The organism is uncultured Sulfitobacter sp., assembly GCF_947500075.1.
Taxonomy (GTDB): Bacteria; Pseudomonadota; Alphaproteobacteria; order Rhodobacterales; family Rhodobacteraceae; genus Sulfitobacter.
The window spans coordinates 561,106-616,437 of the sequence record NZ_CANMQS010000002.1 but is presented as its reverse complement, the minus strand read 5'-3'; the positions used below and the strand labels follow the sequence as shown (position 1 = coordinate 616,437).

Annotated in this window: 56 protein-coding genes, 2 tRNA genes and 1 other RNA gene (2 of these 59 cut by a window edge); 27 read left to right on the top strand and 32 right to left on the bottom strand. The window is 62.0% G+C overall.

Annotation, left to right across the window (positions count from 1 at the left end; all coding sequences use genetic code 11):
* The 15 genes from Q1A91_RS07985 to Q1A91_RS07915 all read right to left on the bottom strand — a co-directional run.
* On the bottom strand, positions 1–974 hold the start of the coding sequence (locus Q1A91_RS07985) for a DUF3772 domain-containing protein (RefSeq protein ID WP_299875395.1). It extends 1,399 nt beyond the left edge of the window; only the first 974 of its 2,373 coding nucleotides appear in the window; the start codon lies at positions 972–974; the stop codon falls past the left edge of the window.
* Positions 974–2,002, bottom strand: coding sequence for a cysteine synthase A (locus Q1A91_RS07980; protein WP_299875393.1), 1,029 nt, complete (start codon positions 2,000–2,002; stop codon positions 974–976). The genes Q1A91_RS07985 and Q1A91_RS07980 overlap by 1 nt, the downstream gene beginning before the upstream one ends.
* Before the next feature lie 53 nt (positions 2,003–2,055).
* Entirely contained in the window at positions 2,056–3,165 is a 1,110-nt protein-coding gene (locus Q1A91_RS07975; RefSeq protein WP_299875391.1) for an NUDIX domain-containing protein, read from the bottom strand.
* Between the two features lie 4 nt (positions 3,166–3,169).
* Positions 3,170–3,610 (bottom strand): TrgA family protein, encoded by a 441-nt coding sequence (locus Q1A91_RS07970; RefSeq protein WP_299875388.1) that lies wholly within the window; start codon positions 3,608–3,610, stop codon positions 3,170–3,172.
* A gap of 24 nt (positions 3,611–3,634) precedes the next feature.
* Positions 3,635–4,846 carry a cyclopropane-fatty-acyl-phospholipid synthase family protein gene (locus Q1A91_RS07965; protein ID WP_299875385.1) on the bottom strand — a complete coding sequence of 404 codons (1,212 nt, stop codon included), beginning with the start codon at positions 4,844–4,846 and terminating at the stop codon, positions 3,635–3,637.
* Between the two features lie 62 nt (positions 4,847–4,908).
* Positions 4,909–6,333, bottom strand: a complete 1,425-nt coding sequence (locus Q1A91_RS07960) for a deoxyribodipyrimidine photo-lyase (RefSeq protein ID WP_299875382.1) — start codon at positions 6,331–6,333, stop codon at positions 4,909–4,911.
* Positions 6,334–6,411: 78 nt separating this feature from the next.
* Complete coding sequence (locus Q1A91_RS07955; RefSeq protein WP_299876161.1) at positions 6,412–7,638, bottom strand: aminotransferase class V-fold PLP-dependent enzyme; 1,227 nt, start codon at positions 7,636–7,638, stop codon at positions 6,412–6,414.
* 103 nt (positions 7,639–7,741) lie between these two features.
* On the bottom strand, positions 7,742–9,418 hold the full coding sequence (locus Q1A91_RS07950) for a BCCT family transporter (RefSeq protein WP_299875379.1): 1,677 nt from the start codon (positions 9,416–9,418) through the stop codon (positions 7,742–7,744).
* A 301-nt stretch (positions 9,419–9,719) separates the two neighbouring features.
* Positions 9,720–10,139, bottom strand: coding sequence for an HIT family protein (locus tag Q1A91_RS07945; RefSeq protein WP_299875376.1), 420 nt, complete (start codon positions 10,137–10,139; stop codon positions 9,720–9,722).
* Between the two features lie 49 nt (positions 10,140–10,188).
* Positions 10,189–10,677 (bottom strand): hypothetical protein, encoded by a 489-nt coding sequence (locus tag Q1A91_RS07940; RefSeq protein WP_299875373.1) that lies wholly within the window; start codon positions 10,675–10,677, stop codon positions 10,189–10,191.
* Entirely contained in the window at positions 10,674–11,657 is a 984-nt protein-coding gene (gene acuI, locus Q1A91_RS07935; RefSeq protein WP_299875370.1) for an acryloyl-CoA reductase, read from the bottom strand. The genes Q1A91_RS07940 and acuI overlap by 4 nt, the downstream gene beginning before the upstream one ends.
* A gap of 147 nt (positions 11,658–11,804) precedes the next feature.
* Entirely contained in the window at positions 11,805–12,908 is a 1,104-nt protein-coding gene (locus Q1A91_RS07930) for a dimethylsulfoniopropionate demethylase (RefSeq protein ID WP_299875367.1), read from the bottom strand.
* Positions 12,908–13,411: a DinB family protein gene (locus Q1A91_RS07925; protein WP_299875364.1), complete on the bottom strand. Its 504-nt coding sequence runs from the start codon at positions 13,409–13,411 to the stop codon at positions 12,908–12,910. Before Q1A91_RS07925 ends, Q1A91_RS07930 begins: the two co-directional genes overlap by 1 nt.
* Entirely contained in the window at positions 13,408–14,115 is a 708-nt protein-coding gene (locus tag Q1A91_RS07920; RefSeq protein ID WP_299875361.1) for a DUF1326 domain-containing protein, read from the bottom strand. The genes Q1A91_RS07925 and Q1A91_RS07920 overlap by 4 nt, the downstream gene beginning before the upstream one ends.
* Positions 14,116–14,118: 3 nt before the next feature.
* The gene (locus Q1A91_RS07915; protein WP_299875358.1) at positions 14,119–14,916 is read right to left on the bottom strand and encodes a DUF2182 domain-containing protein; all 798 of its coding nucleotides are present in this window, start codon (positions 14,914–14,916) and stop codon (positions 14,119–14,121) included.
* A gap of 76 nt (positions 14,917–14,992) precedes the next feature.
* Here Q1A91_RS07915 and Q1A91_RS07910 point away from each other — a divergent pair, with 76 nt between their 5' ends.
* From Q1A91_RS07910 to Q1A91_RS07865, 10 genes are all read left to right on the top strand, one after another.
* Positions 14,993–15,739 carry a FadR/GntR family transcriptional regulator gene (locus Q1A91_RS07910; RefSeq protein WP_299875355.1) on the top strand — a complete coding sequence of 249 codons (747 nt, stop codon included), beginning with the start codon at positions 14,993–14,995 and terminating at the stop codon, positions 15,737–15,739.
* A 341-nt stretch (positions 15,740–16,080) separates the two neighbouring features.
* Positions 16,081–16,812, top strand: coding sequence for a VPLPA-CTERM sorting domain-containing protein (locus Q1A91_RS07905; RefSeq protein ID WP_299875352.1), 732 nt, complete (start codon positions 16,081–16,083; stop codon positions 16,810–16,812).
* A 107-nt stretch (positions 16,813–16,919) separates the two neighbouring features.
* Positions 16,920–17,268: a transfer-messenger RNA gene (gene ssrA, locus Q1A91_RS07900) on the top strand.
* A gap of 29 nt (positions 17,269–17,297) precedes the next feature.
* Entirely contained in the window at positions 17,298–17,834 is a 537-nt protein-coding gene (locus tag Q1A91_RS07895) for a CIA30 family protein (RefSeq protein ID WP_367278657.1), read from the top strand.
* Between the two features lie 111 nt (positions 17,835–17,945).
* Positions 17,946–18,758 carry a chromate resistance protein ChrB domain-containing protein gene (locus Q1A91_RS07890; RefSeq protein WP_299875350.1) on the top strand — a complete coding sequence of 271 codons (813 nt, stop codon included), beginning with the start codon at positions 17,946–17,948 and terminating at the stop codon, positions 18,756–18,758.
* On the top strand, positions 18,755–20,002 hold the full coding sequence (gene chrA / locus Q1A91_RS07885) for a chromate efflux transporter (RefSeq protein WP_299875348.1): 1,248 nt from the start codon (positions 18,755–18,757) through the stop codon (positions 20,000–20,002). The genes Q1A91_RS07890 and chrA overlap by 4 nt, the downstream gene beginning before the upstream one ends.
* A gap of 66 nt (positions 20,003–20,068) precedes the next feature.
* Complete coding sequence (locus Q1A91_RS07880; RefSeq protein ID WP_299875345.1) at positions 20,069–20,557, top strand: SspB family protein; 489 nt, start codon at positions 20,069–20,071, stop codon at positions 20,555–20,557.
* A 100-nt stretch (positions 20,558–20,657) separates the two neighbouring features.
* Positions 20,658–22,049, top strand: a complete 1,392-nt coding sequence (gene fumC / locus Q1A91_RS07875) for a class II fumarate hydratase (protein ID WP_299875342.1) — start codon at positions 20,658–20,660, stop codon at positions 22,047–22,049.
* Positions 22,046–22,222, top strand: a complete 177-nt coding sequence (locus Q1A91_RS07870; RefSeq protein ID WP_299875339.1) for a DUF4169 family protein — start codon at positions 22,046–22,048, stop codon at positions 22,220–22,222. Before fumC ends, Q1A91_RS07870 begins: the two co-directional genes overlap by 4 nt.
* Positions 22,219–22,443: a ribbon-helix-helix domain-containing protein gene (locus Q1A91_RS07865; protein WP_299875337.1), complete on the top strand. Its 225-nt coding sequence runs from the start codon at positions 22,219–22,221 to the stop codon at positions 22,441–22,443. The genes Q1A91_RS07870 and Q1A91_RS07865 overlap by 4 nt, the downstream gene beginning before the upstream one ends.
* Before the next feature lie 299 nt (positions 22,444–22,742).
* Here the strand turns inward: Q1A91_RS07865 and Q1A91_RS07855 are convergent, their stop codons facing one another.
* From Q1A91_RS07855 to Q1A91_RS07840, 4 genes are all read right to left on the bottom strand, one after another.
* A complete protein-coding gene (locus Q1A91_RS07855) occupies positions 22,743–23,636 on the bottom strand; it encodes a fructose bisphosphate aldolase (protein WP_299875334.1) in 894 nt (297 codons plus the stop codon).
* Between the two features lie 73 nt (positions 23,637–23,709).
* On the bottom strand, positions 23,710–25,062 hold the full coding sequence (locus tag Q1A91_RS07850; RefSeq protein ID WP_299875331.1) for a cytochrome P450: 1,353 nt from the start codon (positions 25,060–25,062) through the stop codon (positions 23,710–23,712).
* Positions 25,059–26,321: a hypothetical protein gene (locus Q1A91_RS07845; RefSeq protein WP_299875328.1), complete on the bottom strand. Its 1,263-nt coding sequence runs from the start codon at positions 26,319–26,321 to the stop codon at positions 25,059–25,061. The genes Q1A91_RS07850 and Q1A91_RS07845 overlap by 4 nt, the downstream gene beginning before the upstream one ends.
* Positions 26,322–26,399: 78 nt before the next feature.
* Entirely contained in the window at positions 26,400–27,152 is a 753-nt protein-coding gene (locus Q1A91_RS07840) for a cytochrome c biogenesis CcdA family protein (RefSeq protein WP_299875326.1), read from the bottom strand.
* Between the two features lie 93 nt (positions 27,153–27,245).
* On the opposite strand from Q1A91_RS07840, the gene Q1A91_RS07835 reads away from it, so the two are divergent.
* Positions 27,246–27,479 (top strand): sulfurtransferase TusA family protein, encoded by a 234-nt coding sequence (locus tag Q1A91_RS07835; protein ID WP_299875323.1) that lies wholly within the window; start codon positions 27,246–27,248, stop codon positions 27,477–27,479.
* 77 nt (positions 27,480–27,556) lie between these two features.
* Here Q1A91_RS07835 and Q1A91_RS07830 read toward each other — a convergent pair whose 3' ends face one another.
* A complete protein-coding gene (locus tag Q1A91_RS07830) occupies positions 27,557–30,268 on the bottom strand; it encodes a ribonuclease E/G (protein ID WP_299875320.1) in 2,712 nt (903 codons plus the stop codon).
* 558 nt (positions 30,269–30,826) lie between these two features.
* On the opposite strand from Q1A91_RS07830, the gene Q1A91_RS07825 reads away from it, so the two are divergent.
* Positions 30,827–31,120, top strand: coding sequence for a hypothetical protein (locus tag Q1A91_RS07825; protein ID WP_299875317.1), 294 nt, complete (start codon positions 30,827–30,829; stop codon positions 31,118–31,120).
* A gap of 132 nt (positions 31,121–31,252) precedes the next feature.
* On the opposite strand, the gene Q1A91_RS07820 is transcribed toward Q1A91_RS07825, so the two are convergent.
* From Q1A91_RS07820 to purC, 5 genes are read right to left on the bottom strand one after another with little or no spacing between them, the layout of a single operon-like run.
* Positions 31,253–32,587: a sigma-54 dependent transcriptional regulator gene (locus Q1A91_RS07820; protein ID WP_299875314.1), complete on the bottom strand. Its 1,335-nt coding sequence runs from the start codon at positions 32,585–32,587 to the stop codon at positions 31,253–31,255.
* Positions 32,588–32,593: 6 nt separating this feature from the next.
* Entirely contained in the window at positions 32,594–34,354 is a 1,761-nt protein-coding gene (locus Q1A91_RS07815) for an ATP-binding protein (protein ID WP_299875311.1), read from the bottom strand.
* Positions 34,355–34,390: 36 nt separating this feature from the next.
* A complete protein-coding gene (gene purQ / locus Q1A91_RS07810) occupies positions 34,391–35,059 on the bottom strand; it encodes a phosphoribosylformylglycinamidine synthase subunit PurQ (protein WP_299875308.1) in 669 nt (222 codons plus the stop codon).
* Positions 35,059–35,289, bottom strand: a complete 231-nt coding sequence (gene purS, locus Q1A91_RS07805) for a phosphoribosylformylglycinamidine synthase subunit PurS (RefSeq protein WP_299875305.1) — start codon at positions 35,287–35,289, stop codon at positions 35,059–35,061. The genes purQ and purS overlap by 1 nt, the downstream gene beginning before the upstream one ends.
* A gap of 21 nt (positions 35,290–35,310) precedes the next feature.
* Positions 35,311–36,072 (bottom strand): phosphoribosylaminoimidazolesuccinocarboxamide synthase, encoded by a 762-nt coding sequence (gene purC, locus Q1A91_RS07800; RefSeq protein WP_299875302.1) that lies wholly within the window; start codon positions 36,070–36,072, stop codon positions 35,311–35,313.
* Positions 36,073–36,244: 172 nt separating this feature from the next.
* On the opposite strand from purC, the gene Q1A91_RS07795 reads away from it, so the two are divergent.
* From Q1A91_RS07795 to Q1A91_RS07760, 8 genes are all read left to right on the top strand, one after another.
* Complete coding sequence (locus tag Q1A91_RS07795; RefSeq protein WP_299875299.1) at positions 36,245–36,562, top strand: DUF1476 domain-containing protein; 318 nt, start codon at positions 36,245–36,247, stop codon at positions 36,560–36,562.
* Positions 36,563–36,679: 117 nt separating this feature from the next.
* Entirely contained in the window at positions 36,680–37,702 is a 1,023-nt protein-coding gene (gene bmt / locus Q1A91_RS07790) for a betaine--homocysteine S-methyltransferase (RefSeq protein WP_299875297.1), read from the top strand.
* A gap of 108 nt (positions 37,703–37,810) precedes the next feature.
* Complete coding sequence (locus Q1A91_RS07785) at positions 37,811–39,898, top strand: hydantoinase/oxoprolinase family protein (RefSeq protein ID WP_299875294.1); 2,088 nt, start codon at positions 37,811–37,813, stop codon at positions 39,896–39,898.
* On the top strand, positions 39,895–41,610 hold the full coding sequence (locus Q1A91_RS07780; RefSeq protein WP_299875291.1) for a hydantoinase B/oxoprolinase family protein: 1,716 nt from the start codon (positions 39,895–39,897) through the stop codon (positions 41,608–41,610). Before Q1A91_RS07785 ends, Q1A91_RS07780 begins: the two co-directional genes overlap by 4 nt.
* The gene (locus Q1A91_RS07775) at positions 41,607–42,380 is read left to right on the top strand and encodes an aldolase/citrate lyase family protein (RefSeq protein ID WP_299875288.1); all 774 of its coding nucleotides are present in this window, start codon (positions 41,607–41,609) and stop codon (positions 42,378–42,380) included. Before Q1A91_RS07780 ends, Q1A91_RS07775 begins: the two co-directional genes overlap by 4 nt.
* A 227-nt stretch (positions 42,381–42,607) precedes the next feature.
* The gene (locus Q1A91_RS07770) at positions 42,608–43,309 is read left to right on the top strand and encodes a B12-binding domain-containing protein (protein ID WP_299875283.1); all 702 of its coding nucleotides are present in this window, start codon (positions 42,608–42,610) and stop codon (positions 43,307–43,309) included.
* 95 nt (positions 43,310–43,404) lie between these two features.
* Positions 43,405–43,560 (top strand): hypothetical protein, encoded by a 156-nt coding sequence (locus Q1A91_RS07765; protein WP_299875280.1) that lies wholly within the window; start codon positions 43,405–43,407, stop codon positions 43,558–43,560.
* Complete coding sequence (locus tag Q1A91_RS07760) at positions 43,557–44,192, top strand: DUF1638 domain-containing protein (RefSeq protein ID WP_299875277.1); 636 nt, start codon at positions 43,557–43,559, stop codon at positions 44,190–44,192. Before Q1A91_RS07765 ends, Q1A91_RS07760 begins: the two co-directional genes overlap by 4 nt.
* A 106-nt stretch (positions 44,193–44,298) precedes the next feature.
* Here Q1A91_RS07760 and Q1A91_RS07755 read toward each other — a convergent pair whose 3' ends face one another.
* A complete protein-coding gene (locus Q1A91_RS07755) occupies positions 44,299–44,709 on the bottom strand; it encodes a SufE family protein (RefSeq protein WP_299875274.1) in 411 nt (136 codons plus the stop codon).
* A gap of 127 nt (positions 44,710–44,836) precedes the next feature.
* On the opposite strand from Q1A91_RS07755, the gene Q1A91_RS07750 reads away from it, so the two are divergent.
* Positions 44,837–45,355, top strand: coding sequence for a hypothetical protein (locus tag Q1A91_RS07750; RefSeq protein WP_299875272.1), 519 nt, complete (start codon positions 44,837–44,839; stop codon positions 45,353–45,355).
* Positions 45,356–45,513: 158 nt separating this feature from the next.
* On the opposite strand, the gene rnd is transcribed toward Q1A91_RS07750, so the two are convergent.
* The 3 genes from rnd to purM form a co-directional block, all read right to left on the bottom strand.
* Positions 45,514–46,671: a ribonuclease D gene (gene rnd / locus Q1A91_RS07745; RefSeq protein ID WP_299875270.1), complete on the bottom strand. Its 1,158-nt coding sequence runs from the start codon at positions 46,669–46,671 to the stop codon at positions 45,514–45,516.
* A 79-nt stretch (positions 46,672–46,750) separates the two neighbouring features.
* Positions 46,751–47,350, bottom strand: a complete 600-nt coding sequence (gene purN / locus Q1A91_RS07740) for a phosphoribosylglycinamide formyltransferase (RefSeq protein WP_299875267.1) — start codon at positions 47,348–47,350, stop codon at positions 46,751–46,753.
* Positions 47,347–48,393: a phosphoribosylformylglycinamidine cyclo-ligase gene (gene purM / locus Q1A91_RS07735; protein WP_299875264.1), complete on the bottom strand. Its 1,047-nt coding sequence runs from the start codon at positions 48,391–48,393 to the stop codon at positions 47,347–47,349. Before purM ends, purN begins: the two co-directional genes overlap by 4 nt.
* Before the next feature lie 139 nt (positions 48,394–48,532).
* Here purM and Q1A91_RS07730 point away from each other — a divergent pair.
* Both Q1A91_RS07730 and Q1A91_RS07725 read left to right on the top strand, forming a co-directional pair.
* Positions 48,533–48,609: transfer RNA gene (locus tag Q1A91_RS07730), tRNA-Ile, on the top strand.
* A gap of 330 nt (positions 48,610–48,939) precedes the next feature.
* On the top strand, positions 48,940–49,647 hold the full coding sequence (locus Q1A91_RS07725; RefSeq protein ID WP_299875261.1) for a hypothetical protein: 708 nt from the start codon (positions 48,940–48,942) through the stop codon (positions 49,645–49,647).
* 14 nt (positions 49,648–49,661) lie between these two features.
* Here the strand turns inward: Q1A91_RS07725 and Q1A91_RS07720 are convergent, their stop codons facing one another.
* Positions 49,662–50,957, bottom strand: coding sequence for an ATP-binding protein (locus Q1A91_RS07720; protein ID WP_299875257.1), 1,296 nt, complete (start codon positions 50,955–50,957; stop codon positions 49,662–49,664).
* Between the two features lie 45 nt (positions 50,958–51,002).
* Between Q1A91_RS07720 and Q1A91_RS07715 the strand changes: the two genes are divergently transcribed.
* The 4 genes from Q1A91_RS07715 to Q1A91_RS07700 all read left to right on the top strand — a co-directional run bounded on the left by Q1A91_RS07715 (position 51,003) and on the right by Q1A91_RS07700 (position 54,291).
* Positions 51,003–51,914: an MBL fold metallo-hydrolase gene (locus Q1A91_RS07715; protein ID WP_299876155.1), complete on the top strand. Its 912-nt coding sequence runs from the start codon at positions 51,003–51,005 to the stop codon at positions 51,912–51,914.
* 83 nt (positions 51,915–51,997) lie between these two features.
* Positions 51,998–52,072, top strand: a tRNA-Asn gene (locus tag Q1A91_RS07710).
* 117 nt (positions 52,073–52,189) lie between these two features.
* The gene (gene hydA / locus Q1A91_RS07705) at positions 52,190–53,638 is read left to right on the top strand and encodes a dihydropyrimidinase (RefSeq protein WP_299875254.1); all 1,449 of its coding nucleotides are present in this window, start codon (positions 52,190–52,192) and stop codon (positions 53,636–53,638) included.
* Entirely contained in the window at positions 53,635–54,291 is a 657-nt protein-coding gene (locus Q1A91_RS07700) for an aspartate/glutamate racemase family protein (RefSeq protein WP_299875252.1), read from the top strand. The genes hydA and Q1A91_RS07700 overlap by 4 nt, the downstream gene beginning before the upstream one ends.
* 24 nt (positions 54,292–54,315) lie before the next feature.
* On the opposite strand, the gene ureG is transcribed toward Q1A91_RS07700, so the two are convergent.
* Complete coding sequence (gene ureG, locus Q1A91_RS07695) at positions 54,316–54,957, bottom strand: urease accessory protein UreG (RefSeq protein WP_299875249.1); 642 nt, start codon at positions 54,955–54,957, stop codon at positions 54,316–54,318.
* Positions 54,954–55,332, bottom strand: partial view of an urease accessory protein UreF gene (locus Q1A91_RS07690; RefSeq protein WP_299875247.1) — the 3' portion only. It continues 296 nt past the right edge of the window; 379 of the gene's 675 nt are visible here — the last part of the coding sequence; the start codon falls outside the window, past its right edge — the gene reads right to left on this strand; the stop codon is at positions 54,954–54,956. Before Q1A91_RS07690 ends, ureG begins: the two co-directional genes overlap by 4 nt.

Genomic DNA, 55,332 nt, shown 5'->3' with positions numbered 1-55,332 from the left:
AACAGGGTGATCGCGGCCACATAGAACCGCAGCCGCGCGCGCGCAGGCGCAGGCAGCATCACCAGCGCTTCGTCTTCATCGCGGGAGAACACCCGCTCCGACACCCAGCGCACGCCCAGCATGATGCCCCCCAGAATCGCGATGGAGAGCAGGATCTCATTGCCTTTCTGGCCAAACATCTGCGTCGACACCGCCGCCAGCGCGATCAGCAGCAGGCCGCCGAAAGGCAGGATGATCCGCAAAAGCGACACCACAAACCGCCAGATGCCAAAGCCGCGCGCGCCGAAGCGTTGCAGGCGTTCCACGATCCGGCGGGACCACCGCCTGCCCCGGAAGATCAGCACCAGCCCCAGCAACGTCAGCACCAGCGCAACCGCCAGCGACTGATGCGGCAGCGTGCCGTCCCCGCCGCCGCGCCTGCCCGCATTCTCCGCCCACAGCTCTTGTACAGAGGTGGTCAGATCGGTCACCGCAGGCTGCCAATAGAGCGGGTTCAGCGGTGTGGGCACCACTGTCAGCAAGGCTTCGGTCTGCCGGTCGCGCAGTTGCCGGTCAATCGCTTCGACCAGTGCTTCGGCACGCACGAATTCCGCCTCGGCCCGCTGTACCGGCGCCAGAGCCTGGCTCAACTGATCGTTCAACGCCTGCCGCTGCGCGATGAAGTCCGGGGATTCCTCAACCCCCTCTCCGGGGGCGGTGGCGTTCAACGCTGCCAGTTGCTCGCGCAGCGTGGCGATGCGCGCGCTGTTGGTGGTGCGCGCGGCTTCGAATTCGGATCGGAATGCGGTGATCTGAATACGCAGGGTATTCAACATCTCTTCGGACGCATCGGGGTTTTCGATGGCCGCATCCGCGCGGGCCGCAACCCCGTCCCAACGGGTCAGGTCAGCGTCCGACAGCGCCTGAGCGGAAGCCCCCACTGACAGCCACACAACGGCGATCAGCGTGGCACATATGCGAAGCAATACCGCCATCAGATGTCTTCAAACACTCCGGGGATCGACGCAGGCGCGCGGTCCAGCCACGGCGGCACCGGCAGGTCCTTTGCGCGCAGGAAGTCCGGGTTGAACAGCTTGGACTGATAGCGCGTGCCAAAATCGCACAGGATGGTCACAATCGTATGCCCCGGCCCCAGATCGCGCGCCATCCGGATCGCGCCGGCCACGTTGATCCCGGATGATCCCCCCAGACACAGCCCTTCGTCGGCCAGAAGGTCGAAGACAATCGGCAGCGCTTCGCTGTCAGGGATCTTGTAGCAGACGTCAGGCGTGAACCCTTCCAGATTGGCGGTAACGCGGCCCTGACCGATCCCTTCGGTGATGCTGTCGCCCCCCGCCTCCTTGCCCGTATAGATCTTGTACATGCCCGACCCTTCGGGATCGGCCAATCCGATGCGCACGCCCTTGGGCTGCAAGCCCATACCGACGCCCGCAAGCGTGCCGCCGGTGCCGATGGCACAGACAAAGGCATCGACCTTGCCCTCCGTCTGCTCCCAGATTTCGGGCGCTGTCCCTTCGATATGCGCCTGGCGATTGGCGACATTGTCGAACTGGTTGGCCCAGATCACGCCACGGTTGCTTCCCCGGGCAAGTTCCTTGGCCAGCCGTTCCGAATAACGGATGTAGTTGTTGCTGTTGCTGTAGGGGGCTGCTGGCACCTGCACCAGTTCAGCACCGGCCAGCCGCAACATGTCCTTCTTTTCCTGAGACTGCGTCTCCGGAATGACAATCACCGTCTTGAACCCCATCGACGCGCCCACCAGCGCCAGACCGATACCGGTATTGCCGGCCGTGCCTTCCACGATGGTGCCGCCGGGTTTCAGCAGGCCCTTTTCCACCGCATCACGGATGATGAACAGCGCCGCACGGTCCTTGACGGACTGGCCGGGGTTCATGAATTCGGCCTTGCCCAGAATGGTGCACCCGGTCTCTTCGCTGGCTTTGCGCAGCTTGATCAGTGGTGTGTTTCCAACGGCCTGTGCCAGATCGGTTGCAACGTGCATAAAAGCCCCCAGAGGTTATGTTTCCTCCGGTGTAGCCGCGCCCTCAGGCAACCTCAAGCGGTCGCGCGCAGTCTGTCGCGATGACGGGCCAGCAAGAAGGCGGCCAGAACCAGCGGTGCATTCGCCGCCCCCTGCCCTTCGACCAGCGCCATCAGCGCGTCAAAGCTCAAGGTATGAGAGCGAATGTCCTCGTCCTCCGTCTCCAGCCCGCCCACACCGGTGATGCTGTCGGGAAGATCCGCAAGCCCGCAAAAGATGTAGTAAAATTCTGTTGAATTGCCGGGAGAAGCGTAAACTTCGGCCACGGTCTCTATTTCACCGAGCGTGAGTCCGGCTTCTTCGCGTGCCTCACGCCGGGCCGCCTGCAACGGCGTCTCTCCCGCATCGACGCGCCCGGCGATGGGTTCAAGCTGCCAACACGCGCGGTCGCCGCGTGCAAAGGGGCCCATGCGCATCTGCTCCACCAGCAACACGCGGTCGCGGACCGGATCATAGGGCAACAGGATCGCCGCATCGGCGGCAATGAACACCGCCCGGTCCAGCACGCCGGACATGGCACCATCAAACCGTTCATGGCGCAGGCGGATGTCATCCAATGCAAAGAAGCGGGAATAGGCACGCTCCTGCGCCGCAACCTCAATCCGCCCCTGCATCGTGCCTGCGCCATGCCGGGACGCCGCGGCATTCACCCTTGAGGCCGCCCGCGCCCGGATCATCGGAAACATGCGCGCAACCGCATCGCGGTCCCTTACACCCAGGTACCCCATGACCTCGCGCGCAGCGTGGCAAGAGATCGCGGCCCAATCCGCTTCCCAGTCTGCAAGCGACCACGGGTCTTGCGCCGTCCATTGGCCGGGTTGGGGAAAATACACTTCGGCCTGCTCGCCATCCTCAAGGGTCACCGCGCGCAAATCATAGGCAAAGCTGCCTTCGTAGAAATCCAGCCGGGTGATCTGCTCGTCCGTCAGGCCGCGCAGCAACAGACCTTTGGCGTTTGCGCCCTGTTGCGCGCGGATCATCGGGAACGGGCCTTCCTGCACCGCCAGAACCGCATGGTCGGGCAGCACCGCCTGCCGCAGATCAAGGGCAGAGGCCGCTGCGCCCATCACAATCTCAAGCAGCGGCAGATGCCGCAACGTGCCGTAGAAGAACAAATCGCGCAAAACGCTATTTCCAGTTGTTGTCAGCGAATTCCGTCGCCAGACCGGCAATCACCGCGCCCACAACGGCGGCGATGCCCATGGGCACAACGGCGATCATATAGGCGTATTCCGCACCAAGCTGAAAGATCGCCACCATCGCCTCAAACGCATTGTCATAGCGGTTGATCATCGCGCGGCGGACCATCTCATTGGTGGCCTGCACCATCACGCCCCACAAGAGCAGCACAAAAACCCCCGTGAGGCCATTGTTGATCGCCGCCGTGGTGCCCCGCCCGGCGCGGCGGCCCATCACGAACCAGCCCACGCCAAATCCCAACACCGAATTGAGCGGAAAGAAAATGCCGAAATCCGTGCTTTCGGGCATCAAAGGCACAACAATGGAGGACAGAACATAAGCCAGGGCCGCAAGGCAGACCCCGGCCATCAAGCGTGCTGCGGTGGGCATGTGACGTTCCTTTGGCGACGCGGGTTACGCAGGTCGCTTAATGGTAATCTGCGTTACGTCGCAATTTCCACTGTCAAATGTCGCCGCGCAGGAAGTGAGGTAAAAATTCCACATCCGGCGAAAGCGGTCATCAAAGCCCAGGGCCCGCACCTGATCCCAGCGTTCGTTGAAGGTTTCATGCCAGCGCCGCAGGGTGATGTCATAGCTTTTGCCAAACTCGATGGAGCGTTCGACCTCAAGCCCGGCGCTGTAGACCTGATCGCGCAGTGCCTTGGGGCTGGGCAGCATGCCACCGGGAAAGATGTATTTCTGAATGAAATCCACCCCGCGTTTATAGACGTCCCAGCGGCGGTCCGCGACAGTGATGATCTGCAAGGTGGCCGATTTTCCGGGCTTCAGGCGGTCGCGTACGGTCTGGAAATAGACCGGCCAGTATTTCTCGCCCACGGCTTCGAACATCTCGATGCTGGCAATACCGTCATATTCACCCAGCTCATCGCGGTAGTCCTGCAACTTGAAATCAACCTGATCTGAAAGCCCAGCCTTTTCAATGCGTTCCTTGGCGTATTTAAACTGCTCTTCGCTGATGGTCAGCCCGGTCACCTTCAGCCCCCGCTCCTTGGCTGCATATTCCGCGAAACCGCCCCAGCCGCAGCCGATCTCAAGCACATGATCACCGGGCTGCACGCCCATCTGGTCCACCATGGATTTGTATTTCGCCGTCTGTGCCGCCTCCAGCGATTGCTGCGCGCCTTCCTCGAACAGAGCCGAGGAATAGGTCATCGTGTCATCCAGCCACAGCCCGTAGAAATCATTGCCCAGATCATAATGGTACGAGATGTTCTTGCGCGCCTGCGCCTTGGAATTGCGTTGCAGCCAGAACCGCAGTTTCTCAAAACTGCGCACCAGCGACATGCCGGGGAAGCCGTCATAGATGTCTTCGTTGTCTGCATGCACCAGATCCATGAAGGCCTGCAAATCCGGCGTCGACCACCAGTCATCCAGATAGGCGTCGCAGAACCCCAGATCACCTTCGCGGATCAGCCGCGCAAACAGATCGTTGTTGTGAATGCGCAGTTCCGCCACGGGGCCGGGTTTCTTGCCCTCCGCCCGGAAGATGCGGCCATCGGGCAAGACGAAATCCACCCGCCCGTGCTGCATTTCCAGCGCCACGCCAAAGACGCGCGTGAAGTAACGCGGCAGGTCAGTTTGCCCGTCGGTGCTGGTCAAGATCATGGCGCGCCCTCGCAGTGTTGAAGCGGACCAGAGTGTAGCCCGTTGTTCAGAATTAACAATTCTTAAAATCCACGATTTGAATAGGCGTCAAGCGCGCGCTGGCGTCCTTCCGCAGGGGAAACGATCGGCTGCGGGTACGGATCTGTGGGGGAAAGGCCCCAGTGACGCGGGATTGCCTCAAAGAAGGCGAGCGCATCCTTGTGGGGGTTGGCTTTGCGTTCGGCAATCCAGCGGCTGGTGTAGGCGCGCTCTTTGTCGAACTTGTCCAACTGGGTTTCGGGGTTGAACACCCGGAAGTACGGCGTGGCATCCGGGCCGGAGCCTGCGGACCACTGCCACCCCATCGCATTGCTGGCCGGATCCCAGTCGATCAGGCAGTCCTCAAACCAATCGCGGCCAATGCGCCAATGGGTCATCAGATGTTTGGTCAGATAGCTGGCCACGATCATCCGGCCCCGGTTGTGCATCCGCCCGGTGACATAAAGCTCGCGCATGGCCGCGTCGATGAAGGGCAGCCCGGTGCGGCCTTGTTTCCAGGCGACAACCTCCGGCGCGTCAGGATCCTCCTGCCAGGGGAAGGCATCCCAATCCTCGCGCCAGTTCCCCGTCAGAATGCGTGGCGTGTGGTGCATCAGGTGATAGGCAAATTCGCGCCAGACCAGCTCTTTGAGGAAGGTCTCCGCCCCGGCCTTGCCTTCGTGCAACGCCCGCTGGCCTGCGTGCCAGCACTGATGCGGGCTGATCTCTCCCAATGCGAGGTTTTCGCTGAGATTTGAAGTGCCGTCCTCGGCCACCATGTCCCGGCTGGTGTCATAGCCCTGGATGATATGATCGGTGAATTCTGCCAGCCGCGCCTGTGCTGCGGCCTCTCCCAGCCGGACAAAGGGACGGACCACATCCGCGCCGCGCACCATGGCGTTGCCCATGTCCCATCCGTCCAACGCATCGCTGGCAGGCCATGTATCCGGCGCCGGTATCCGGCCCGGCGTCGGCAGCGGTTCAGCCACATCGACATTTTTGACCATCTTCCAGAACGGCGTGTAGACCCTGTAGAACCCGCCGGTCTTCGTCTCCACCGTCCAGGGCTCGAACATCAGATGCCCCTTGAACGACTGCGCGTCGATCCCGGCGTCCTTCAACGCGGCCTTCACGCGGGTGTTGCGGGCGATGGTGTCAGGATCGTAAGGGCGGCTCCAATAAACCGCCCCTGCCCCGGTCTCATTGATCAGCGCCTGCAACACCTCCAACGCGTCCTCACCCCGGCGCAGGATCAGACGGCTGCTCTTGGCGGCAAGACTGTCCGCCAAGGCGCCAATCCCAAGACCCAAGCGCCACTTTGGCGCGGCTTTCAGATCAGCGACCAAGCGGTCGTGGATGAACACCGGGATCACCGGGCGGCCCGTGGCACAGGCGGCTGTCAAAGCCGCGTGATCGCTCAACCGCAGATCGCGGTGAAACCACATCAGTATCGGGGAAGTGTCGCTCATGTCGGGGCCTGCCTGCTTGGTCTGCTAAGGGAGCTAGGACAGACCAGCGGCAATCAAGGTGAGACGTTCACGAATTCTTCACAAAACCGCATCCAGCGCCGTGATCAGCTGATCAATCTCGGCCTGCGTGGTGTAATGGGTGAAGCTCAGCCGCAGAACGCCCCTGTCCATCTCCACCCCCATCGCCGACAACACGCGCCCGGCGTAGAAATCGCCGCCTCCGGCCATCACACCATGCGGTGCAAGGGTGGCGGCCACGTCCTCTCCGGGTCGGTTCAACGCCAGGGCCACGGTCGGAGCGCGCCCCTGCGCCTCTGCCGGGCCAATGAGGCGCACGGAATTGCGGTTGCGCAGCGCTTCCAGCAGCGGGGTCAGCAATGCCGTCTCATGGGCCCGCATGATGTCATGCACGACCCCCGCCCGGCCTGCGGCATCTGCCGTGCCATCTGGCACATGATGGGCATAAAAACTGTCCACGTAATCCGCCATGCCTGCACAGGCCGCGACCTGTGCATGGTCCGGCCCCGCCGGGGTGAACCGCTTGTAGAGGCTGTCGCCGTTGAAATCATGCCCCTGATTGGGCAGCAGCATCCCCAACGCGCGCCGGATCACCATGATCCCCTGATGCGGCCCATAGGTCTTGTAAGCAGAGAACAGATAGATGTCCGGCCCCAGCGCGCCCACGTCCGTAAAGCCATGCGGCGCGTAAGATACGCCATCCACACAGACAAACGCCCCCGCCGCATGGGCGAGCGCGGTGATCTCGGTCACGCAATTCACCTCTCCGACAACGTTGGAGCAATGGGGAAAGCAAACCAGCCGCACTGTGTCGTCCAACAGCGCCTCCAGATCATGCGGGTCCAGATGACCGGTCTGGGGGTTCACCTTCCACTCGCGCACCTCGATCCCGCGGTCTGCCAACCTGCGCCAGGGGCCGGAGTTGGCTTCATGGTCCTGATTGGTGACGATGATCGCCTCTCCCGGCTGCATCATCTGGCCGAAAGCCTGCGCCAGCACATAAGTGTTCTGCGTGGTGGAGGGGCCAAAGCTCACCTCATCCGTGTCGACGCCCAGCATGGCGGACAGCCTTGTGCGCGCCTCGTCCATCTCCTCCCCGCCCAGCGTGCTGGCGGCATAGGGCGCATAGGGCTGCACCTTGCGCTGGGTGTAGAACCGGAACAACCGGTCGATGACCGGCTTGCAGGTGTAGGACCCCCCTGCGTTCTCAAAGAAGGCCTGCCCTTGCAGGGTCGGCTCAGCGAAGGCGGGGAATTGGGCGCGGACCCAGTCGGGATCAAGTGTGATATCTGTCATGCTGCGAAATTGAGGTGAAACGCAGCCAGCGTCAAACGCAAAAGCCCCGGTGCAGTGTGCACCGGGGCTTTGCTGTCACGTCGCGTTGGCTACGTCACTCAGCCGGTGTGGCCGAGATATCGTCAGCAAGCGTTGGCACACCTGCCGCCTCACGCCGGCCATCGTTGTAAATGGCCTTGATGAGTGCAAAGCACATTAGCACCATAACGATGGAGAATGGTAGGGCACCGATCACCATCGCGGTCTGAATGGCCCCCGTGCCGCCGGAAATCAGCAATCCACCAACCACCAGCGCCAGTGCCGCGCCCCAGAACAGGATGTGAGGACGCGCCTTGGGGCCTTCGTCACCGGCCGCGTTGATCGTGTTCACGATCAGCACCGCAGAGTCAGCAGAGGTCACAAGGAAGGTCATCAGCAGCACAACGATCATCACCGCCATGCCCCAGGCCAGAACTTCCGCGATGGGTGCCAGCATGAATTCGGTCATGGCAAAGATCTTGTCGCCATTGGCCGCATCCAGGATCAGACCCCCGGCATCGCCGTTCAGCTCCAGATCAATCGCTGTGCCACCCGCCCAGGAGAACCAGACAAAGCACATCAGCGATGGCACGATCATCGCACCCAGCACGAATTCACGGATGCTCCGCCCGCGCGAAATACGCGCCAGGAACAGACCCACAAAGGGGGCGAATGCGATCCACCATGCCCAGTAGAACACCGGCCACCAGCCCTGCCACTGCGCCAGTTTGAACGCTTCAGAGCCTTCGACACCGTCAGAAGCGTAGACGTTGAAGCTCAGCCACGGCAGCGCCATCAGGTAATCCCAGATGCCGACAAAGAAGGCCGTTGCGCCAAAGAACGTCGCACCGAAGATGATGAAGAACCCCAGCAGGAGAATGGACAGCACCATGTTGATGTTCGACAGCCATTTGATGCCCTTGCCCACACCCGAAAGCGCCGACAGGGTCGAGGCCCCCATGATCACCAAGAGCGCTACAACGATACCCATCGTGGTCGCAGATCCATCTTCCAGCGCCAAACCGCCGATACCGATCCGCGTCAGACCCGCAACGAACTGCTCCACACCAAAGCCCAGCGTCTGTGCCACACCCAGAATGGTGGCCACAACCGCGACGATATCAATGATGTGACCCAGCGTGCCCGACAGCGATTTGCCAAACAGCGGCGTGAGCGAGGACCGGATCGTCAGCGGCAGACCACGGCGGTAGCTGAAGAACGCCAGCGCCAGACCCGCAACCGCATAACAGGCCCATGCGCCCAGACCCCAATGCAGGAAAGACCAGACATAGGCCTCCCGCACGTTGTCTGCCCCAAGCGCGGTGTTCACGCCCTGAATGACCGCCGGGTTGTTCTTGAAGTGGGCAACGGGTTCCGCCACGGCCCATGTCAGCATGCCGACACCGATACCGGCACCAAACATCATCGAGAACCATGAGAAGTTGGAGAACTCCGGCTTTTCGCCATCCTGCCCCAGATTGAGCCGTCCGGCCGTGGGCCAGATCGCCAGCCCCAGACAGACAATGACAAAGAACGCCACCGTCCAGATGTACCAGGAGGCAAAGTTCTTGAGGATCACGCTGTTCCATGCGCCCAGAACCTCGCCCGCCCATTCGGGCCAGACAATCGCCCAGACAACAAGACATGAGATGATGATTTTACTGATCACCGTCACATTGACGCTGAATCCTCGGTAAAATCCGACATCTGCCGTTTTGATCGGCAGATCCGAAAGTGGTGGTTTTAGAGCCATGATTTCTTGTCCCTGTTGGTTTTTATTGGCCACAAGCCTAAGGCGACAATCTGTCACGGCAAAGGAAAAGAATCCGCCCCTCTACCGCGCAGAGCGCCCAAGTGCTCCGAGGCACTGATAAATATGACAAAATTCCCGACAAAGTTGTGCCAGAGACAAGCCAATGATTTTTCGGCAATTTTTTGCGCATGACGCATTTCGCAGCTTATGTGTCGATCTTTGAACCCGTCAGATCGTGCGACACGCGATTCCTTTTTTGCCCCGCCGGGGGGCTCTGCACTGCGCCGCGCGCGTCCGGGTTTCAGGTTAATGCAGCCGCAATGGCCGCCGCATGGCCCTTGATCACTTCCATGTCCCCCATCACGCCCGCCGGACGCAACGGCAGGCCGTCATGGCGCGGATGGATGTGGAAATGCAAATGGAACACCTCCTGCCCGCCCGCCGCTTCGCTGAACTGCTGCAAGGTGATGCCATCCGCGTTAAACGCCACCTTGGCGGCATTGGCGACCTTCGACACGGTCGCCATACAAGCCGCCAGCTGCGCTGGCGTGGCATCCAGAATGTTCCGGCAGGGGGTCTTTGGAATGACCAGACAATGGCCGTCACTGCGCGGCATGATGTCCATGAAGCAATAGGTCTCATCGTCTTCATAGACAGTGAAACTGGGGATTTCCCCGCGCAGGATCTTGGCGAAAATGTTGTCGGTGTCGTAGGCGGTCATGGAGGTCTCCTGATGTCTCGCGCCACCCTAGGCGCGCCCAACCGCAGCCTCAACCCTTGCGCAACCGCCATTCCGCACTGCGCAGCAAGGCGCGGGAATAAAAGCGATGCGCCGGGATCAGCGCCCGCACCAGACCGGGCAAGGGCTGCCCGTCCCGCGCCACCACGGCAGAGCCGAACAACAGCCGCGTCGTCCCGCCTTCTTTCGGGGCGACAGCCAGCCACGACCGCGTCGCGCCAGACAGATCACACAGCAGGATCTGCCCCTCCGCCCGGTCTTCGACCGTCCAGGCCGCAAACTGCCCCGCACCCTCCGCCAGCGCGGCAACATCCGTATCGCGGATACGGCGGCGCAGGGAGACAGTCAGCACCACCCGCTCCAGCCGAAACAGCCAGGTGGTGTAGAACGCGCTGATGAAGGCGGACAGATCCGCCTCCATCGGGTGCATCACCTCAAAACAATCGGTATAGGCCCCGTCCTGCTCCACATAGCGGTAAAGCTGCGCATCGCGCGGCACCGCACAGGCGCGCGGGATCATGCGTTGACGTCAACCACAACCCGGCCCTTGACCTGACCGGCAAGGATGTCCGCGCCCAGTTGGGGCAGATCAGACAGGGTCGCGGGCTGCACCATCGCTTCCAGCTTGTCCATCGGCAGGTCCTTGGCCAGACGCTCCCAGGCGCGCAGACGGTTATCATAGGGCTGCATGACACTGTCGATGCCCAACAGGTTCACACCGCGCAGCAGGAAGGGAATGACCGTCGCAGGCAGCCCCGCACCGCCCGCAAGACCAACCGCCGCCACAGAGGCCCCGTATTCCATCTGCCCCAACACCCGCGCCAGCATCGCGCCGCCCACGGCATCCACACATCCGCCCCAGGTCTCACCTTCGAGCGGGCGTTTGACCGTCTCGTTGATCTCTTCGCGGGCAACAATCTGTGTCGCACCCAAACCGGTCAGATACTCGGCCGTCTCAGGCCGCCCGGTCACGGCAGCAACCTTGTAACCCAGATTGGCCAGAATGGCTGTCGCAACCGACCCCACGCCACCCGCAGCACCCGTGACCAACACAGGCCCCGACTTGATCCCATGATCCTCCAACGCCATGACCGACAGCATCGCCGTGAACCCAGCCGTGCCCACCGCCATGGCCTGACGTGTGTCCAGCCCTGCGGGCAGCGGCACCAACCAATCGGCTTTCACCCGCGCCTTCTGGGCATACCCGCCCCAATGCGCCTCGCCCACACGCCAGCCGGTCAAAACAACCTTGTCACCCGGCTTGTAGCGGTCATCCTCCGACGCCTCCACCGTACCCGCAAAATCAATCCCCGGCACATGCGGATACTTCCGCACCAGCCCGCCACCGGGCCCAATGCAAAGACCATCCTTGTAATTCACGGTGGAATATTCCACCGCCACGGTCACCTCCCCTTCCGGCAGATCCTCCACGCCGATCTGCGTCACCGCCGCCGAGGTCTTCCCCTCATCATCCTTATTCACCACCAGCGCATTAAACATTCATCTCTCCCTCTGACGGACAACACTGCCCATCTTTTCTCCAAAAATATCCCGGGGTGTCGCCCCAGAGGGGCGCCATCCTTTAGTTTAGACCGCGCCTCTGGCGCGAGGGCAGAGCCCCGAAAATCCCCGCCCTCTCAAAGCGCATTACGCCCAGAAATCCTCATGCACCCGCGCGTCCCGCGGGCCTTCCGGCGTCTCAACCCTCAACTCCGTGCCCGCATCCCAATGGGTCATCCGCACCATGCCAACCGCCACATTGGTCTTGAAATCCGGCGACCAGGCGGCAGAGGTCACCTGCCCCACCCGCTTGCTGCCCGCCATCAACGGCCAAGGCCGGTCACAGGACGGCACCGCATCACCCGCAATATCAATCGCGCGGATCTGCTGGACGGGGCCTTCCTTGGCCACCCTGAGCAGCGCATCGCGTCCGATACAGCCAATCGCCGTCTGCGTGTCACAAAACCGGCCCAGCCCGCATTCATGGGGCGTATTGTCGTCCGTCATGTCATTGCCATAACTCAACAAACCGCTCTCGATCCGCTCAATCCCGTTGGGGCAGCCCGCGCGCACGTCCAGATCCGCACCGTCTTCCATCAGCGCGTGCCACAGGGGCATGCCGATGTCGCCCCCTTCCACATAAATCTCGAACCCGCCCTGCTTGGAATAGCCTGAGCGCGCCACAACCAGATCACGCCCCTGAAAGGAGAACATGCCAAAGCGGAAGAACCGCACTTCGCGCACCGCTTCGCCAAACACCCGCGCCATCAGGTCTTCAGCCTTCGGCCCCTGCACGGCCAGCGGGCTGACGTCCGGCTCATCGACCAGCACATCCAGCCGGTAGCCATTGGCGATGCCCTTGACCCACAGCAGCAAATCACTGTCGGCAATCGAAATCCACCAGCGGTCATCGGCCAGCTTCACCGCCACGGGATCGTTCAACATGCCCCCGGTTTCATCCACGATGGGCACATAGAAACACCGCCCCGGCAGCATGCCGCGCAGATCGCGCGGGGTCAGCATCTGCATCAGACGCGCCGCATCGGGCCCGCGCAGTTCCACCTGCCGCTCCACGGAGACATCCCAGACCTGCACCGCCTCCTTGAGGTGGTGATAGTCCTCCTCAACGCTGCGAAACACCGTCGGCAGAAGCATGTGGTTATAGACCGTGTAGGCCTTGACGCCCGCGGCCTCGACCCCTTCGGAAAAAGGCGTGCGGCGCAACCGGCGGGAGGGGGAAATCAGCGCCATCAGGCATCCTCCGGCATGAAGGGAATATCAGTATCGTCGGTTTTCACGCCCAGTGCGGTGAGCGCTGCATGGACCTGCCCGCGATGGTGGGTCTGGTGATTGAAGAAATGCGCCACGCAGATCGCGTAGGGTTTTGACATCTCACGCCCAAGCGCGCCGGAATACCAGGTCAAATCACCGCTGAACGCATCCATCTCCAGCCCCTCCGCCCAGGTCGCAACCCGTGTATCAAGCGCCGGACGGCCTTCCTTGAGGGCGGCCCAATCATAGGCGCTCCCGGTCTCCGTAAGCGGCTTTGACGGCGCAGCCCCGCCATCAAAGCGCGACATCCACATCATGTCGCCCCACATCAGATGGCTGAGCGTGGCCCGGATGGAGCCCCAGAAAAGCCCCCGGTCCGCTTCGCGCGCCGCGTCGTCAAGCCCGCCCACAGCCGCGAACATCCACCCGTTTTGCCAGCCGTTGTAGCGCGCCATCAGCTGCGCATATTCCGCCGTGATCACGGCTTGGGGCCTTTCCAGTCAATCGGGCAGATCTCGGCCGATTTTCCACCGAAGTCCCAGACGCGGCCATAGTCGCGCACTTTGCTTTTCAGGCCCGTGGCCGCAATGATGTCCGGCCCCATCCAGTATTTGGAATTGCTGACCATCACCGGATGCTCCGGCGATTTGCCTGCCAGCATCTCGATTTCACCGGCGATCTTGCGGCCAATGGTGATGGCGCGGCGGTTGCCGTCGCGGGTGATCTCGACGGGCGCGCGTTCGGCGCCGATGATCTCGCTCACCAGCATGGTGAACAGACCTGTGGTGCCGCCTGCTGCCCCTGAGAAGATCTGCAGGATGCCGTTATAAGCCTTGCCGCTGGCGCGTTCGTCCACATAGGCTGCCACTTTCCAGTTGCCCTCCCCCATGCGGCCCGGAATATCGACCAGCAAGCCCACATTCAGCCCGCCAAGGTCTTCGCCCTCATAGTGACCTTCATCAATCGCGATGGCCATCCAGGCATGGCAATGCCCCTCGGTGGGCGGGTGTGCGCCCAGGCTGACCACGCAGGGGCAGAAGACCTCGCAGGAGCAGTTCAGGAACAACTCCCCCTTGATCGCCCATTCCGTGGGCGTCATCTGACGGCGGCCCGGATTGGGCATGCGGCTGTCGATCCGCTGTGAGATCGGCAGCCTGTCGGCTTTGGCTTTGCGGTTTACCGCCATGATTTATCCTCCCGTTAATACCGTGATATAGGGCCAGACCGCCACGATGCCTGCGCCCGCGATCAGGGCAAAGCCCATTGGTCTTGTCACGTAATGCCCCACCTGTGGCAGCTTTTCGACCACCATAAACAGCGTCGCCAGCCCCATCCACGCCAGGTTCATCACCCCGCCGGCAAACCCCAGCGCCATGAAACCCCAGCAGCAGACCACACAGAACGCGCCCAGCCCCAGCCCCATGCGCAGCCCGCCTGCAAAGCCGGTGCGCCACTGGCCCAGGAAATACATCATCGGGCTGTGACAGACCCCATGGCAGATTTCCTTGGTGCGGGTGAATTGGAACAATCCCACGGCCAGCAGCAACCCTGCCGCAAACCACCGTGATTTCGCGATGCCCAGCATGTCAATCACGCCACCAAAAAGCAAGGCCAGCTGCACGCCGGTGATCAGCGCGGCAAAGGCCACCCACATGATCGAATAGCCCGCCAGCACGCCCAGCCACCCCGCGCGGGTGCCGTCGGCGGAGACGATAAGATCCTCATAGGCGCGCAGCGTCGGCACCAGCGTGGGCAGCATCATCGCCGCCATCATCGCCGCCCACATGATGAACAAGGGCCCGAAGTTGGCCATCGGCATGTACATCGGCATGCGCGGGTCCATCCAGCGCATCCGGTCGCCCATCTCTCCGGGGCGCCCCAGCAGATCCACGTCCATATCCATGGCCATCAGATACATCATCGCCCAGGCCGCAAGGACCAGTCCGAAAAACATCAGCCAGAGAGAGGAACGGATGACAGGGTTCATGAAGGGGTCCGACTCGAGAAGTTGCCAAAGTAATGTCAGACAATTAAGCTGCGGGCAAATCCTAATTGTAAGACATATGCAACTTGACCCTTCCAGCACCGCCGATCTCTCGGCCCAGATTGCCAGCGCCATCCGGGATGCCATCATCTCGGGCAGGCTGATCGTCGATGAACGCCTGCCGTCCGAGGCGGAATTGTCCGACACGTTCAATGTCTCCCGACCGACGGTGCGCGAAGCGCTGAAAAGGCTGGCCGCGCAATCGCTTATCCGCACCCAACGGGGTGCTACGGGCGGGGCATTTGTGAACCGGATCAGCTTTGAAGAAGCCTACAGCCAGCAGATCACCACCTCGACCCTGCTCTTGAGCATGAATGCCGTGAGCTTTGAGACCGCCCTTGAAGCGCGCTATGCGCTGGAACGCGCCTGCGCGCCTTTGGCGGCGGAACGGCGCAGCGCGGATCATCTGGCGGCGATGCGCGCGGAAATTCACCGGCAGGGTCAGCCTGGCCTGACCGATGAAGCCTTCTGTGCCTCCGACGTCGCCTTTCACCGCGCCTTGGTGGATGCCGCAGGCAACCCGGTGCTGAGCTACCAGCTGGCTGGCGCTGTCGAAGCCATGCAGCCCTTGATGAACATGATCACCTTCACCGCCCGCGACCGCGCGCGGATCGTGGCGCTGCATGGGGGTATTGCGGATGCGCTGGAACGGCAGGACGCGCAGGGCACGCGCAGCGGGCTGCAAGCGCTCGAAGAGGAAACCCGGACACTGGGTCAGGACGTGATGGCGCAGCGCGCCGCACGCGCCGCAGAGGCGGACGGGTAATTAAGGCACAGCCAACGCCTGCGCGACATCACGCAAAAACACTTGTTTTGCCTAAAATCTGATTGAAATAGCCTCAAAAAGAAGGCATCAATGTGCAACGCAACGCGAATAAGAACACAGGCATTGTTGCGCTGAGGTCCCCAATGTTCGGGACACACCGGGAAAGACTTTGTTTTTCGGAACAATAATCTCTTGTTTTTTAAAAATGTTTGACTCAAGCCCGTTTTCTAAGGCATGAATATGGCTGTACGAGAAACCGGGGAAAGTTTCGTCCAATGGCCTTATCCAAAGCCAGACTGCTATCTATAGCTCTGTTTGCAAGTACCATCTGCGGCTCTGCCGTGGCGGGAACGCTCCAGCATGCCAAAGAGCCGATATACAGAAGCGAAGCGAAAGTGAACTTTCTGGAGCATGGTTTCCTTGGTGGTGAGGCGATCACCGACCAGTTCCAGTCTTCCGGCGTTTCGTTTTCCGGTCAAATGCGGTGGATCAGCCTGATCCGCAAGCGCCGCGGGGCGCAGGATGCGCTGCTGGCGAACTTCAACCGCGATACAGAGATCAACGCGGCCAACCCGTTTTCCATCAAGTTCGACTATCTGGTGAAGGATGCCACCTTTGCCCTGCACGCCTATGACGCGCTGACCAAGTTCACCGCGCTGCTGCGGGGCCGTGAGGTTGGGTATTTCGAGGCGACCGTGAACGCCAACCGCGTCGAAGACAACGCCTTCGGTTTCACCGGCTTGCGGTTTGACGAGATCCTGATCGATTTCGGCGACAAGGGGTATGGCACATCCTTCGATACGCTGAACTTCAATTATTCCCGCGACCAGCGCGGCAATCTGATCGAAAGTGGTGTACCCGCAGTACGTTACAGGTCGATCTTCAACGAACCTGAGCCTGAGGAAACCGCCGGCGAAGTGCTGTCTGCGAGTGTCGGATCCACCAACCCGGCCTCTGGCACCGCCAGCCAGGTCGGCGCGGTGAACGCGGTGCCTTTGCCTGCTGCATTCTGGATGCTGCTCGCAGGTCTGGGTGGTCTGGCAGCGGCGCGCGCGCGGCGGTCACGCGGTTAACCCAATCTTTACGCTGTTGCGGAGCATTCGCAAAAGTTGACAGCTGTCAACTTTTCACAACCCCTGCGCGATCCCGCCCGGAAATCCAGCACCGCCCCTGCACGAAGCAGATTGAAACGGCGCCCGGTCTCCCCTATATCTGACATGTCCCTCGGGACTATAGACATAAACGCGCTCGTCATAAGCGGATCGGACCCGGGGGCGGTACCCGGCGACTCCACCAATATCCTTCATTTGGGGATCATGGGGTCGAAACAGGATCGACGAACGTCTAAAGGGGTTAGCTTTGTCTCGGTGAGATACCACCGTTATCGGTTCAAAACGTACAATTGCAAATGACAATCGTGCACCAGTAGCGATGGCCGCGTAAGCGACCGGAGTTATTGAAACTTTAAGTCCTAGCGCCTTGCAGCACTAGGCGGGGTTTGCAGGTACCTGGCAACAGAAACCTGCGCTTTCATTTCCTCCACCAAAGAGCGCCCTACATGAAATGGACCGTGGCCAGTCTTGCAGCCCTGTTGCTTACCGGCCCATCCTACGCTGAGGACGCCATGCACATCCTGACACCCGATTGGGAATACGTGGCCGACCGGGTCATGGGCGGCGTCTCCACCGGGCAGATCGCGGCTATGGGCGACGGGGCACGCGCAGCGACGCGGCTGACCGGGACCATCTCGCTCGACAACAACGGCGGGTTTGTGCAGATGGCGTTTGACCTGCGCGAAGATGGCGGCGTGGTGGATGCCAGCGCCTATACCGGCGTCGCAATCACCGTCCGGGGCAATGGCGAAGCCTACGATCTGCGCCTGCGCACCGATCAACTCACCCGTCCGTGGCAATCCTTCCGCACCGATTTCACCGCTCCCGCTGAGTGGACCACCCTGCGCGTCCCCTTCGATGCCTTCCAGTCCCACAAGACCGACGCCACGTTTGACCCCGCGCGTTTGCGCCGGATTGGCGTGCTGGCCATAGGCCGCGTGTTCGAGGCGGAGGTGAGCGTGGCGGAGATCGCGCTCTACTGACGCTTGACAGCATCCGTCCCTCGCGTAGTTTGCGGGGCATGGGGACATCCGCGAACGCCCCGTGAGGCGCCAGCCAGAGGTTCGCATGTATCCAAGTAAAGGACGCATGCCATGGCAGCCCCAAATGCAATCACGACTGCACAACTTCTTCGTCTGATCGGCACACCGGAATGTCCGGTGATCGTGGATATCTCCATTGATCCGGATTTTGCGGAGGATCCCTTTTTCATCCCCGGCGCATTTCGCCACCCGCACACCGACATCCCCGGCCTGATCACGCTGCTGGACGGACGGCCGAGCGTGGTCACCTGTCAGCAAGGCATCAAGTTGAGCCAGGGATTGACCGCGCAGCTTCGGGTCGCGGGATTGCGCTCTGAGTATCTGGTGGGCGGCAACTACGCCTGGCGGGACCACAAGGGCGCGCCCCGCGTCCCCGCCAGCGCCCTGCCCGACCCGGTGGATGGCACCACGCTGTGGGTCACACGCCACCGCCCGCGCGTGGACCGCATCGCCTGTCCCTGGCTGATCCGCCGTTTTGTCGATCCGACCGCCCGGTTCCTCTATGTGTCCCCCGCCGAAGTGATGGGTGTGGCCGACCGCTTTGGCGCGACCCCCTTTGACATCGAAGGCGCGACGCTCAGCCACCTGGGCGACAAATGCACCTTTGATGCGATGCTGGATGCCTTTGGTCTGCATACCGAGGCGCTGGACCGTCTGGCGGGCGTGGTGCGTGCCGCGGATACGGACACCCACGCCGCGGCCCCGCAGGCGGCGGGGCTGCTCGCGCTTTCTGTCGGTCTGTCGCGGCAATACCGCGACGACAATGCGCAGCTTGAGGCGGGGCTGGCGATCTATGACGCGCTCTACCGGTGGGCGCGGGACGGCGCGGATGAGGTGCACGGCACGCCCGGTGGCCCGTTGTGAGCGTGCAGAGCTGGTCCGAGCTGACCCGCGTGTTCGGGCGCATCGGGCTGTTGTCTTTCGGTGGTCCCGCCGCGCAGATTGCGTTGATGCACAAGGAGTTGGTTGAAGACCGTGCCTGGCTGTCCGAAGCCAGTTACCTGCGCGCGCTGTCTTTGTGCATGCTGTTGCCGGGGCCCGAGGCGATGCAGCTTGCCACCTACGCAGGCTGGCGGCTGCGGGGTGTTGCGGGGGGATTGCTGGCGGGGGTGTTGTTTGTCGTCCCCGGCGCGCTGGTGATTGCGCTGCTGGCGCTTGGGTATGCCTATCTGGGCCAGCTACCGCTGGTGCAGGCGGCCTTTGTCGGGATCAAGGCGGCGGTGATCGTGGTGGTGTTTCAGGCGCTGCGCAAGGTGGCGGGCAAGGCGCTCAATGGCGCGCAGGGATGGGCGCTGGCGGTGGGGTCGTTTCTGGCGCTCTTCGTGCTGGGCCTGCCCTTTCCGCTGATCATTCTGGCGGCCGCGCTTTGGGGCATGTGGGCCAGCACATCCGCACCGGCCGATATCCCGCCCCCGCCCGGCGCGCCTGCGCAGAGCCTGCGCACCATCCTGATCTGGGGCGCGCTTTGGGCGGCTCCCTTGCTGATGCTCTGGGGGTTGGGCCAGGATTTCCTGCTGCACCTGGGGTTGTTCTTTTCCAAGCTCGCCGTGGTGACCTTTGGCGGGGCCTATGCGGTTTTGGCCTATATGACGCAGACGGTGGTGCAGGAGTATGGCTGGATCACCACCGATCAGATGATCGACGCGCTGGGGCTGGCGGAGACGACGCCGGGGCCGCTGATTTTGGTGACCGAGTTTGTGGCGTTGCTGGCAGGCTTTGCGCAGGGCGGCATCAGCGGCGCCATTGCGGCGGGGCTGGTGGCGCTTTGGGTGACGTTTACGCCCTGTTTTCTGTGGATCTTCCTTGCCGGCCCCTATCTGGAGCGCATCTCGGCGCAGCCGCGTCTGGCAGGCGCGTTGCAGGCGATCACGGCGGCGGTGGTGGGGGTGATTGCCAATCTGTCGATCTGGTTTGCGCTGCATGTGCTGTTCCGGGACGTGCAGCCCGCGCAGGTGCTCGCCATCCCTGCCCCGGTGCTGGCCAGTTTTGATGGGGTTGCAGCGCTTCTGACCGTGGGTGCTGCGGTTCTGATGTTGGCATTGCGGCGCGGATTTGTGCTGAGCATGGGGTTTCTTGCGCTCGTCGGCATGTTGGTGGGATTGCTGTAGCCGCCCCCCTTTCCCTCCGCCGCAAATGGGGTATGGTGAGGCGTGGGAGAGCGACCGGAGACGCACATGAGCCGCGACATCGATTACGGCAATCTGATGCACGAAGCCATGCGGGGCCTGATCCGCAAGGTCCTTTTGGACGTGGCGGACCGGGGGTTGCCCGGCAACCACCATTTTTTCATCACCTTCGACACGTCGCATCCGGATGCGGAACTGGCCGATTGGCTGTCAGACCGCTATCCCGGAGAGATGACCGTGGTCATGCAGCATTGGTATGACGGGCTTGAGGTCACCGAAGAAGGGTTTTCGGTCACGCTGAACTTTGGCGACGCGCCGGAGCCTTTGTATATCCCCTATGATGCAATCCGCACCTTTGTGGATCCGTCTGTGGAGTTTGGCCTGCGGTTTGAGCAGCAGGACGGCGAAGAGAAAGAGACCGAAACCCTGATCGAGGTTTCCGCCGAGCAGGCGGAGAAAGAACCCGCCACGCTTGAGGTCGCCGAAGAGGAAGCGAAACCGGCTGAGATCGTCTCTCTCGACAGTTTTCGCAAATAGCAGCGGGGCGGCCAGAACGCGGATCGGGTCGGCGGTGATTGCACCTGCGGGGTCAGGGCGCTAAACCCACGGGCAAACGTAGCCTTTTCAGGAGCCCCCCATGGCCGATACCCGCACCGAAACCGACAGCTTTGGCCCTCTCGAAGTCCCTGCCGACAAGTATTGGGGCGCGCAGACGCAGCGGTCCATCATGAATTTCCCGATTGGCTGGGAACGCCAGCCGGTGGCGATTGTGCGGGCTTTGGGTGTGGTGAAGAAGGCCTGCGCGACGGTGAACCTTGGATTTGGCGATCTGGACGCCGCTTTGGCGCCGGCCATTCAGCAGGCCGCGCAGGAGGTGATTGACGGCAAGTTTGACGATCACTTCCCGCTGGTGGTCTGGCAGACCGGGTCGGGCACGCAGTCGAACATGAACGCCAATGAGGTGATCTCGAACCGCGCGATTGAGATTCTGGGGGGAGAGCTGGCTTCGAAATCGCCCGTGCATCCGAATGACCATTGCAACATGGGGCAATCCTCCAACGATACCTTCCCCACGGCGATGCACGTGGGCATCGGCATGATGGCACGTGATACGCTGTTGCCGGGGCTGCGCAAGTTGCAGGCGGCGCTGGCGGCGAAGTCCGAGGAATTCAAGGACATCATCAAGATTGGCCGGACCCACACGCAGGATGCGACGCCCCTCACGCTGGGGCAGGAATTTGGCGGCTACGCGCATCAGATGACCAAAGCGATTGAGCGTGTGGAGGCGTGTCTGCCTGACATCTATGAACTGGCGCAGGGCGGCACGGCGGTGGGCACCGGGTTGAACACCCGCAAGGGCTTTGCAGAGAAAGTGGCGGCGGAGATTGCACAGATCACCGGTCTGCCCTTTGTCACCGCGCCCAACAAGTTTGAAGCACTGGCAGCCCATGATGCGATGGTCATGTTTTCCGGCGCGTTGAAATCTGTTGCGGCGTCGATGTTCAAGATTGCCAATGACATGCGGTTGCTGGGCTCTGGTCCACGGTCGGGTCTGGGGGAGTTGATCCTGCCGGAGAACGAGCCGGGGTCCTCGATCATGCCGGGCAAGGTGAACCCCACACAGGCCGAGGCGCTGACGATGGTCTGTGCCCATGTGATGGGCAACGATGCCGCCGTGGGCATGGCCGGGTCGCAGGGACATTTCGAGCTGAACGTCTACAACCCGATGATGAGCTATAACGTCATGCAATCCATGCAGCTTCTGGGCGATGCGGCGGGATCGTTCACCGACAACATGGTTGTCGGCACGCAGGCCAATGAAGAACGCATCGACAAGCTGATGAAGGAAAGCCTGATGCTGGTCACAGCATTGGCACCGACGATTGGCTATGACAATGCCACCAAGGTCGCCAAGACCGCGCATAAGAACGGCACAACCCTGAAGGAAGAGGCCATTGCGCTGGGGTTTGTCGATGCAGAGACCTTTGAACGGGTCGTGCGACCCGAAAACATGATTGGACCCAAATGAGCGCCCCCATCAACCTCAACAAGGTGAAGAAAGAGCGCAACCGCGCGTCCCGCAAGGCCCGCGCTGATGAGAACGCCGTGGCATTCGGACAGACCAAGGCCCAGAAAGAAGCGTTGAAAGCGCGGGCTGAAAAGATTGCGCGCAATCTTGAGGCGCACAAACGCGAGACATGAGCGGCCGCCCGGTCAAACACTCCGTGACGCTGAAGGGGCATCGGACATCGGTGTCGCTGGAGGATGAGTTCTGGGCGGAGTTTCGCAGTCTGGCTGCGGAAAAAGACATGCCGATCAATGCTTTGGTGGCGCAGATTGATGCGGAACGGGGCTTGGATCTGGGGCTGGCCTCGGCGATCCGGCTCTATGTGCTGCGGGCGTTAAAGGATCGTTTACCTTAAATGTTCTACGGTCGGGGCATGCGATTTTCTGCGTCCCCCTTGACCACCCATGAATGGGTCACTGATCTGTTCAGTTCGTGTGCAGCAGCGACCGGAGGCGTTATCCGTCGAAAGAAACGCGATATCGAGCGCTATGTGGGGATGACTGAATTCGAAGATGAATTGCGCCGTCGTGGATTCCACGCAATTGAGAACGCCGGACAGCTTGTTATCTTCTGCAATCAAGAACCCATACGCAGGGTTGTTTGATCGTTTTCTTTGAAAGAAAACGGTCGGAAATTTTCAAAATTTCCGAGTTTTCACGCCACCGACGCGTTGTAGATCTTGTCGATGTTCCCGCCAAGCGCCGCCTGAAACTCCGCGTCAGACATCTTCACGTTCAACCCTTCGGTCAGCGCCCGTGAAAAGCTCGCGATCATCTTGGCATTGCGCGCCAGCCGCGCAGAAGCCTCATCGGTCGAATAGCCCCCCGACAGCGCCACTACCCGCAGCACATTGGCATGGGCCGACACGCCGTCATACAAACCCACCGTTTCCGGCAGGGTCAGTTTGAGCATCACCAGTTCATCGGGTTTCAACGTCTCCAGATGCCGCGCCAAAGCGGCGGCCAGCATGTCTTCCGCGGCTGCCTTGCTCTGCGAATGAATGTTCACCTCCGGTTCAATGATCGGCACCAGACCGGCGGCGCACACCTGACGGGCAACCGCAAACTGCTGGGCGACAACGGCTTCGACCCCGGCTTCGTTGGCCGCATGGATGACGGAGCGTTCCTTGGTGCCAAAGATGCCCTTTTCGACCGCACGGGCCAGCAGCGCATCCAGATCCGGCATCGGCTTCATCAGCTGCGCATCGTCTGCCTGATCCTCAAGACCCTTGTCGATCTTGAGAAACGGCACCACGCCGCGATCGTTCCACAGCAGATCAGCGACCGGCTTGCCGTTGATTTCACTGTCCATGGTGCGTTCAAACAGGATCGCACCGATGATCTTGTCAGAGGTAAAGGCATCCGCCAGAATGATCCGCGCGCGCATTTCGTGCATCTTGGCAAACATCTCTGCATCGCCGGAATAGTCAGTGGGTTCAACGCCATACAGGCTCAAAGCCTTGGGCGTGGAGCCGCCGGATTGATCCAAAGCTGCGATGAACCCCTGCCCGGTTTCAACCTGTGCGCGCTGTGCCTCGTTCATGGCCATTGTGATCCACCCCTGTTCACTGATTCCGTTTGCGCCGTTTTAGGGCAATCCGCAGCGTGATGGTAGTCACCTCTCACCGCCGCTCCAGACGCAGGGTGATGCCATCGGCAGACCTCACCGTCAGATGCGCCACCGGCACCGGCACCTTGCCTTGGACAGGCAAAACCCGGAAATCCCGCAACAGGCGCGACAGGATCAGCGGCCCTTCGATCATGGCAAAGCCCGCACCGGGGCAGACACGGGGGCCTGCGGAGAACGGAATGAACGCATCGCGCATGCACTGCTTGCCATTGTCGGTCTGCCAGCGCGCGGGATCAAAACCATCGGGGTTGTCCCACAGGCGTTCGTGGCGGTGCAGGTGCCAAGGGCTGAGCACCAGTTGCGCGCCTTTGGGTGCTGTGCGGTCGCGGAAGCGTTCGGGGCATTGCGCCTCGCGCACCATCATGGGCACAGGCGGGTAGAGGCGCAGCGCCTCGCGAAAGACATCGCGGCTGAGGCGGAGTTTGGACATGACGGCGAAGTCTTCGCCCGCCATCACCTGTGCCTCTGTCGCCAGACGGTCCTGCCAGTCGGGGTTGGTTGCCATCAAATAGAGCGTCCAGGCCAGGGCGGAGGCGCTGGTTTCATGGCCTGCCAGAAAGAAGATCGCGACCTGATCGACCATTTCCTGTGCTGTGAAACGCGCGCCCGTCTCCGGATCAACTGTGGTCATGATCTTGGTCGCCAGATCATCGGGCGCGGTGCCTGCGTCGATCTCGCGCTGGCGCGCCTCCGTGAGGTCGGTGATCAGCCGCCGGATATGGGCGGCAGAGGCTTTGGTGTCCTTGCGAAAGAAACGCGGCATCCAGCGGGGCAGCGGGATAAACGCGCCGAGGTTCAGCAAAGGCTGCGTGCGTTGGTAGGATTTGAAGGCTTCAAACACCGCATTGGCCTGCGGCGCTTCGATGGGAATGGAGAACAACGTGCGGAAAATCACATCGGCGGCCACATGGCTGCAAAAGGGTTCGATGTCCAGCGGGGCATCGGCGGCTTGCCCTGCCCGTGCAGCGGCGGCTTCGGCGGCCTGCCACATGGCGGGGAAGGTTTCGCGCAGCCGACCCCCTTCGAATGCGGGGTCAATGATCCGCCGCTGACGCTTCCACGTCTCGCCATTGGTCAGAAAGACGGAATTGCCCAGCAGCGGACGCAGCCCTTCGCTGATGCGGTCGGATTTCGGAAAATCACCGGGCCGTTCCTTCAGCAGGGTTTTGACCAGCGCGGGCTGGTTCATCAGGAAACTGCGGAAGAAGGGTGTGCGAAACTCAGCCATCCACGCGCGGTAGAGGCGCGCGGGCTGGGCCGACAGGATGTCCTGCCGGAAAAGCTTGGTGTACTGCCACAGCGACACCTTGTCGGGGCGGCTGGGGGGTTTGGGCGGCAGCGTCATGCGGCGCGGGAGGTGAACTTGTTCACCGGGCGTTCGATGCGGGATTTCGACGGGGCACGGTCTGCGTAGCGGGTGCCGAGGGTCAGAGGGCCTGCGGTGATGCGGAAATAGTCGTAATCGCGCGGGCGGTCGAAGGCGCAGAGGTATTGGAAATGCAGGCGGAAAAAGCGCCAGCGCAGTTCTTTCCAGCGCGCGGGGCTGAGGGTCTGGGTGAAGGCGGCGGAGAAGACCAGCGGCCAGCGTTTATCCTCTGGTGCGGCACCAGAGACGGCGACGGGGTCACACAGCGCAAAGGCGCAGCCGTCACCGGGGGCGGTCACATCGACCCAGGTGAGCGCATCGCTGGAGGACAGGTCATGCAGGTCGGCGCGCAGGCGGTGGGCGTCGGGCAGGAAAGAGACCATGGGCACCACCTGCCCCAGCGACAGGAACGACAGCGCGGGGCCGTCTACAGGCACCCTGCCCGCGCGGATCAGATCGGCGAGGATCGACACACCCAAATGCGCACCGGAGGAATGGCCGACGACCAGCACTTCGTCTGTGTCGCTGTGCAGCGCATCAGCGATGGTGTCGGCAAAACTGGCAATCCGCGCTTCCAGTTCGGGCGGATTGGCGCCGCGAGAGGAGGCGGAATAGGAATAATCGTGCATCAGGTAGTAGGCGAAGAACTTGCCGTCCTTGGCTTTGAACCAGCGCAGCAGGCCCACAGCGCTCAGCAAGCCGGCAGAAGCGGCAACGGCTGTGCCGCCAAGGGCTGCGTCCTCTGGTCCGGTGACCAGACCGATCAGCGATGAGGTCAGCGCTCCGGCGGCCAAGGACACGAGCCAGCCAAAGAGCACCGCCAGCAGCAATTGCGCGACCAGCATGCCCACCGGGTAAAGTGCGGCAATCACCGGCCCCTTGCGCAGCTTCATCAACCGCCAGAGCGCACCGGTGGAGATGTAGACCCAAGCGGTGCGGATCAGTTGCAGATAGGTGGCGGGGATCGAGGTGCTCATGCTGTCGCGCACGATGTCGGACCAGACGAGGACTTCGACGTCCGTTTGGGTGGTCTGCCCGTCCATCGTGGCATCCAGCTGCCAGCCGTAGTTGGCCTGTTTCGGGGCGGGTTTGAGCGTGATTTCATAGCCGGAAATCTCCGCCTGAGCGGCACTTTCCGTGCGGTACAGCTCCCGGTAGCGGCGGGGATGAATCGGATCATAGCCGGGGATGTAGAACACCCGGCGACGTGTCACCTGACCTTGATCCAAACTGCTCATTGCGCCCTCGTTTCATGCGGCGTTTGGGCAGAGCATAGCGATTATTGACGGCAAGAGTAAGGCGTGGCGATGGCGGGATCAGCCCAGCGTGGCGAGGGCCGGGAAGGTCTCCAGCAGCCAGAAGGCGAAGGACGTGAAGGCCCCTGTGACCATCGCAAGACCCACGGCAATCAACAGCCCGCCCATCACACGCTCAATCAGCTTCATGTGGCGTTTGATGCGGTTCATCACACCCATGGCGCGGGTGATGAACATCGCCGCCAGCAGGAACGGGATGCCGAGCCCGGCGGCATAGACCCCCAGCAGCAGCGTGCCTTTGGTCACCGATGCCTCGGATGCGGCAAGGGACAGGATCGCGCCCAGTTGCGGGCCGATGCAGGGGGTCCAGCCGAAGGCAAAGGCGAGGCCGAGGACATAGGCCCCAAAGCTCGATCCACCTTTGTCGCCTGCGTCCAGACGCGCTTCCTGATCAAGGAAGGGTATGCGGAAGAGGCCCACGAAATGCAGGCCGAAGATGATGATCACCACGCCGGAGATTTGGGCGAAAAGCACCTGATTTTGCAGGAAAAACATGCCAAAGGCTGAGGCCGTGAAGCCAAGGATCAGAAAGACCGTACTGAGCCCCATGACAAAGAACAATGCGGCAATCACCGCCTTGCGGCGGGCGGAGGCTTCATTGGAGATATCCCCCAGCGACACGCCGCTCATATAGGCCAGATAGGGCGGCACGATGGGCAAGACGCAGGGCGACAGGAAGCTCAGCACGCCAGCAACCAGCGCGATGAGGATGGCAGGCAGCAGCCCTGCGTCGATCAATTCAAATCCGAACATGCCCCACGTCTAGCGATGAAATCGGGAGAGGTCACGCGACAGGTGGTCACAAGGCTGTGGACGCGGTGTAACAACTGGCCTATCTCGCGGGTCATGAGCGAACATGATCTTGATGCCACCGGGCTGCTGTGCCCCCTGCCCGTGCTGAAACTGCGCAAACGTCTGGGGCCGTTGGCGGTTGGGGAGACGCTGACATTGCGGGCCGATGACCCGGCGGCGATTGTCGATGTGCCACATTTCTGCGCGCAAGCCGGGCATGATCTGGTGGAGACGCGGGATGAGGGCGCGGCGCAGGTTTACGTGGTGCGCAAGGGCGCGCGCCGCTAGACGCGCATGGTGTTCCGCGAAAAAGAAAAAGGCAGGCCCGGATGGACCTGCCTTTTCGCTTTTGTCAGTCGGCTGATTTACTTGCCGCCCAGAGACCACCAGCCGCGGCGCTTTGGCTTTTTCTCAACCGGCGCTTCGGGTTCGGGTGCTGCGGCTGCAACCGGTTCTGGCGCGGGTTCCGCGACAGGTTCCGGAGCAGGTTCTGCCACCGCTTCGGGCTCAGGTGCGGCAACAGGCTCTGGCTCTGTCTCCGGCTCTGGTTCCGGCGCGGGTGCAGCGGCGGCCGTCTCTTCCGCAGGTTTCGCCTTTTTGGCGCGGGTCCGCTTGGGTTTGGGCTTCTCCTCTGCCACCGGTCCCTCTGAGGGGGCCTCCTCTGCCGGGGCGGCATCTGCCTTGGGCTTGCGGGTCCGGGTGCGCTTGGGCTTTGGTTTCTCTTCAACCGCCTCCTCTGCCACGGCTTCCTCTGCCACGGGGGCATCCGTTTTGGCGTCGGTGTCGGCGACCGCTTCGGCTTCCGCCTCCACCTTGGGCTTGCGGGACCGGCTGCGGCGCTTGGGCTTGGGCTTCTCTTCCGCCACGGCGTCATCGCCGTCAGAGGCAGTCTCAGCCTCGGCTGGCGCGTCTGCGGCTTCTACGGGCGCGTCCGCTTCGGCCTGCTCGGACGGCTGATCGCCATCCTGACCTTCGCCATTGCCACGGCCCCGGCCCCGACCGCGACGCCTGCGGCGGCGGCGCTTGGGCTTGCCTTCGCCATCCTCCCCCTGCGGGTCCGGACGGTTGTCGGCAGGCGCGCTGTCTTCCTCAACCACGGTTTCGCTTTCATCCTCGTCGATCTGATCCATCAGCGAGGTGTCTACGGACACCACATGCGACACGGTCTGCGTGACGTTGCGCGTTGCGGTCTTGAACTTCTCAAGCGTGAAATCCGGGCTGACCAGATGCGGCTCCCCTTCGACGCGCACGGACAGGCCGTAGCGCGCTTCGATCTGGGCGATATGCTCCCGCTTCTGGTTCATCAGGAAGTTGGCGATGCCGACGGGTGCCTTGATCAGCACCTCACGGGACCGGCGGCGGGTGCCTTCTTCTTCGATGGAGCGCAGGATCGACAGGGCAAGGTTGTCATCCGAGCGGATAAGACCCGTGCCATGGCAGGCCTGACAGGGCTGCGTGGTGGCTTCAATCATACCGGGGCGCAGGCGCTGGCGGGACATTTCCATCAGGCCAAAGCCGGAAATCCGGCCCACCTGGATGCGGGCGCGGTCGGTCTTGAGTTTGTCCTTCATCATCTTTTCGACGGCGGTGTTGTTGCGCCGTTCGTCCATGTCGATGAAGTCGATCACGATGAGGCCCGCAAGGTCGCGCAGGCGCAGCTGGCGCGCCACTTCGGCGGCGGCCTCAAGGTTGGTTTTGGTCGCGGTCTGCTCAATCGAGCCTTCCTTGGTGGCCCGGCCGGAGTTCACGTCGATGGCGACAAGCGCCTCGGTAACGCCGATCACGATGTAGCCGCCGGAGGGCAGTTGCACCGTGGGGTTGAACATGCCCGACAGGTAGCTTTCGACCTGATAACGCGCGAACAGCGGCAGCGATTCCTCGTAGCGTTTTACGTTTTTGGCGTGGGACGGCATGATCATCTTCATGAAGTCCTTGGCGATGCGGTAGCCGCGCTCACCCTCGACAAACACCTCGTCGATCTCACGGTTATAGAGATCGCGGATCGAGCGTTTGATCAGGTCGCCTTCTTCGTAGATCTTGGCGGGTGCTATGGATTTCAGCGTCAGCTCGCGGATTTGTTCCCACAGGCGCTGGAGGTATTCGTAGTCGCGCTTGATTTCCGCCTTGGTGCGTTTGGCCCCGGCGGTGCGCACGATCAGGCCCGCACCCTGCGGGACCTTGATTTCATTGGCAATTTCCTTGAGCTTCTTGCGGTCCGCAGCATTGGTGATCTTGCGGGAGATGCCGCCACCACGGGCGGTGTTGGGCATCAGGACGCAGTAGCGGCCTGCCAATGACAGGTAGGTTGTGAGGGCCGCACCCTTGTTGCCACGCTCTTCCTTGACGACCTGAACCAGCAGGATCTGACGGACCTTGATGACTTCCTGGATCTTGTAGCGCCGGGGACGCGGTTTGCGGGCGGGGCGGATGTCTTCGCTGTCGTCTTCGTCCGCGACGGATTCGATGGTTTCATCCTTGGCGCTGGCATCTGGCCCAGCGTCGTCGTCATCGTCTTGATCGTCATGCTCGTCGCCTTCGGTTGCATCGGGCGTCTCAACAGGGGTTTCCGCCACCCGCTCCATCGGAGAGGAGGCTTCATCCTCGGGCACGGAGACTTCGTTGCTGTCATCCTCAGAGACATCAACGGTTTCCATGCCGTCCACCTCGGTGGCGACGACCGCATCTTCGTTTGCGGCGTCCTCCGCCTTGGCTTTGGAACGGCCCCGGCCGCCGCGGGAGCGGCGTTTGGGTTTGGGTTCTTCGTCATCCTTGGCGGCCTGCGCTTCGGCGTAGGCGCGCTCTTCTTCCAGCAGGGCCTGACGGTCTGCGACTGGGATCTGGTAGTAATCGGGATGAATTTCGGAGAACGCGAGGAAGCCATGGCGGTTGCCGCCGTAATCCACGAAGGCCGCCTGCAAGGACGGCTCAACCCGTGTAACCTTGGCTAGATAGATGTTGCCAGCAAGCTGGCGTTTGTTCTCTGATTCAAAGTCGAATTCCTCGACCTTGTTTCCGTCAACCACAACAACACGCGTTTCCTCAGCGTGGGTGGCATCGATAAGCATTTTCTTAGGCATAAACTCAATCTGCACAGCGCGCGCGCACCCAAACGCCCCGGTGGGGCGGTGGATTGCGCGGTGTGACTTGTCATGGCGATTGGTGACGGCGCAGGGACGGGGCCGAAATCGGCCTCTGATCGTCTGCTCTGTGCATCTGCGCGCGTCATCGCGGTTTTTCTCCGACACGTGACAGGCATCTGCCTGACCGCATCCATTATTAACTGTGACCCTTGTTTTCGGGCATCTGCCCAAGGACCCTCAGCGGTTCGTTGGCCCTTGCGGGCCTAATCGGTCTGATACCCCTGGTTGCCAGGTCGGATCAGCGAAACTGTCTCCGGACGGTGCACACGCATAGCGCGAAGAACGTCCGTTACCCTAATTAAGAGGTTTCCACTCCAAATGACAATGGGCAATCGTTTGGCAACACTCAAAAGCCCATATGTCGCCGCTTGCTTGACAACAATGGGCGGGGGCGGAAAAGGTGTCGCGGGGCTGCCGGGGGTGGTCCGTGATCTGTTTGCTGCGCTGCTGCGGCGGGCCGGATCGAGACCAGAAAAAGACCACAGGGAAAATACCATGCACGCTGCTTTTGTCCGTTCTGCCATTGTTATCAGTCTGTTCGCCGTTGCGGCATGTGATGAGATCGCCGTTGCCGGCGATCCTGTTGCCCTGGCGGATGTACGCGGAACCAAGAGCTGCATTGCGGCGGTGAACAAGCAGACCGGGACCGGCGGTGCCGTGCTGGACACGACCGTGCCGATTGTCGAGCTGAACCGCTATGTGGTGAACACCGCAGCGGGCACGCCCTGGACGTGTATCACGGATGATAACGGCAAGGCGATTGAGCTGGTCGAGAACCGGACGGGCTGAGCTGGATTGACGCGCCAGAGGCGCAACATGATCAAATTTTTTGAGGAAGGGCGCCGCCATTGTGCTTGAACCAATGGCGCATCGCTGTCGGCCCCCTCAAACTCCCCAGGTTTTTTGAACCATTTGGAAGGGTCAGAGGTAGTCTGACCGCTGAAGGCCGTATTTCGCCATCTTCTCGTTCAGGGTCCGGCGCGGCAGGCAGAGTTCGTCCATCACGCTGGCGATAGACCCTTTGTGGCGGCGCATGGTGTTGTCGATCAGCATCCGCTCGAACGCCTCGACATATTCCTTCAATGGCTTGCCTTCGGTGGTCATCACGGGCTGCATTTCGTCGTGGTCAGACATCAGCAGCGACGCGATGGTGCCGGAGCCACGGCGCGATTGCAGCACGGCGCGTTCGGCGACGTTGATCAACTGGCGGACGTTGCCGGGCCATGGGGCTTGCAGAAGCTGTGCGGCTTCCTGCGCGCTGACCTGTGGGGCGTCGCAGCCGTATTCATCGGCGAACTGATCGCTGAGGCGGGTGAACAGGGTCAGGATATCCTCGCCCCGCTGGCGCAGCGGTGGCACGGTGATGCGCAAAGCGGCCAGACGGTAGAACAGGTCCGAGCGCAGCGCGTCTTCGGACGTGCGGCCCGCTTCCTGAAGATTGGAAATCGCGACGATCCGCGTCTCTGCCGGGGTGCCCTGTTCGTTGATCATGCTCAGAAGGCGCGCTTGCAGGGTCTCTGACAGTGCTTCGACGTCTTCGAGCACCAATGTGCCGCCGCGGGCTTCTTCGACGGCAGGCAATTGCGCGTCCTCGGGCTGCATCGGGCCGAAGAGCCGCTTGCTCAGCACGTCTTCTTCCATGGCAGCGCAGGAGATCAGCACGAATTTCTTGCCCGCACGGCTGCCGACTGCATGCAGGGCGTGGGCCACCAGCGTCTTGCCGGTGCCGGTTTCGCCGTCGATCAGCACATGGCCGTCGGCCTGGCCGAGATCGAGGATATCCTCGCGCAGACGCTCCATCACCGGGCTTTGGCCGATCAGTTTCTTCATCAACTGGCCGCCGTCGCTGAGTTCACGGCGCAGGGCGCGGTTGTCCATGACCAGACGGCGCGCGAGGGTGGCTTTCTTGGCCAGCTCGCTCATCCGGTCGGGGTTGAAGGGTTTTTCGAGGAAATCGAAAGCCCCTACCCGCATCGCCTCAACCGCCATGGGCACGTCGCCGTGGCCAGTGATCATGATCACGGGCAACGCGCTGTCGCTGCCCATCAGTTTCTTGAGGAACTGCATCCCGTCCATGCCCGGCATCTTGATGTCGGAGATCACGATGCCCGGATACTCCGGCCCCAGTTTCTTCAATGCGTCTTCGGCGCTGCCGAATGTCTCCGTGTCGTAGCCCGAGAGCGCCAGCCACTGGCTGATGGACTGCCGCATGTCCTGCTCGTCATCGACGATCGCAATCTTCATTGCCTGTGCCATATCCGTTTACTCCGCCGCTTCGATACTTGTTTCATTGCCCATGATAGGCAGTTGCATTTCAAAGACCGCACCACCGGATTGTCCGTTGCGTGCCGTCAACCGTCCACCTAGGTCATTTACGATGCCTGACGAGATGGCAAGGCCGAGGCCGACACCGTCGCCGGGCTGCTTGGTGGTGTAGAACGGCTCAAACAGGGCATCGAGGTTTTCAATACCGGGGCCGTTGTCGCGCACTGTGAGGGTGGCGGTTTCACCGGCGGACAGGATGATTTCCACCTTGGGCATGCGTTGGGATTTGGTGGCGTCCAGCGCGTTGCGCAAGAGGTTCACCATGACCTGTTCAATCCGCATCCGATCGCCCATCACCACAACGGGTTGATCGGGCAGAATGCGGGCGATTTCGACCTGCCGCTGGCGCAGTTGCGGCTCCATCATCGAGAGGGAGGATGCGAGCGCAGAGGCCATATCTACAGGGCTGAACGCCTCCTGCCCCTTGCGCGCGTAGGACTTCAGCTGGCGGGTGATGGCGCCCATGCGTTCGATCAGATCGTCAATGCGTCCGAAGGACGACAGCGCCTCGTCCGGGCGGTTGCGTTTCAGGAGCAATCCCGCCCCGGCAAGATAGGTTTTCATCGCCGCCAGCGGCTGGTTCAATTCATGGCTGACAGCGGCGGACATTTCCCCCAACGCCGCGAGTTTGCTGGATTGTTCCAGCGTCTGTTCGGCCACGGCAAGCGTCTCCTGCACCCGTTTCCGCTCGGCAATTTCCCGCTGTAGGGCGGCGTTCAATGCGCGGAGTTTGGCCGACTCGCGCTGGAAAATCGCCAGCCTGCCCGCGGTGCGGCGGCTGAGGAAATAGAAGGTCAGCGCCAGCAGGATGGCGAAAGCCATCACTTCAAGCGCGAGCACAGCGTTCACCCGTTCGCGCACGGAGGCATAGGTGGTGTAGCTGGTCATGCGCCAGCCGCGGAAGGGGATCTTGCTTTCCAGACGCATCACACCTTCGCCCTGAAGGTAGGCGTCGGGCGGCAGAGCGGTCCAGTCGGCGGTTGCCTTGATCGCCCGCTCAATCGCGTTTTGCGGGGTGTGGCTGGCCAATGCTTCCACTTCGGTCAGCCCGCGCCAGAGCGGTGTGGTCGCGAGCACGATCTCTCCGGTGCTGTCGGTCACGATCACGGCGTCGGAAATGCCCGCCCAGGCGCGTTCGAACTTTTGCAGATCCACCTCAACCGCGATCACCCCCAGCGTCGCACCGCCATTCTGGATCCGGCGCGAATAGACAAAGCGGTATCCGCCGGTTTCCAGTTTGATCGTGCTGAAAATCGTGGCCGCCGTGCGGATCGCGTTGACGAAATAATCCTCTGACTTGTGGCCCGAGCCGATGCGGTTGCGGTCCGTGGCCGCCACGGTGCGCCCGTCAACGTCAAACAGCATCAGCGATGCGGCGCCAATCTCCTCCACGAAAGAGATCAGCCGCTGGGTCGAGAGCGAATAGTTCGACCGCTCCAGCGCGGAAATCAGTTCCGGGTCACGGGCCAGCAGTTGCGGCACAATCGCGTTCTGGCGCAGTTCTGCCATCAGGTTGCCGCTGTAGAGCGCGATACGCAGTTCCGCCCGGTTGCGGGTGCTTTCGGTGAATCTGTCGGTCAGCAGGCGGTTGGTGACGGAAATGGTGATGATGGCGAGCGACATCAGCAGGACAATCGCCAGACGCACACGCCAGGAGACTGTCAGCAGTGGTTTCTTCTCTGGTTCCACAACGCTCATGAGCGCAATCTACGCGCCGCGCGGTTTTCGCTCAAGTCACGCCGTTGCCAGCGCGCCCACCAGTGCGCGGAAGAGCGCCGCCCCATCGGTGCCGCCATGGCCAATATCCGCCGCCCGTTCGGGATGGGGCATCATGCCGAGAACACGGCGGTTTGCGGACAGGATCCCCGCGATGTCGGCCTGCGCGCCGTTGGGGTTGTCCTCATAGGTGAAGGCCACGCGGTCTGCGTCCTGAAGGCGTTTGATGGTGTCGGCATCGGCGAAATAATTGCCATCATGGTGGGCAATCGGGATGTCGATCACGTCGCCCGCGTTATAGCCGGCGGTGAAGTCGCTGTTGGAGGTCTCAACCTTTAAGCCCACGGTTTTGCAGATATATTTCAGTCCCGCATTGCGCAGCAAAGCGCCGGGCAGCAGGCCCGTTTCGGTCAAAACCTGAAACCCGTTGCATACGCCCAGCACATAGCCGCCCCGATCCGCATGGGCCTTGACCGCGTTGCAGATGTTGGACTGCGCGGCGATGGCCCCGCAGCGCAGGTAGTCGCCGTAGGAAAACCCGCCCGGAATGCCCACGACATCCACGCCCTCAGGCAGCGCATCATCCTTGTGCCAGACCATGCTGACTTCGGCCCCCGCTGCTTCAAACGCCACAGCAAGATCCCGGTCACAGTTTGATCCGGGAAAGACGACAACCGCTGCGCGCATCAGCCCATCTCCACCGAATAGGATTCGATCACCGTGTTCGCCAGCAGCTTTTCGCACATCTGCGTCACGTCAGCTTCGGTCGCGCCGTCGGCCAGGTCCAGCTCAATCACCTTGCCCTGGCGCACGCCGTTGACGCCGTCAAAGCCCAAGGCCCCCAGCGCGTGGCGCACGGCCTCTCCCTGCGGGTCCAGAACCCCATTTTTCAGCATCACATGCACACGTGCTTTCATGCCGCGTTCCCCTTGAGCAGATCAGTTAATCAGTGTCGGTTTGGTAATCGGTGTGGAGGTCTTGGGCATCACGCCCAGCCGTTTGGCCACTTCGGTATAGGCATCCGTGAGCGAGCCCAGATCGCGGCGGAACACGTCCTTGTCGAGCTTCTGGCCCGTCTCAATGTCCCACAGGCGGCAGCTGTCGGGGCTGATCTCGTCGGCGACGATCAGGCGCTGGAAATCGCCATCATAGACGCGGCCAATCTCGATCTTGAAGTCCACCAGACGGATGCCGACGGCCATCATCACGCCGGACATGAAGTCATTCACCCGCAAGGCAAGGCTGAGGATGTCTTCCATGTCCTGCTGGCTGGCCCAGCCGAAAGCGGCGATGTGTTCTTCAGTCACCAGAGGATCGCCCAGGCTGTCGTCCTTGAGGCAATATTCAACGATGGGGCGCGGCAGTTGCGTGCCTTCGTCGATGCCGAGGCGTTTGGACATGGTGCCCGCCGCGTAGTTGCGCACGATCACTTCGAGCGGCACGATTTCGACCTGACGGCAGAGTTGTTCGCGCATGTTCAGGCGTTTGATGAAATGCGTGGGCACACCGATCTGGTTCAGCCCGGTCATGAAATATTCGGACAGGCGGTTGTTCAGAACCCCCTTGCCTTCGATCACGTCCTTTTTCTGGGCGTTGAATGCGGTGGCGTCATCCTTGAAGTACTGCACAATCGTGCCCGGCTCCGTGCCTTCGTAGATAATCTTAGCCTTGCCTTCGTAGATCATTTTACGGCGCGCCATATGCGTCCTTTCACCCCAAAGCCCCTCTGGATGGTCCTGGGGCCCTTTATGCGCCTGTCTTAGTCCAAGCCCCCCAGCGCTGCAAGCGCGCTGGCAATGCTTATTGCTCTTGTGGAGCCGCTTTGCGATACGCATATTCAAATGGACAGGCTTTTGGAAAAGGACCCCCTCAATGAGCACCTTCAACGACCGTGAAAATGCGTTTGAAAACAAATTCGCCCATGATGAAGAGATGCAGTTCAAGGCCGAAGCCCGCCGCAACAAGCTGCTGGGTCTGTGGGCAGCGGAGCTGATGGGCAAGACAGGGGATGCAGCGGCGGAATACGCCAAAGAGGTGATCAAGGCCGATTTCGAGGAAGCGGGCGATGAAGATGTCTACCGCAAGGTTTCCGGTGATCTGGGCGACAAAGCGGATGAGGCGACAATCCGCAGCCAGATGAAAACGCTGATGGCGCAGGCCAAAGCAGAGATCTTTGAGGAACACGACTGACACCCGCCCCGCAGGGGCGAGTTGAAGGCAGGCTCATTATCAAAATGAGGATAATGAGCTTGCCCGGTGTTAACCTGCATGCTCTAGGCTGATCCGCACACAACGCGCGGGGCCGCCATGACCGATGTATTCTCCACTTTGCTTGCCGAAAAAGGCGTCTTGCTGGCTGACGGGGCAACGGGCACCAACCTGTTCAACATGGGGCTGATGTCTGGCGACGCGCCGGAGTTGTGGAATACCGATGCCCCTGACAAGATCCTGACGCTCTATCGCGGTGCGGTGAATGCGGGCAGCGATCTGTTCCTGACCAACAGCTTTGGCGCAAACGCATCGCGTCTGAAACTGCATGACGCCGCCAAGCGCGCCCATGAATTGAGCCGTGTTGCCGCTGAACTGGGCCGGGACGCCGCCGATACTGCCGGACGCCGGGTGATTGTTGCAGGCTCTGTCGGGCCCACCGGTGAAATCATGGAGCCTGTTGGCACGCTCAGCCATGCGCTGGCGGTGGAGATGTTTCACGAAACCGCCGATGGCTTGAAAGAAGGCGGCGCAGATGTGGGCTGGCTGGAGACGATCAGCGCGCCGGAAGAATACCGCGCCGCCGCCGAAGGGTTTGCGCGTGCGGGCCTGCCCTGGTGTGGCACGATGAGCTTTGACACCGCCGGGCGCACGATGATGGGTGTGACCTCCGAAGGGATGGTGGAGATGGTGCATGCGCTGGATGCCGCGCCACTGGGGTACGGCGCGAATTGCGGCACGGGCGCGTCGGATCTGCTGCGCACGGTGCTGGGCATGGCCGCGAAGGAAAACACCCTGCCCCTGATCGCCAAGGGCAACGCGGGCATTCCGAAATACGTCGACGGCCATATTCACTACGATGGCACACCTGAATTGATGGCGACCTATGCGGTGATGGCGCGCAACTGCGGCGCTTCGGTCATTGGCGGCTGCTGTGGTACGATGCCGGAACATCTGGAACGGATGCGCGACGCGCTGGACAGCACACCAAAAGGCGCCGCCCCCGAACTGGCTGAGATTGAAGCGGCACTTGGCGGGTTCTCCTCCGCCCATGACGGGACGGGAGAGAACGCCGCCCCTGCCCGCACAGCGCGCCGGGGGGGCCGACGCCGCAGTGCGTGATCTGCACACCTTCACCACATTCAAATTGCTTTCGCCTGCCATGCGTGTCTAATCCCGCGAAAGCTGTCCGTTCCGCGATTGGATCGGACAGCAGACGGGAGAGACAAGATGAAAACAACAGCCGTGCGGCTTGGGGTGGATATCGGGGGCACGTTTACGGATGTGGTTCTGGAAAAGCAGGGAGAGACGTTCTCAACCAAGGTGCTGACCACCTATGCGGCCCCTGAGAACGCCATCATCGACGGCATGCATCAGGTCTGCGCCAAGGCCGGGATTGAGCCCAGCCAGATCGGGCAGATCATCCACGGCACCACGCTGGCCACAAATGCGCTGATCGAACGGCGCGGCGCGAAAACCGCGTTGATCACGACCGAAGGGTTTCGCGATGTGATCGAGATGCGCACGGAGAGCCGGTTTGAGCAATATGATCTGAACCTCAACCTGCCCGACCCCTTGCTGCCCCGTCAGATGCGCTTCACCGTGTCCGAGCGGGTCGATGCCAACGGCACCGTGCTGATCCCGCTGGATAAGGCAGAGGTTGAAGCCGTGGTGGCGCAGATCGCGCAGGGCGGTTTTGAAAGCGTTGCGGTCGGGCTGATCCATTCCTACCTCAACCCGGCCCACGAACAGCAGGTTCGCGATGTGCTGGCGCAGAAACTGCCGGGTGTTTCGGTCTCCATCTCTTCCGAGGTCAGCCCGCAGATGCGGGAGTATGAGCGGTTCAACACCGTGGTGGCCAATGCCTATATCAAGCCGCTGATGGCCTCCTATCTGGGTCGGCTTGAGGAACGGTTGAAGGCGCAAGGTGTCGGGTGCCGGATTTTCCTGATGCACTCAGGCGGCGGGATCATTTCGATCCAGAACGCGGCTGATTTCCCTGTGCGGCTGGTGGAATCCGGCCCGGCGGGGGGGGCGGTCTTTGCCGCGCATATCGCGGCGCGCTATGGCATTGATAAGGTGTTGTCTTTTGACATGGGCGGGACCACGGCCAAGATTTGCCTGATCAAGAACCAGACGCCAAAGACGGCCCGTGTCTTTGAAGTTGCGCGGACCTATCGGTTCAAGAAAGGCTCCGGCATGCCGATCTCCATCCCCGTGATTGACATGGTTGAGATTGGCGCGGGCGGCGGGTCCTTGGCGCATGTGGATGCGATGCAGCAGATCCGGGTGGGGCCGGAAAGCGCAGGTTCTGAACCCGGACCGGCCTGTTATGGCCGCGGCGGCGACCGGCCGGGGGTGACGGACGCCGATCTGGTGCTGGGCAAGCTGGATGCGGATCATTTTGCGGGCGGTTCCATCCCCTTGCATGCTGATGAATCGCAGGCCGCTTTGCTGGCCCATGTCGGCGACACGCTGGGGATGGACGCGGTTGAGGCGGCTTTTGGCGTGGCGGAAGTGGTGGATGAGAACATGTCCAACGCGGCCCGCGTTCATGCGGTGGAGAATGGCGAAGACCTGTCAGACTACACCATGATCGCCTTTGGCGGTGCCGCCCCCCTGCATGCGGGGCGCTTGTGTGAAAAGCTCGGCGTGGACCGCCTGCTGGTGCCGCCGGGTGCCGGGGTCGGCTCTGCCATCGGGTTTTTGCGCGCGCCGTTCAGTTTTGAAGCGAACCGGTCCGTCTACATGAAGCTCAGCGATTTTGACGGCCTGCGGATCAAGTCCCTGCTGAGTGATCTCAAAGCCGAGGCCACAGGCTTTGTGCGCACCTGCGATGCGGACAGCCCGATCCTGTCTGAGTTCAAGGTCTACATGCGCTACACTGGTCAGGGCTGGGAGATTCCCATCGACCTGACCGAGGCGCAGGCGATGCAGCCCGATGCCGCCACCTTTGAGGCGCGGTTCGAGGAGGAATACACCAAGCTGTTCGGGCGGCCGGTTGCGGGCATGGACATCGAGATTACCGTCTGGTCCGTCAATGCCACCACCCCACCCGAAGAGGTGGCACCTGTCTCCGCTGTTGCGGGCGATGCGGAGGCGGGCAAAGCGGGCACCCGGCAGGTGTTTGACGCAGGCAGGGGCGCCTTTCTGGAGGCGGGCATCATCGACCGCGACCATATGGAAAGCGGCACCTGCACCCAGGGCCCCGCCGCCATCACAGAGGCGGAAACCACCATCATCGTCCCTGCCAGCCGCATGGCGATCCGCCAGCCGGACGGCTGTATTGACGTCGTCAAAAAGGGAGCGTCGGCATGACACAGGATCCTTCAAATGTCGCCTATCAGGTGATGTGGAACCGCCTGATTTCGGTCGTGGAAGAACAGGCGCAAGCGCTTGTGCGCACGGCCTTTTCCACCTCCGTGCGCGAAGCGGGTGATCTGTCTGCCGGGGTCTATGACACCCATGGCCGGATGCTGGCGCAGGCGGTCACGGGCACACCCGGCCATGTGAACGCCATGGCCGATGCGGTGGCGCATTTCATCCGGCGCATCAGGCGCGAGAACATCCTTGAGGGGGACGTTTACATCACCAACGACCCATGGGAGGGCACAGGTCACCTGCATGACATCACCATGGTCACACCCTCCTTTCACAAGGGCATGCTGGTGGGCTTTTTCGCCTGTACGGCGCATGTGGTGGACATTGGCGGGCGCGGCTTTGGTGCCGATGCCCATTCGGTCTATGAAGAGGGTCTCTACATCCCGATCATGAAGTTCGCCAACAAAGGCGCGGTGGATGAAACCCTGACCCGCATCATCCGGGGCAATGTGCGCGAGCCGGATCAGCTGATCGGGGATATCTATGCGCTCGCCACCTGCAACGAGATCGGGCACCGCCGCCTGATCGACATGATGGCGGAGTTTGCGCTGGATGATCTTGATGGGATCGCGGGATTCATCCTTGATAACTCCCGGCGCGCCACGATTGAACGGATTGCCACCCTGCCGCAGGAAACGGCAGAAGGGGCGATGACGATGGATGGGTTTGACCAGCCGATCACGCTGAAGGTCAAGGTCAGCGTTGAGGGCGACAGGATCGTGACGGATTTCACCGGCTCTTCCGCTGTGGACAAGAAGGGCATCAACTGCCCGCTGGTCTACGCCAAGGCCTATGCCTGTTACGCGCTGAAAGTGGCGATTGCGCCGGAGATCCCCAACAACGCTGCCTCCCTCGCCCCGTTTGAAGTGACAGCGCCCGAAAACACCATCGTCAATGCCCTGCACCCTGCCCCCGTGGCCCTGCGCCATATCGTCGGTCACTTTGTGCCGGATGCGGTCTTTGACGCTTTTGACAAGATCGTGCCGGGGCTGGTGCCTGCGGAAGGGGCCGGATGCCTGTGCAACTTTCAGGTCAGCCTGCGCCCCAGAACAGACGGCCCTGCCCCCGCAGGTGCGCGCCGCGCCGAGGTGCTGACGTTCAACTCCGGCGGATCAGGCGCGCGGCCCGAGCATGACGGGCTGAACGCCACGGCTTTCCCCTCCGGCGTGATGACCATGCCGATCGAAGCGACAGAGCACGCAGGCCCGGTGATCATCTGGCGCAAGGAGCTGCGCCCGGATTCGGGCGGTGCCGGCAAGACGCGGGGCGGGCTGGGTCAATACATGGAAGTGGGCGCACAGGAGGGCTATGAATTCGACATACAGGCGATGTTCGACCGGGCCGATCACCCCGCCCGTGGCCGGCGCGGCGGCGCGGCAGGGGGGGCCACCACCATTGCGCAGGATGATGGCAGTGCGATGCGCGTGAAGGGCAAGCAATTCGTGCCCCATGGACGCCGGGTGGTGATGGCCTTTCCGGGCGGTGCGGGCTACGGCGACCCGTCGTCGCGCGCGCCTGCGCTGGTCAAGCGCGACCTCGCGCGCGGCTATATCTCGGCCAGCGCAGCGGCGCGGGACTACGGGCTTTCAGCGGCTGACATCGCCGAGGTTGAAGCCGCCGTGCGGCGCGGAGAGGACGATCTGACATGAAACTGGCATCCAACCCTTTCACCCATGCGCTGGCAGCAGGTGACAAGCAGATCGGCCTGTGGATCAGCCTGTGCAGCAACTTCGTGGCTGAAGTCACGGCACATGCCGGATACGACTGGGCGCTTGTCGACATGGAGCACAGCCCCAACGATTATTTCAGCGTTCTTGGCCAGTTACAGGCTTTTGCCGCCAGCAACACAACTGCCATCGTGCGGGTCGAATGGAACGACGCGGTTGCCGTGAAACGCCTGCTGGATCTGGGCGCGCCGGGCTTGCTGTTTCCGATGATCAACTCCGTCGAAGAAGCGCAGCGCGCGGTCGCCGCCACCCGCTATCCGCCCCGTGGCGTGCGCGGCGTGTCAGGGGCGACGCGGGCCACGCGGTTTGGCCGCGTCAGCGATTACGTCGCGCGGGTTGAGGAGGAGACCACCGTCCTGTTGCAGGTTGAAACCCGCGCCGCTGTTGCTGAAGCCGAAGCCATCGCCGCTGTGGACGGGGTGCACGGCATTTTCTTCGGCCCCGGCGATATTGCAGCAGACATCGGCAAAGTGGGCAATCCGATGGACCCGGAGGTCTGGGACCTGATCAGACCGGCTGCGCAAAAGCTGATCGCCAAAGGCATGCCGGTCGGCACGCTGGTGCTGGACCCTGCCTTCGCCGCGACGCTGCTGAACGAAGGGTTCACCTTTGTGGCCTGCGGCACGGATGCGTCGCTGCTGGCGCGCGCATCCGATGGGCTTCTCGCGCAGGTCAAAGGCGCGATTACCTGAAAGCCCTGGCCTGCGGCATCCGTCGAAATTGAACCAAACAGATAATCAAAATGAACAATTACCATGTGCTAATCCCTTGGGGCTAAGTGTATATTCCGCCGGATCAACTGTGACAAAAGCGTCGCCCTTTGCTTGGCCGATGTCGTAATTCGAGCCTCTCTTCGCGCTTTTTCATGCCATCACTATCGTCAGACCTGACGCCTAGGTCACGAGCAAAAGGAAAAGCGATGTCAGACGAAGACGAAATTATCCTGGCAGATCTGGACGACGAAGAGCTTGTCCAACAAATGTTCGATGACCTCTATGACGGTCTCAAGGAAGAGATCGAAGAAGGCGTGAACATCCTGCTTGAGCGGAAGTGGGAACCCTACAAGATCCTGACCGAAGCGCTGGTGGGTGGCATGACCATCGTTGGCGCGGATTTCCGCGACGGGATCCTGTTTGTGCCCGAAGTGCTGCTGGCGGCCAACGCCATGAAGGGCGGCATGGCCATCCTCAAGCCCCTGCTGGCCGAAACCGGCGCGCCGCGCGTGGGCAAGATGGTGATCGGCACCGTGAAGGGCGACATCCACGACATCGGCAAGAACCTTGTCGGCATGATGATGGAAGGTGCCGGGTTTGAAGTGGTCGATCTGGGCATCAACAACCCGGTGGAAAGCTACCTTGAAGCGATTGAAAAGGAAGGCCCCGATATTCTGGGCATGTCCGCCCTGCTGACCACCACCATGCCCTACATGAAGGTTGTCATCGACACGATGGTCGAACAGGGCATCCGCGACGATTACATCGTGCTGGTCGGTGGCGCCCCCCTGAACGAGGAATTTGGCAAGGCCATTGGTGCCGACGCCTATTGCCGCGACGCCGCTGTGGCGGTGGAGACAGCGAAAGAATGGATGGCGCGCAAGCACAACAGCATGCAATCCGCCTGATCATGGGCCAGCCCCCTTTCAAAGGCCCTGCCCCACGGCGGGGCCTTTTTTCTGTGCCGACCCGTGCCTATCTTGAACCCAGACAGGAGGACATGATGCCCAATGCCCGTTTCGCGATCATCCTGCTCAGCGTTCTGATCGCCGCTGGCGCCTCCGTCTGGCTGATGAGCCTTGGTGGCCCCGGCCTGATGGTCGCCGCCCTGCCCGCGTTTCTGATCGCGGCTGTTGCGATCCGGTATCTGAACCGATGATCCCCTCTGATGCCACCCTGACCGAAGACGGTCTGAAGATTGAACACAAACACGGGCGCGTGCTGCTGATCGCCTGTGGTGCGCTGGCGCGGGAGATCCTCGATCTGAAGGCGCTGAACGGCTGGCATCATCTGGATCTGACCTGCCTGCCTGCGAAGTATCACCTTTACCCTGACAAGATCACCGATGAAGTCCGCAAGAGCGTGGCAAAACACCGCGCGGCCTACGACGATATCTTTGTGGTCTACGCCGATTGCGGCACCGGCGGCCTGCTGCAAGCCGCATGTGACGAAATGGGGGTCGAGATGATCGCAGGCCCCCATTGCTACAGCTTTTTCGAAGGCAATGATGCCTTTGCCGCCAAGCAGGACGCGGAATTCACCAGCTTCTACCTTACCGACTTCCTCGTGCGCCAGTTTGACGCCTTTATCTGGAAACCCATGGGCCTCGACCGCCACCCGGATCTGCGCGACATGTATTTCGGCAATTATGAAAAACTGGTCTATCAGGCCCAGACAGATGACCCGGACCTGACCGCCAAGGCAGAAGACTGCGCCACCCGCCTCGGCCTCGCGTTTGAGCGGCGCTTCACCGGCTACGGCGACCTGAAAACCACACTCGCCAAACTGTGACCGGGCCGCGATGACGCGCAACGCGCCAACCCTGCTTCCAAATGGTAAAAAAAACCAATCCGCAACAGCCACACCATGCGCGCCGCCAAGACGGAGCACATCCCCCTCAGCCCGCCTGCGCTGCCGTCTCCTTGATCCGCTCAATCATCGCGCGCAGCCCGTTGGAGCGTTGCGCGGACAGATGGTCGTTCAACCCCAGCCGGGTCATCTCTGCACGGGCGTCGACGGCCAGCACCTCTGCCGGGGACAAGCCGTTGTAAAGTTTTCGTAAAACCGCGATCAGGCCAGAGACGATCATCGCATCGCTCGCACCATCAAAATGCAGTTTGCCGCCGTCAAACTGCGCGTGCAGCCAGACCTGAGAGGCGCAGCCATCCACCTTGGTGGCAGGCACGCACAGGGCCTCTGCCAGCGGGTCCATGTCCTTGCCCTGCTCGATCACATGACGATAGCGGTCCTCCCAGTCCTCAAGGAACTCGAAATCCTCCACAAGCTCTTCAAATGCGGCGCTCGCCATGCTCAGGCTCCTTCGTGACTGCTGCGTGACTGAGGTAGGTCCAAGCCCGCCAAAGGTCCAGCCCCTTCCCAAGGCAGAACGGATGGGGTAACCACGTAAAAAACACGTAGTCCCGAAGGCAGAGCGCATGAGCAAGACCGTTTCCCTTTTGTTGGTGGCAACCCTCACCCTCAGCGCCTGTGGTGCGGTCCGTGACAGTCGCGTCAATCCGTTCAACTGGTTCGGGCAGTCCCGGTCGGTTCCGGTTGAGCCGCAGGCGCAGACCAATCCGCTGATCCCCACACGCGGCGGGCTCTTTGCCTCGGCGCGGGAAAAAGCGGCAGAGTACAATGGGTCGCCCTTCGATCAGGTCACCAACCTCACAATTGAACGTATTCCGGGCGGCGCGGTCATTCGGGCCACCGGCCTTGCCGCGCGGCAAGGCAGCTATGACGTGCGCCTCACGCCGGTGAACGAAGACGAAGAAGCCGTTGATGGGGTTCTGGCCTACCGGCTTGAGCGGGTGTTGCCCGCCACGCGCACCAATGTGGGCGCACAGCCCACCCGCGAGGTGATCGCGGCGCGCCATGTAACCGATCAGATGTTGCGCGGTGTCCGGGTGATCCGGGTGGAAGCGCGCCGCAATGCAGTTGAGTCGCGGCGCTAGGGTCTGTTGATATTCAGCACACTTCACCAGAGCGAGACAGATTTCGCCCAGCGCGGCGTCACGTGAGCTTGCAGTAACCCGCTATTGCTGCGCTCACGTTCCTAGACCTGAGCAATCTCGGACTGAAACTGGTGAACTGTGCTGAATATCAACAGACCCTAGACCTCCACCACTTTGACGTCGCTGCCAACGGCCGTGAGGGCGATCTTGCCCTCGCACAGACGCAGCGCGTCGTCACCAAAGACCTCCCGCCGCCAGCCTTTGAGCGCAGGCAGATCGCGCTGTCCGGCGGCGATTCCGTCCAGATCGGCCGCAGGCGCGATCAGCTTGGCCGCCACACCTGCCTGTTCGGTCTTGGCCTTGAGCAACACGCGCAGCAGATCGGCCAATGCCGGGTTCACCTGTATCCGGTCGCGGCTGCGGTCGGGCTGGGGCATATCATCAGGCTTGCAGGCCAGCCCTGCCTTGATCGCCTTGAGGATGCCGTCAGCAATATCGCCCTTGCGTGCTTCGCGCAGCAACAGACGCGCGCGGCTGAGTTCCTCCATCGAGGTGGGTTTCAGGCCCGCCAGTTCGACCAGCGCATCGTCCTTGTAGACGCGGTTGCGCGGTACGTTGCGCGCTTGGGCGTATTCCTCACGAAACGCCGCGAGTTCGCGCACAAGGGCCAGGAACTTGGCCGAATGGGTCCGGGTTTTCACCCTTTTCCACGCATCACGCGGGGCGGTGATGTAGGTCGCGGGGTTGGTCAGGATTTCCAACTCCTCCGCCACCCAGCGCGCGCGGCCGGTTTCCTCCAGCTTTTTGGCAAGGAATTCATAGATCTGGCGCAGGTGCGTGACATCGGCCAGAGCATAGCGCTTTTGCGCGTCTGACAGCGGCCTGCGCGACCAATCGGTAAAGCGCGATGTCTTGTCGACTCCGGTGTGGCAGATCTTGCGCACCAGTGTTTCATAGCCGACCTGTTCGCCAAAGCCGCAGACCATCGCCGCCACCTGCGTGTCAAACAGAGGTTCCGGGAAAACCTTGTCATCGACAAAGAAAATCTCAAGGTCCTGACGCGCGGCGTGGAAGACCTTCACCACGGAGGTGTCGCGAAAAAGCTCATAGAGCGGCGCCATGGAGATGCCATCCGCCAAGGGATCGATCAGAACACCGTTGCTGTCGTCCGTGCCCGGCATGGCCAGCTGCACAAGGCACAGCTTGGAGTAATACGTCCGTTCCCGCAGGAACTCGGTATCGACGGTCACGTAGGGGTGCTGGGCTGCTTCCTCGCAGAACGCCGCAAGATCGGCGGTGGTGGTCAGGGTTCTCATAGGCTCACTTTGTCTCACCAGGCGGCGGAACCCGCTTGAATTCAAAGAAGTATAGCAAAGCCTGACGGTTGACTAGGGTTCAGGCCCCCTGCACGTCGACCATGCGTTTGTCACCGGCAGCAAATCGGCGCAAGACAGCCGGATACAGCCGGTGTTCCAGCGTCAGCACCCGCGCCGCGAGGGTTTCGGCGGTATCTTCGGCGTTTATGGCAAGGCGCGCCTGCCCCAGAATCGGGCCATCGTCCAGCGCCGCTGTCACTTCATGCACGGTGCAGCCATGTTCCGCTTCGCCTGCCTCCAGCGCGCGCGCGTGGGTGTGCAGGCCTTTGTATTTGGGCAGCAGCGACGGGTGGATGTTGATCATCCGGCCTGTCCATTGGTCAATGAAAGCGCCTGTCAGCACGCGCATGAACCCTGCAAGGCAGATCATGTCGGGTGCGTGGGGGGCCAGCGCCGTGCTGATCGCTGCTTCAAACGCCGGGCGGTCCCCTTTGAAAGGCCGGTGATCAACCACCGCTGTCGCGATGCCCTGCGCCTTGGCCCAGGCGATGCCACCGGCATCTGCGTTGTTGGAAAACACCACCGCAGGCCGGGCGGGATGATCGCCCGTCATGTCCTCCACCAGCGCGCGCATGTTTGACCCGCCGCCGGAGACAAAGATCGCCACCCGTTTGGTCAAAGCAGGCTGCCTGTGTAGCGCACGCCGTCCCCTGTGGTGATGCGGCCAATCTCGATGGCGGCGTGCCCGTCGCTGGCAAAGGCCTCTTTCGCGGCGGCCACCGTGTCTGCGCTGACCACGGCAACCATGCCAAGCCCTGCGTTGAAAGTCTTGAGCATTTCCGCTTCTGCCATACCGCCCTGTGCGGCCAGCCATTTGAACACCGGCGGCAGATCCCATGCGTCCAGATCAATGTCCGCGCCCAGCCCCTCAGGCAGCACGCGCGGCAGGTTTTCGGTCAAGCCACCGCCGGTGATATGCGCCAGCGCCGACACGCAATCGCCACGCAACGCCGCAACGGCGCCTTTCACATAGAGCCGCGTGGGCGTCAGCAGTGCCGCACCCAATGAGCCGTCTTCCCAAGGGCAGGCGTCGCTCCATTGCAGCCCGCTGAGTTCGACAATCTTGCGCACCAGCGAATAGCCGTTGGAATGCACGCCGTCGCTGGGCAACCCCAGCAGCACATCGCCTTCGGCCACATCGCGGGGCAGCTCCGTGCCCCGCTCCATCGCACCAACAGAGAATCCCGCCAGATCAAAGTCGCCCGCATCGTACATGCCCGGCATCTCTGCCGTTTCACCGCCGATCAGCGCACAGCCAGAGCGCGCGCAACCTTCGGCGATGCCTTCGATGATCGTAGTCGCCTGATCCAGCTCCAGCTTGCCGGTGGCGAAATAGTCGAGGAAAAACAACGGCTCCGCCCCTTGGCAGACCAGATCGTTGACGCACATGGCAACCAGATCAATGCCGATGCTGTCCACGTTGCCGGTATCAATCGCGATGCGCAGCTTGGTGCCCACACCGTCCGTCGCCGCCACCAGCACCGGATCGACAAACCCTGCCCCCTTGAGGTCAAACAACGCGCCAAAGCCACCAAGGCCCGCCATCACACCGGGACGTGTGGTGCGTTTGGCGGCGGGTTTGATCCGCTCCACCAGCGCGTTGCCCGCGTCGATATCCACCCCGGCTTCCGCGTAGGTGATCCCGTTTTTAGGTGAAGTCATCGCGCGTCCCCTTGCCTGCAATCCGATGCCGCCCCGGTTAGTGCATTGCGCCCCTGCGCGCAACGGTCGCTGTACGCGGGCCTTGCGCAACACCAAGGCTTGACCATCCGCCAGCCTGCGCATACCCGTAGCCTATGGCGGGCCTGTAGCTCAATTGGTTAGAGCAGAGCGCTCATAACGCTTTGGTTGCGGGTTCAAGTCCTGCCGGGCCTACCATACCTCCCTTTCCCGCCCTTTCCCGAACCGCCGCGTGATCCGCACCACGCCACTGCCCTCTTCCCGCCTGATTTGCCCCAAATCCGCCCCATTTTTGACAAAGTCCTTGAAATTCAACCTGATTTCAGGTAGACAGCCGGGGTTGGTCAGAAATGGCCGCGTTTTGGTGAGTATTCTGGTATCGGTACGGCTTGATGTGGTCGGCGTCCTGTTCTGACGCAAACATCCTTCCTCCTGATACATCTGACGTCCTTGTTCGTGCAGCTATTTGCGCGCGCGGGACGTGCCGCGAGGCGTCTCACCGCGCGTAGAGGGATGTGGGGGTCCGTCATGTTCGGCAAAGGTGCCGCAGATCTGGGGAAAGTCGTTGCCGTGGCCTGTGCTGCGCTCGGGACGGGTGCGTCTGCCGCGACCATGCCGCTTGACCCCTTTGCGCTGCCCGAAGACCTGGAGGATCTGCGCATTGAAGATCTGACCGTGCGGGACCCGCTTGGCTTCGACTGCATTCAGGAGCATCACATTGATCTTGCCTTTCACGCGACGGGCAAAGGGGCGCGGATGCCCCGCACCTGCCTGCCCAAACCCTGCGTCAAGGCGCTGACGCCGTACCGGCTCGCCGCGCTGATCGGGCGCGCGCCGTCGGAAGGCGAATGGGACCAGTATTTCGCCCGCTATGCTGATTTTTGCCGCAAGGAAGTTGTGCCTTTTGAAGCGGTTGGCCCTGTGGATGCGGGAGATGTCCTGCCCGAAGCGGCGTTCTGGCTGCCTTTGCTTGCGGGTTTTGACGATGGCCCCGCAGACCGTCGCGGCCCGATTGGTACGCCCGTTGGCGGCGGTGGCGGCGGCGGGACACCCGGCGGTGGAGGCGGCCCGATCTTCGTCGGCGGTGGCGGCGGCGGTGGTGGCGGCGGGGGCACGCCCGGTGTCGGGGGTGGCGTTCTGCCTGACGGCGTGCAGCCGATTCCGCTGCCTGCACCGGTCTGGTTGATGCTGGCCGCCTTGGTGGGGCTGCGCAGCTTTCGCTGGCTTCGCCGCTGAAGACCTGCCCCTTGCTACCGCGCGATCACGATATCCGCGCGCAGCCCGCCCAAACGGGACGATTCCCCCAACCGCAGCACGCCGCCATGGGCGCGGGCGATGTCCGTGGCGATGGCAAGGCCCAGCCCCACGCCGCCGCCCTTGTCCTGATTGCGGGCCTTGTCCAGCCGGGTGAAGGGTTTGGCCGCCTCTGCCCGGCGGTCTTCGGGGATGCCGGGGCCGTCATCCTCCACACGGATGCGCAGGGTCTTGTCGCTCAACATCACGGAGACTTCGGCCTTCGCACCATACCGCACCGCATTGGAAATCAGGTTATCCACCGCGCGCCGCATCGCCACACGCCGCAGCGTCACCTCTCCTGTACCCTCACCATCGGGCGGCAGCAGGGCGACGTCCCGCCCTGCCCGCTGCGCGTCATGCACGACCTGCTCCAGCATGACGTGCGGGTCCACGGCTTCCGGCTCCCCTTCTGATGCGCCTTTGGCGAAGCTGAGAAATTCATCCAGCATGCGTTGCAGATCCTCGACGTCCTCCAGCAGCGGGGCGGCATCGTCTTCCTCCAGCATCGACAGCCCAAGCCGCATCCGCGTCAGGGGCGTGCGCATGTCATGGCTGACGCCGGACAGCATCAGGGTGCGCTGCTCAATCTGCCGCTCAATCCGCTGGCGCATGTCGACAAAGGCATTGCCTGCGGCCCGGACTTCAATGGCGCCTGCTGGCGTGTAGGGATCATGCCGCCCGCGGCCAAAGGCTTCTGCGGCGCGGGCAAGGCGTTTGATCGGGCGCAGCTGGTTGCGCAAATAAATCGACGCGATCAGGGTCAGCACGACGCCAAAAAACACCGTATAAACAAACAACTGATGCGGGTTGGAGGCAGAGACGCGGCGCCGGTGGAAGGTCAGTTCAACCGGACCGTCCACTGCCGCCAGAAAGAGCTTCACACCACTGTCATCGCGCAGATCCGCCACCTGAAAGGCCGGCAGGTTCTCCCGCATCACGCGGCTCATCACCCGGCCCGAATAATCATACCACTTGTACAGATCCCGCGTGGGCACCCGGGCAGCAGGCACCTCTTTCACGCCAATCATCAGCGCGTCCGAGACCGCCCCCCCGTCCCCCCGGCTGTCCATCACCAGGTTGATTTCGCGCAGCATGCTCATGGTCATCTGCGTGGTGACGCCCTCAAAATGCCGCTGCGCAAAGACCACCGTGACCACCAGTTGCAGCACCACAACCGGCAGCATCAGGATCAGTGCAGCACGGCCGTAAATGCCGCGTGGCACATAGCGTTTGAGCCAAGTGAAAAACATGGGTAGACCCTAGCCGTGACATCTGTGTTCCGAAAGGCCGAAACCATGCAAGCGCCCGATGACTTTGATCCCCCCGTTGGCGTTGCCCAAATGCTGGAACCCGGACTGCACCGTATTGTGGCGCCCAACCCGTCACCGATGACCTATCGGGGGACCAATACCTATCTGGTGGGCACCCGCGGGCTGGCCGTGGTCGACCCCGGCCCGGCAAGCGAAGCGCATCTTGAAGCGATTCTTGCCGCGCTGAGCCCCGATCAGCATGTCAGCCACATCCTGATCACGCACACGCACCTTGACCATTCCCCGCTTGCCCGGCCTCTGGCAAAAGCGACTGGCGCGCCTGTTCTGGCCTTCGGGAATGCAGGCGCTGGCCGCTCCGCGATCATGCAAAAGCTGGCGCAGGCCGGCGAGATTGGGGGGGGTGAAGGGATCGATACCGGGTTTGCGCCCGATGAGATCATCGCAGACGGTGCGGTAATTCGCGGCGATGGCTGGGCGCTGGAAGCGATCCACACGCCCGGGCATATCGGCAACCACCTCAGCTTCGCCTTTGGGGATGCGTGTTTTACGGCTGATCACGTCATGGGGTGGGCGTCGTCGCTGGTCTCTCCGCCGGACGGCGATCTGACGGATTTCATGGCCTCTTGCGCCCGGCTGGAGGCGCGCGACTGGCGGATCTTCTATCCCGGCCACGGCGCGCCGATCACGGCACCGGCGGACCGTCTGGCCTGGCTGATCAACCACCGCCAGTCGCGCGAAGCGGCGATCCTCGCCGCGCTCACGGGTGGTCCCGCCACTGCATCCGATCTGGCCGCGCGTATCTACACCGACACCCCCGCCGCCCTGCTGGGCGCGGCCAGCCGGAACGTTCTGGCACATCTGGTTGATCTGACAGGAAAATCCCAGGTCACGCCCGAAGGCCCCCTGCACGCAGAGGCGCAATTCCGGCGGCTTTGAGACAGGCAGGGGCAAAAATCACGAAATTGCCCCAAATACCCACTGGACGCATGAAATACCCCCTGCTATATCGCCCAAACCGTTCCGGCGTAGCTCAGCGGTAGAGCAGTTGACTGTTAATCAATTGGTCGTAGGTTCGATCCCTACCGCCGGAGCCATTATCCCCCACAGGTATCGGCAAGCGCCGCCAAGGCGACACCGCCATTGCGCGCTTTCCCTTTGCCCAAATCCACCGCATGATCTGAGCCGTCCCGCAATGCGTCTGGAGGCATGCCATGCAATTCGACACTGTTATCCACGACGGCACCCTCGTCAACGCGAGCGAGACCGCGCGGGGGGACATTGGCATTCGTGACGGGCGCATTGTGGCCATGGCAGAACGCCTCTCAGGCGGCGATCAGCGGATTGATGCAGGCGGGCGTCTGGTCATGCCCGGCGGGATCGAAGGGCATGCGCATATCGCGCAGGAAAGCTCTGGCGGGGTCATGGGGGCGGATGATTACTACTCGGGGTCGGTCTCGGCGGCGTTTGGCGGCAATGCGTCGTTCATCCCCTTCGCGGCACAGCGCCGGGGGCAGTCCATCGACGATGTGATCGCCACCTATGACGCGCGCGGTGCGCGGTCTGTGCTGGATTACAGCTACCACCTTATTGTCAGCGACCCGACTCGGGAAGTGCTGGAGGACCAGCTGCCGCGCGCATTTGCACGCGGGATCACCTCGTTCAAAGTGTTCATGACCTATGACCTGATGAACATCGGCGACGGCGGCATGCTGGATATTCTGACCGTGGCCAGAACCCATGGTGCGGTGACCATGGTGCACGCCGAAAACAACGACATGGTCAAATGGATGAACGCGCGTCTTGCCGCAAAAGGGCTGACGGCACCGAAATACCACGCCATATCACGCCCTGAACTGGCCGAGGAAGAAGCCATCAACCGGGCGATTGCTTTGGCCAAGCTGGCCGATGCGCCGCTCTTTATCGTGCATGTCTCCACCGCCGGGGGGGCGGCGATTGTGCAGCGGGAGATCCTGTCAGGCGCGCGGCTTTATGCCGAGACCTGTCCGCAATATCTGGCCCTGACGCGCGATGATCTGGACCGTCCGGGCATGGAGGGCGCGAAGTTCATCTGCTCTCCCCCGTTGCGGGATGCTGCCACGCAGGCGGCGCTTTGGGGGCATGTGCGGTCGGGGACGTTTTCATCGGTGAGTTCTGATCATGCGCCTTACAGGTTTGATGAAAGTGGGAAATTCCGGAACGGCGCTGAGGCGCCCTACCCTCAGATCGCCAATGGCATGCCGGGGATCGGGGCGCGGCTGCCCTATCTCTTCTCCGAAGGCGTGGTGAAAGGGCGGATCAGTCTTGAGCAGTTTGTGCAACTCTCTGCCAGCAATGCCGCGCGGATTTTCGGCATGACGTCCAAAGGCAGCCTGATGCCGGGTATGGATGCAGATATTGCAATCTGGGATCCAGAAACCACGCGGCGCGTCACGCTGGGCGATCAGCACGACAATATGGATTACACCCCGTTTGAGGGGATGGAACTGACCGGTGTGCCGGAAACGGTGCTGAACCGGGGGTCGATGATCGTGCACAAGGGCCGTTTGATGGCGCAGGAAGGTCAGGGGCGGTTTGTCCCACGCGCGCCTGCCAAGCTGGACGGTCCCGGCCACACAGCCAAGGAGCGCGACCCGGCGCAGAACTTTGGAACAGACATATGAGCGCCCCCGGCCCGATCCTGATCATCAACCCCAACGCCTGCGAAGCCGTCACCGGCGAAATCGCCCGTGCAGTTGCGCCGTTGCAGCCTGCACAGGGGCCTGTGTTTGAGACGATGCGCGTGGCCCATGGCCCGGACACCATCGCCAGTGCGGCCCATATCGCGCAGGCTGCCCTTGATGTGGCGCAGATTGCGCAGGCGCGGCCCGATGCTTCGGCTTTTGTGAGCGCCTGCTTTTCCGATCCGGGGGTTGAGCTTGCCCGCACCCTCGTGCCGCAGCCGGTCATCGGGATCATGGAGGCGGGCATTCTGACCGCCATGGCCCGCGCGGATCTGTTCGGGGTGATCGCCCTTGGCCCCGGATCTGTGGCCCGGCACCGGGTGCGGATGCGCCAGATGGGGGTCGAGGGGCGGCTGGCAGGCGAGTTGGCGCTCGACAATGCCTCCGCCAAAGACGCGGGGCATGCCGACGATGTCTTTGCACAGACACTGGAACGGGGTGCCGCATTGCGGGACATGGGGGCCGGCGCCTTGGTGCTGGGGTGTGCCGGTTTCTCGCCCCGGCGCGCCGCGCTGGAGCAAGCGCTTGGGATTGCTGTGATTGACCCGGTTGTTGCGGCGGCTGCTCTGGCACTTTCAGCGGTTACCAAATAACCTCAATCGGTTACGTGGCAATGCTCATTCCGCTACCGTTTCAGATTGAGGTATCGATATACCGCCAATTGCCATGATATTCGCCAGTACCGCGTCGATCCCTTCTCCGTGCCGCAAGGCGCAGAACACAAAGGGTCCCGCCCCGCGCATGCGTTTTGCATCCCGTTCCATCACCTCAAGGGACGCGCCAACATGGGGTGCCAGATCGGTTTTGTTGATCACCAGCACGTCTGATTTGGTGATCGCAGGCCCGCCTTTGCGGGGGATTTCCTCGCCCGCGGCCACGTCGATCACATAGATCGTCAGATCCGCCAGTTCCGGGCTGAAGGTGGCAGAGAGGTTGTCCCCACCGCTTTCGATCAGAACAACGTCCAGATCCGCGTGCCGCGCCTGCATCTGCGCCACGGCTGCGAGGTTGATGGAGGCATCCTCGCGAATGGCCGTATGAGGGCAACCGCCTGTTTCTACGCCGATAATGCGGTCCTGCGGCAGCACCTGCATGCGCATCAACGCTTCCGCGTCTTCCTGCGTATAGATGTCATTGGTGATCACCCCGATGGAGAGGCGCGGATGCAGCGCGCGGGCGATGGCGGCGGTCAGGGTGGTTTTGCCCGCGCCAACTGGCCCGCCGATGCCGATGCGCAAAGGTCCGTTCATCTGTGTCATGTGCGAAAAATCCTGTGTTCGAGTGTTTCGTGCCGCATCGCTGCGATGTCTGCGCCAAAGCAGGAGCCGCCCAGATCATCCAGTGTCGCGCCTTGTGACCTTCGCGTGATGCTTTCACAAAGGCCGCCAAGCCGTTGTAAAACAACTTGTCCTTCCGTTTGACCAAGGGGCACCAACCGAACAGCCCCTGACACCAGCGCAGAGGCAAACGCCTGCACATACAACGTCACCGTCAGATCCAGCGGCAGCCCCCGCCGTGCCGCCGCATAGCCAACCGCGACGGGCAGCGACTGCGCGGGAACGACATCGGCCCAGATGTCTTGCGTGGTGCGCGCAAAGGCTGTTCCCTGTGCAGTGGTTTCCAGCACCCGCTCC

What these genes read in the sequence shown, in the direction of transcription:
- Q1A91_RS07980 (WP_299875393.1), bottom strand. Translation starts at nt 2,002, where the DNA reads ATGCACGTTGCAACCGATCTGGCACAGGCCGTTGGAAACACACCACTG.
- Q1A91_RS07970 (WP_299875388.1), bottom strand. Translation starts at nt 3,610, where the DNA reads ATGCCCACCGCAGCACGCTTGATGGCCGGGGTCTGCCTTGCGGCCCTG.
- Q1A91_RS07965 (WP_299875385.1), bottom strand. Translation starts at nt 4,846, where the DNA reads ATGATCTTGACCAGCACCGACGGGCAAACTGACCTGCCGCGTTACTTC.
- Q1A91_RS07960 (WP_299875382.1), bottom strand. Translation starts at nt 6,333, where the DNA reads ATGAGCGACACTTCCCCGATACTGATGTGGTTTCACCGCGATCTGCGG.
- Q1A91_RS07950 (WP_299875379.1), bottom strand. Translation starts at nt 9,418, where the DNA reads ATGGCTCTAAAACCACCACTTTCGGATCTGCCGATCAAAACGGCAGAT.
- Q1A91_RS07945 (WP_299875376.1), bottom strand. Translation starts at nt 10,139, where the DNA reads ATGACCGCCTACGACACCGACAACATTTTCGCCAAGATCCTGCGCGGG.
- Q1A91_RS07940 (WP_299875373.1), bottom strand. Translation starts at nt 10,677, where the DNA reads ATGATCCCGCGCGCCTGTGCGGTGCCGCGCGATGCGCAGCTTTACCGC.
- acuI (WP_299875370.1), bottom strand. Translation starts at nt 11,657, where the DNA reads ATGTTTAATGCGCTGGTGGTGAATAAGGATGATGAGGGGAAGACCTCG.
- Q1A91_RS07930 (WP_299875367.1), bottom strand. Translation starts at nt 12,908, where the DNA reads ATGGCGCTGATTTCCCCCTCCCGCCGGTTGCGCCGCACGCCTTTTTCC.
- Q1A91_RS07920 (WP_299875361.1), bottom strand. Translation starts at nt 14,115, where the DNA reads ATGGCGGTAAACCGCAAAGCCAAAGCCGACAGGCTGCCGATCTCACAG.
- Q1A91_RS07915 (WP_299875358.1), bottom strand. Translation starts at nt 14,916, where the DNA reads ATGAACCCTGTCATCCGTTCCTCTCTCTGGCTGATGTTTTTCGGACTG.
- Q1A91_RS07910 (WP_299875355.1), top strand. Translation starts at nt 14,993, where the DNA reads ATGCAACTTGACCCTTCCAGCACCGCCGATCTCTCGGCCCAGATTGCC.
- Q1A91_RS07895 (WP_367278657.1), top strand. Translation starts at nt 17,298, where the DNA reads ATGAAATGGACCGTGGCCAGTCTTGCAGCCCTGTTGCTTACCGGCCCA.
- Q1A91_RS07890 (WP_299875350.1), top strand. Translation starts at nt 17,946, where the DNA reads ATGGCAGCCCCAAATGCAATCACGACTGCACAACTTCTTCGTCTGATC.
- Q1A91_RS07880 (WP_299875345.1), top strand. Translation starts at nt 20,069, where the DNA reads ATGAGCCGCGACATCGATTACGGCAATCTGATGCACGAAGCCATGCGG.
- fumC (WP_299875342.1), top strand. Translation starts at nt 20,658, where the DNA reads ATGGCCGATACCCGCACCGAAACCGACAGCTTTGGCCCTCTCGAAGTC.
- Q1A91_RS07870 (WP_299875339.1), top strand. Translation starts at nt 22,046, where the DNA reads ATGAGCGCCCCCATCAACCTCAACAAGGTGAAGAAAGAGCGCAACCGC.
- Q1A91_RS07865 (WP_299875337.1), top strand. Translation starts at nt 22,219, where the DNA reads ATGAGCGGCCGCCCGGTCAAACACTCCGTGACGCTGAAGGGGCATCGG.
- Q1A91_RS07855 (WP_299875334.1), bottom strand. Translation starts at nt 23,636, where the DNA reads ATGGCCATGAACGAGGCACAGCGCGCACAGGTTGAAACCGGGCAGGGG.
- Q1A91_RS07850 (WP_299875331.1), bottom strand. Translation starts at nt 25,062, where the DNA reads ATGACGCTGCCGCCCAAACCCCCCAGCCGCCCCGACAAGGTGTCGCTG.
- Q1A91_RS07845 (WP_299875328.1), bottom strand. Translation starts at nt 26,321, where the DNA reads ATGAGCAGTTTGGATCAAGGTCAGGTGACACGTCGCCGGGTGTTCTAC.
- Q1A91_RS07840 (WP_299875326.1), bottom strand. Translation starts at nt 27,152, where the DNA reads ATGTTCGGATTTGAATTGATCGACGCAGGGCTGCTGCCTGCCATCCTC.
- Q1A91_RS07835 (WP_299875323.1), top strand. Translation starts at nt 27,246, where the DNA reads ATGAGCGAACATGATCTTGATGCCACCGGGCTGCTGTGCCCCCTGCCC.
- Q1A91_RS07830 (WP_299875320.1), bottom strand. Translation starts at nt 30,268, where the DNA reads ATGCCTAAGAAAATGCTTATCGATGCCACCCACGCTGAGGAAACGCGT.
- Q1A91_RS07825 (WP_299875317.1), top strand. Translation starts at nt 30,827, where the DNA reads ATGCACGCTGCTTTTGTCCGTTCTGCCATTGTTATCAGTCTGTTCGCC.
- Q1A91_RS07820 (WP_299875314.1), bottom strand. Translation starts at nt 32,587, where the DNA reads ATGGCACAGGCAATGAAGATTGCGATCGTCGATGACGAGCAGGACATG.
- Q1A91_RS07815 (WP_299875311.1), bottom strand. Translation starts at nt 34,354, where the DNA reads ATGAGCGTTGTGGAACCAGAGAAGAAACCACTGCTGACAGTCTCCTGG.
- purQ (WP_299875308.1), bottom strand. Translation starts at nt 35,059, where the DNA reads ATGCGCGCAGCGGTTGTCGTCTTTCCCGGATCAAACTGTGACCGGGAT.
- purS (WP_299875305.1), bottom strand. Translation starts at nt 35,289, where the DNA reads ATGAAAGCACGTGTGCATGTGATGCTGAAAAATGGGGTTCTGGACCCG.
- purC (WP_299875302.1), bottom strand. Translation starts at nt 36,072, where the DNA reads ATGGCGCGCCGTAAAATGATCTACGAAGGCAAGGCTAAGATTATCTAC.
- Q1A91_RS07795 (WP_299875299.1), top strand. Translation starts at nt 36,245, where the DNA reads ATGAGCACCTTCAACGACCGTGAAAATGCGTTTGAAAACAAATTCGCC.
- bmt (WP_299875297.1), top strand. Translation starts at nt 36,680, where the DNA reads ATGACCGATGTATTCTCCACTTTGCTTGCCGAAAAAGGCGTCTTGCTG.
- Q1A91_RS07785 (WP_299875294.1), top strand. Translation starts at nt 37,811, where the DNA reads ATGAAAACAACAGCCGTGCGGCTTGGGGTGGATATCGGGGGCACGTTT.
- Q1A91_RS07780 (WP_299875291.1), top strand. Translation starts at nt 39,895, where the DNA reads ATGACACAGGATCCTTCAAATGTCGCCTATCAGGTGATGTGGAACCGC.
- Q1A91_RS07775 (WP_299875288.1), top strand. Translation starts at nt 41,607, where the DNA reads ATGAAACTGGCATCCAACCCTTTCACCCATGCGCTGGCAGCAGGTGAC.
- Q1A91_RS07770 (WP_299875283.1), top strand. Translation starts at nt 42,608, where the DNA reads ATGTCAGACGAAGACGAAATTATCCTGGCAGATCTGGACGACGAAGAG.
- Q1A91_RS07765 (WP_299875280.1), top strand. Translation starts at nt 43,405, where the DNA reads ATGCCCAATGCCCGTTTCGCGATCATCCTGCTCAGCGTTCTGATCGCC.
- Q1A91_RS07760 (WP_299875277.1), top strand. Translation starts at nt 43,557, where the DNA reads ATGATCCCCTCTGATGCCACCCTGACCGAAGACGGTCTGAAGATTGAA.
- Q1A91_RS07755 (WP_299875274.1), bottom strand. Translation starts at nt 44,709, where the DNA reads ATGGCGAGCGCCGCATTTGAAGAGCTTGTGGAGGATTTCGAGTTCCTT.
- Q1A91_RS07750 (WP_299875272.1), top strand. Translation starts at nt 44,837, where the DNA reads ATGAGCAAGACCGTTTCCCTTTTGTTGGTGGCAACCCTCACCCTCAGC.
- rnd (WP_299875270.1), bottom strand. Translation starts at nt 46,671, where the DNA reads ATGAGAACCCTGACCACCACCGCCGATCTTGCGGCGTTCTGCGAGGAA.
- purM (WP_299875264.1), bottom strand. Translation starts at nt 48,393, where the DNA reads ATGACTTCACCTAAAAACGGGATCACCTACGCGGAAGCCGGGGTGGAT.
- Q1A91_RS07725 (WP_299875261.1), top strand. Translation starts at nt 48,940, where the DNA reads ATGTTCGGCAAAGGTGCCGCAGATCTGGGGAAAGTCGTTGCCGTGGCC.
- Q1A91_RS07720 (WP_299875257.1), bottom strand. Translation starts at nt 50,957, where the DNA reads ATGTTTTTCACTTGGCTCAAACGCTATGTGCCACGCGGCATTTACGGC.
- Q1A91_RS07715 (WP_299876155.1), top strand. Translation starts at nt 51,003, where the DNA reads ATGCAAGCGCCCGATGACTTTGATCCCCCCGTTGGCGTTGCCCAAATG.
- hydA (WP_299875254.1), top strand. Translation starts at nt 52,190, where the DNA reads ATGCAATTCGACACTGTTATCCACGACGGCACCCTCGTCAACGCGAGC.
- Q1A91_RS07700 (WP_299875252.1), top strand. Translation starts at nt 53,635, where the DNA reads ATGAGCGCCCCCGGCCCGATCCTGATCATCAACCCCAACGCCTGCGAA.
- ureG (WP_299875249.1), bottom strand. Translation starts at nt 54,957, where the DNA reads ATGACACAGATGAACGGACCTTTGCGCATCGGCATCGGCGGGCCAGTT.